56 protein-coding genes (2 of these 56 cut by a window edge) are annotated in these 53,836 nt (G+C 71.0%); 30 read left to right on the top strand and 26 right to left on the bottom strand.

Annotated features, from left to right (window positions below):
* Positions 1–166, bottom strand: partial view of a nitrite/sulfite reductase gene (locus tag BLR99_RS03475; protein WP_011796129.1) — the start only. The gene continues 1,685 nt to the left of window position 1, outside the view; 166 of the gene's 1,851 nt are visible here — the first part of the coding sequence; its start codon is at positions 164–166; its stop codon lies off the left edge, out of view.
* Between the two features lie 28 nt (positions 167–194).
* Positions 195–998, bottom strand: a complete 804-nt coding sequence (locus tag BLR99_RS03470; protein ID WP_011796128.1) for a sulfite exporter TauE/SafE family protein — start codon at positions 996–998, stop codon at positions 195–197.
* 528 nt (positions 999–1,526) lie between these two features.
* On the opposite strand from BLR99_RS03470, the gene BLR99_RS23645 reads away from it, so the two are divergent.
* The 3 genes from BLR99_RS23645 (at position 1,527) to BLR99_RS03460 (ending at position 3,496) form a co-directional block, all read left to right on the top strand.
* On the top strand, positions 1,527–1,811 hold the full coding sequence (locus tag BLR99_RS23645) for an AvrPphF family type III effector (protein ID WP_157774166.1): 285 nt from the start codon (positions 1,527–1,529) through the stop codon (positions 1,809–1,811).
* Between the two features lie 5 nt (positions 1,812–1,816).
* Positions 1,817–2,029: an AvrPphF family type III effector gene (locus BLR99_RS23640; RefSeq protein ID WP_017439501.1), complete on the top strand. Its 213-nt coding sequence runs from the start codon at positions 1,817–1,819 to the stop codon at positions 2,027–2,029.
* A 228-nt stretch (positions 2,030–2,257) separates the two neighbouring features.
* Positions 2,258–3,496: an MFS transporter gene (locus BLR99_RS03460; RefSeq protein ID WP_074686853.1), complete on the top strand. Its 1,239-nt coding sequence runs from the start codon at positions 2,258–2,260 to the stop codon at positions 3,494–3,496.
* Positions 3,497–3,525: 29 nt separating this feature from the next.
* Here the strand turns inward: BLR99_RS03460 and mnmC are convergent, their stop codons facing one another.
* Together mnmC and BLR99_RS03450 are read right to left on the bottom strand one after the other, a co-directional pair.
* Positions 3,526–5,433: a bifunctional tRNA (5-methylaminomethyl-2-thiouridine)(34)-methyltransferase MnmC2/FAD-dependent 5-carboxymethylaminomethyl-2-thiouridine(34) oxidoreductase MnmC1 gene (gene mnmC / locus BLR99_RS03455; RefSeq protein ID WP_011796125.1), complete on the bottom strand. Its 1,908-nt coding sequence runs from the start codon at positions 5,431–5,433 to the stop codon at positions 3,526–3,528.
* Between the two features lie 156 nt (positions 5,434–5,589).
* Entirely contained in the window at positions 5,590–5,862 is a 273-nt protein-coding gene (locus BLR99_RS03450) for an oxidative damage protection protein (RefSeq protein WP_011796124.1), read from the bottom strand.
* Positions 5,863–6,069: 207 nt separating this feature from the next.
* Between BLR99_RS03450 and BLR99_RS03445 the strand changes: the two genes are divergently transcribed.
* The 10 genes from BLR99_RS03445 to BLR99_RS03405 all read left to right on the top strand — a co-directional run bounded on the left by BLR99_RS03445 (position 6,070) and on the right by BLR99_RS03405 (position 13,343).
* Positions 6,070–7,095 (top strand): sulfate ABC transporter substrate-binding protein, encoded by a 1,026-nt coding sequence (locus tag BLR99_RS03445; RefSeq protein WP_011796123.1) that lies wholly within the window; start codon positions 6,070–6,072, stop codon positions 7,093–7,095.
* Positions 7,096–7,147: 52 nt separating this feature from the next.
* Positions 7,148–7,279, top strand: coding sequence for a hypothetical protein (locus tag BLR99_RS23635; protein WP_258868821.1), 132 nt, complete (start codon positions 7,148–7,150; stop codon positions 7,277–7,279).
* 170 nt (positions 7,280–7,449) lie between these two features.
* Positions 7,450–8,439, top strand: coding sequence for a sulfonate ABC transporter substrate-binding protein (locus tag BLR99_RS03440; RefSeq protein WP_011796122.1), 990 nt, complete (start codon positions 7,450–7,452; stop codon positions 8,437–8,439).
* 35 nt (positions 8,440–8,474) lie between these two features.
* Positions 8,475–8,681: a hypothetical protein gene (locus BLR99_RS03435; protein WP_041827502.1), complete on the top strand. Its 207-nt coding sequence runs from the start codon at positions 8,475–8,477 to the stop codon at positions 8,679–8,681.
* 41 nt (positions 8,682–8,722) lie between these two features.
* Positions 8,723–9,898 (top strand): FMNH2-dependent alkanesulfonate monooxygenase, encoded by a 1,176-nt coding sequence (gene ssuD, locus BLR99_RS03430; protein WP_011796121.1) that lies wholly within the window; start codon positions 8,723–8,725, stop codon positions 9,896–9,898.
* A 25-nt stretch (positions 9,899–9,923) separates the two neighbouring features.
* Positions 9,924–10,298 (top strand): VOC family protein, encoded by a 375-nt coding sequence (locus BLR99_RS03425; protein WP_011796120.1) that lies wholly within the window; start codon positions 9,924–9,926, stop codon positions 10,296–10,298.
* Entirely contained in the window at positions 10,295–11,173 is an 879-nt protein-coding gene (ssuC, locus tag BLR99_RS03420; RefSeq protein ID WP_083369967.1) for an aliphatic sulfonate ABC transporter permease SsuC, read from the top strand. The genes BLR99_RS03425 and ssuC overlap by 4 nt, the downstream gene beginning before the upstream one ends.
* A 19-nt stretch (positions 11,174–11,192) precedes the next feature.
* On the top strand, positions 11,193–12,011 hold the full coding sequence (locus BLR99_RS03415) for an ATP-binding cassette domain-containing protein (protein WP_074686851.1): 819 nt from the start codon (positions 11,193–11,195) through the stop codon (positions 12,009–12,011).
* A gap of 69 nt (positions 12,012–12,080) precedes the next feature.
* A complete protein-coding gene (locus BLR99_RS03410) occupies positions 12,081–12,296 on the top strand; it encodes a TOBE domain-containing protein (protein ID WP_011796117.1) in 216 nt (71 codons plus the stop codon).
* A gap of 117 nt (positions 12,297–12,413) precedes the next feature.
* On the top strand, positions 12,414–13,343 hold the full coding sequence (locus BLR99_RS03405; RefSeq protein WP_074686849.1) for a CysB family HTH-type transcriptional regulator: 930 nt from the start codon (positions 12,414–12,416) through the stop codon (positions 13,341–13,343).
* A 25-nt stretch (positions 13,344–13,368) separates the two neighbouring features.
* Here the strand turns inward: BLR99_RS03405 and BLR99_RS03400 are convergent, their stop codons facing one another.
* Complete coding sequence (locus tag BLR99_RS03400) at positions 13,369–13,719, bottom strand: c-type cytochrome (RefSeq protein WP_017440402.1); 351 nt, start codon at positions 13,717–13,719, stop codon at positions 13,369–13,371.
* A 161-nt stretch (positions 13,720–13,880) separates the two neighbouring features.
* On the opposite strand from BLR99_RS03400, the gene BLR99_RS03395 reads away from it, so the two are divergent.
* The 3 genes from BLR99_RS03395 to alaS all read left to right on the top strand — a co-directional run bounded on the left by BLR99_RS03395 (position 13,881) and on the right by alaS (position 18,977).
* Positions 13,881–14,918: a hypothetical protein gene (locus tag BLR99_RS03395; protein WP_074686847.1), complete on the top strand. Its 1,038-nt coding sequence runs from the start codon at positions 13,881–13,883 to the stop codon at positions 14,916–14,918.
* 133 nt (positions 14,919–15,051) lie between these two features.
* Positions 15,052–16,197: an ROK family protein gene (locus BLR99_RS03390; RefSeq protein ID WP_074686845.1), complete on the top strand. Its 1,146-nt coding sequence runs from the start codon at positions 15,052–15,054 to the stop codon at positions 16,195–16,197.
* Positions 16,198–16,346: 149 nt separating this feature from the next.
* Entirely contained in the window at positions 16,347–18,977 is a 2,631-nt protein-coding gene (gene alaS / locus BLR99_RS03385) for an alanine--tRNA ligase (RefSeq protein WP_074686843.1), read from the top strand.
* A gap of 111 nt (positions 18,978–19,088) precedes the next feature.
* Here alaS and BLR99_RS03380 read toward each other — a convergent pair whose 3' ends face one another.
* The 5 genes from BLR99_RS03380 to BLR99_RS03360 are packed head-to-tail and all read right to left on the bottom strand — an operon-like array spanning position 19,089 to position 24,038.
* Positions 19,089–20,132, bottom strand: coding sequence for a GGDEF domain-containing protein (locus BLR99_RS03380; protein WP_011796111.1), 1,044 nt, complete (start codon positions 20,130–20,132; stop codon positions 19,089–19,091).
* Positions 20,133–20,174: 42 nt separating this feature from the next.
* The gene (trmB, locus tag BLR99_RS03375) at positions 20,175–20,924 is read right to left on the bottom strand and encodes a tRNA (guanosine(46)-N7)-methyltransferase TrmB (protein WP_011796110.1); all 750 of its coding nucleotides are present in this window, start codon (positions 20,922–20,924) and stop codon (positions 20,175–20,177) included.
* A gap of 5 nt (positions 20,925–20,929) precedes the next feature.
* A complete protein-coding gene (gene gluQRS, locus BLR99_RS03370; protein ID WP_074686841.1) occupies positions 20,930–21,937 on the bottom strand; it encodes a tRNA glutamyl-Q(34) synthetase GluQRS in 1,008 nt (335 codons plus the stop codon).
* Complete coding sequence (locus tag BLR99_RS03365; protein ID WP_170838015.1) at positions 21,934–23,043, bottom strand: NAD(P)/FAD-dependent oxidoreductase; 1,110 nt, start codon at positions 23,041–23,043, stop codon at positions 21,934–21,936. Before BLR99_RS03365 ends, gluQRS begins: the two co-directional genes overlap by 4 nt.
* Positions 23,044–23,090: 47 nt before the next feature.
* The gene (locus BLR99_RS03360) at positions 23,091–24,038 is read right to left on the bottom strand and encodes a LysR family transcriptional regulator (protein ID WP_011796107.1); all 948 of its coding nucleotides are present in this window, start codon (positions 24,036–24,038) and stop codon (positions 23,091–23,093) included.
* A 101-nt stretch (positions 24,039–24,139) separates the two neighbouring features.
* On the opposite strand from BLR99_RS03360, the gene BLR99_RS03355 reads away from it, so the two are divergent.
* From BLR99_RS03355 to BLR99_RS03345, 3 genes are all read left to right on the top strand, one after another.
* Entirely contained in the window at positions 24,140–24,841 is a 702-nt protein-coding gene (locus tag BLR99_RS03355; RefSeq protein ID WP_074686839.1) for a pirin family protein, read from the top strand.
* A 79-nt stretch (positions 24,842–24,920) separates the two neighbouring features.
* Complete coding sequence (locus tag BLR99_RS03350) at positions 24,921–25,475, top strand: flavodoxin family protein (protein ID WP_011796105.1); 555 nt, start codon at positions 24,921–24,923, stop codon at positions 25,473–25,475.
* 99 nt (positions 25,476–25,574) lie between these two features.
* Positions 25,575–26,525, top strand: coding sequence for a pirin family protein (locus tag BLR99_RS03345; RefSeq protein WP_011796104.1), 951 nt, complete (start codon positions 25,575–25,577; stop codon positions 26,523–26,525).
* Positions 26,526–26,579: 54 nt separating this feature from the next.
* Here the strand turns inward: BLR99_RS03345 and BLR99_RS03340 are convergent, their stop codons facing one another.
* The 4 genes from BLR99_RS03340 to BLR99_RS03325 form a co-directional block, all read right to left on the bottom strand.
* Positions 26,580–27,353, bottom strand: coding sequence for a sulfurtransferase (locus BLR99_RS03340; RefSeq protein ID WP_011796103.1), 774 nt, complete (start codon positions 27,351–27,353; stop codon positions 26,580–26,582).
* Between the two features lie 48 nt (positions 27,354–27,401).
* Positions 27,402–28,229, bottom strand: a complete 828-nt coding sequence (locus tag BLR99_RS03335; RefSeq protein WP_011796102.1) for a MinD/ParA family protein — start codon at positions 28,227–28,229, stop codon at positions 27,402–27,404.
* A gap of 10 nt (positions 28,230–28,239) precedes the next feature.
* Positions 28,240–28,983: a GGDEF domain-containing protein gene (locus BLR99_RS03330; RefSeq protein WP_017438803.1), complete on the bottom strand. Its 744-nt coding sequence runs from the start codon at positions 28,981–28,983 to the stop codon at positions 28,240–28,242.
* 83 nt (positions 28,984–29,066) lie between these two features.
* Positions 29,067–30,791, bottom strand: coding sequence for a SulP family inorganic anion transporter (locus BLR99_RS03325; protein ID WP_011796100.1), 1,725 nt, complete (start codon positions 30,789–30,791; stop codon positions 29,067–29,069).
* 111 nt (positions 30,792–30,902) lie between these two features.
* Here BLR99_RS03325 and BLR99_RS03320 point away from each other — a divergent pair, with 111 nt between their 5' ends.
* The 3 genes from BLR99_RS03320 (at position 30,903) to BLR99_RS03310 (ending at position 33,003) form a co-directional block, all read left to right on the top strand.
* Positions 30,903–31,379 (top strand): BON domain-containing protein, encoded by a 477-nt coding sequence (locus BLR99_RS03320; RefSeq protein ID WP_011796099.1) that lies wholly within the window; start codon positions 30,903–30,905, stop codon positions 31,377–31,379.
* Between the two features lie 46 nt (positions 31,380–31,425).
* Entirely contained in the window at positions 31,426–32,667 is a 1,242-nt protein-coding gene (locus tag BLR99_RS03315) for a PLP-dependent transferase (RefSeq protein WP_011796098.1), read from the top strand.
* Positions 32,668–32,805: 138 nt separating this feature from the next.
* Complete coding sequence (locus BLR99_RS03310) at positions 32,806–33,003, top strand: hypothetical protein (protein ID WP_017440464.1); 198 nt, start codon at positions 32,806–32,808, stop codon at positions 33,001–33,003.
* A 38-nt stretch (positions 33,004–33,041) separates the two neighbouring features.
* On the opposite strand, the gene BLR99_RS03305 is transcribed toward BLR99_RS03310, so the two are convergent.
* Entirely contained in the window at positions 33,042–33,707 is a 666-nt protein-coding gene (locus BLR99_RS03305) for an arylesterase (protein WP_011796097.1), read from the bottom strand.
* Between the two features lie 21 nt (positions 33,708–33,728).
* Between BLR99_RS03305 and BLR99_RS03300 the strand changes: the two genes are divergently transcribed.
* The 3 genes from BLR99_RS03300 to BLR99_RS03290 all read left to right on the top strand — a co-directional run bounded on the left by BLR99_RS03300 (position 33,729) and on the right by BLR99_RS03290 (position 36,000).
* Entirely contained in the window at positions 33,729–34,442 is a 714-nt protein-coding gene (locus BLR99_RS03300; protein ID WP_011796096.1) for an ABC transporter ATP-binding protein, read from the top strand.
* Positions 34,443–34,506: 64 nt separating this feature from the next.
* Entirely contained in the window at positions 34,507–35,259 is a 753-nt protein-coding gene (rlmB, locus tag BLR99_RS03295; protein WP_011796095.1) for a 23S rRNA (guanosine(2251)-2'-O)-methyltransferase RlmB, read from the top strand.
* Between the two features lie 18 nt (positions 35,260–35,277).
* Positions 35,278–36,000: an SIR2 family NAD-dependent protein deacylase gene (locus BLR99_RS03290; protein ID WP_041828056.1), complete on the top strand. Its 723-nt coding sequence runs from the start codon at positions 35,278–35,280 to the stop codon at positions 35,998–36,000.
* Here the strand turns inward: BLR99_RS03290 and BLR99_RS03285 are convergent.
* From BLR99_RS03285 to BLR99_RS03265, 5 genes are all read right to left on the bottom strand, one after another.
* Positions 35,997–36,974, bottom strand: a complete 978-nt coding sequence (locus tag BLR99_RS03285) for an aldo/keto reductase (RefSeq protein ID WP_011796093.1) — start codon at positions 36,972–36,974, stop codon at positions 35,997–35,999. The genes BLR99_RS03290 and BLR99_RS03285 overlap by 4 nt on opposite strands.
* A gap of 94 nt (positions 36,975–37,068) precedes the next feature.
* The gene (locus tag BLR99_RS03280) at positions 37,069–37,653 is read right to left on the bottom strand and encodes a chromate transporter (protein WP_011796092.1); all 585 of its coding nucleotides are present in this window, start codon (positions 37,651–37,653) and stop codon (positions 37,069–37,071) included.
* Positions 37,650–38,246, bottom strand: a complete 597-nt coding sequence (locus BLR99_RS03275) for a chromate transporter (RefSeq protein ID WP_011796091.1) — start codon at positions 38,244–38,246, stop codon at positions 37,650–37,652. The genes BLR99_RS03280 and BLR99_RS03275 overlap by 4 nt, the downstream gene beginning before the upstream one ends.
* Positions 38,247–38,437: 191 nt before the next feature.
* Positions 38,438–39,925: a sensor histidine kinase gene (locus BLR99_RS03270; protein WP_017439419.1), complete on the bottom strand. Its 1,488-nt coding sequence runs from the start codon at positions 39,923–39,925 to the stop codon at positions 38,438–38,440.
* A complete protein-coding gene (locus BLR99_RS03265) occupies positions 39,918–40,604 on the bottom strand; it encodes a response regulator transcription factor (RefSeq protein ID WP_041828055.1) in 687 nt (228 codons plus the stop codon). Before BLR99_RS03265 ends, BLR99_RS03270 begins: the two co-directional genes overlap by 8 nt.
* A gap of 129 nt (positions 40,605–40,733) precedes the next feature.
* Here BLR99_RS03265 and BLR99_RS03260 point away from each other — a divergent pair, with 129 nt between their 5' ends.
* From BLR99_RS03260 to BLR99_RS03250, 3 genes are all read left to right on the top strand, one after another.
* Complete coding sequence (locus BLR99_RS03260; protein WP_011796088.1) at positions 40,734–41,693, top strand: Bug family tripartite tricarboxylate transporter substrate binding protein; 960 nt, start codon at positions 40,734–40,736, stop codon at positions 41,691–41,693.
* 120 nt (positions 41,694–41,813) lie between these two features.
* Complete coding sequence (locus tag BLR99_RS03255; RefSeq protein WP_011796087.1) at positions 41,814–42,371, top strand: tripartite tricarboxylate transporter TctB family protein; 558 nt, start codon at positions 41,814–41,816, stop codon at positions 42,369–42,371.
* A gap of 2 nt (positions 42,372–42,373) precedes the next feature.
* Positions 42,374–43,885: a tripartite tricarboxylate transporter permease gene (locus BLR99_RS03250; protein WP_041828054.1), complete on the top strand. Its 1,512-nt coding sequence runs from the start codon at positions 42,374–42,376 to the stop codon at positions 43,883–43,885.
* A gap of 152 nt (positions 43,886–44,037) precedes the next feature.
* On the opposite strand, the gene BLR99_RS03245 is transcribed toward BLR99_RS03250, so the two are convergent.
* The 3 genes from BLR99_RS03245 to BLR99_RS03235 all read right to left on the bottom strand — a co-directional run bounded on the left by BLR99_RS03245 (position 44,038) and on the right by BLR99_RS03235 (position 47,844).
* Positions 44,038–45,237 carry a PepSY-associated TM helix domain-containing protein gene (locus BLR99_RS03245; RefSeq protein WP_011796085.1) on the bottom strand — a complete coding sequence of 400 codons (1,200 nt, stop codon included), beginning with the start codon at positions 45,235–45,237 and terminating at the stop codon, positions 44,038–44,040.
* Between the two features lie 31 nt (positions 45,238–45,268).
* Positions 45,269–47,461 (bottom strand): TonB-dependent receptor, encoded by a 2,193-nt coding sequence (locus tag BLR99_RS03240; protein ID WP_011796084.1) that lies wholly within the window; start codon positions 47,459–47,461, stop codon positions 45,269–45,271.
* A 113-nt stretch (positions 47,462–47,574) separates the two neighbouring features.
* The gene (locus tag BLR99_RS03235) at positions 47,575–47,844 is read right to left on the bottom strand and encodes a hypothetical protein (protein WP_041827499.1); all 270 of its coding nucleotides are present in this window, start codon (positions 47,842–47,844) and stop codon (positions 47,575–47,577) included.
* 287 nt (positions 47,845–48,131) lie between these two features.
* On the opposite strand from BLR99_RS03235, the gene BLR99_RS03230 reads away from it, so the two are divergent.
* Together BLR99_RS03230 and BLR99_RS03225 are read left to right on the top strand one after the other, a co-directional pair.
* Complete coding sequence (locus tag BLR99_RS03230; RefSeq protein WP_041827498.1) at positions 48,132–50,261, top strand: D-(-)-3-hydroxybutyrate oligomer hydrolase; 2,130 nt, start codon at positions 48,132–48,134, stop codon at positions 50,259–50,261.
* 93 nt (positions 50,262–50,354) lie between these two features.
* On the top strand, positions 50,355–50,759 hold the full coding sequence (locus tag BLR99_RS03225; RefSeq protein WP_011796081.1) for a polyhydroxyalkanoate granule-associated phasin: 405 nt from the start codon (positions 50,355–50,357) through the stop codon (positions 50,757–50,759).
* A 40-nt stretch (positions 50,760–50,799) separates the two neighbouring features.
* On the opposite strand, the gene BLR99_RS03220 is transcribed toward BLR99_RS03225, so the two are convergent.
* From BLR99_RS03220 to BLR99_RS03210, 3 genes are all read right to left on the bottom strand, one after another.
* On the bottom strand, positions 50,800–51,279 hold the full coding sequence (locus tag BLR99_RS03220; RefSeq protein ID WP_011796080.1) for an SgcJ/EcaC family oxidoreductase: 480 nt from the start codon (positions 51,277–51,279) through the stop codon (positions 50,800–50,802).
* A 198-nt stretch (positions 51,280–51,477) separates the two neighbouring features.
* Complete coding sequence (locus BLR99_RS03215; protein WP_011796079.1) at positions 51,478–52,170, bottom strand: response regulator transcription factor; 693 nt, start codon at positions 52,168–52,170, stop codon at positions 51,478–51,480.
* Positions 52,167–53,836 carry the 3' portion of a sensor histidine kinase gene (locus BLR99_RS03210; RefSeq protein ID WP_046059505.1) on the bottom strand. It continues 7 nt past the right edge of the window, so only the last 1,670 of its 1,677 coding nucleotides appear in the window; its start codon lies beyond the right edge, outside the window; its stop codon occupies positions 52,167–52,169. The genes BLR99_RS03215 and BLR99_RS03210 overlap by 4 nt, the downstream gene beginning before the upstream one ends.

Here is a 53,836-nt window from a genome sequence, read left to right as displayed (position 1 = left end):
CGCGCAGCATGGGCGCATAGCGCTGCACGTACCAGCCGTTCTGCAGGCGCAGCGGCTTGAACTCGTCGCCGGAGAGCTTGCCCGCCTGGAAGCGCTCCAGCTGGTCGCGGTACTGGTCCGCGCGCAGGCGGATGAACTGTTGGTCGAATTCTGTGTATTGGTACATGGTGGGGTTGCGCGCCTCGCGGGCGCACTCAGATCAGAACCAGTTTGGCGCCCGCCCAGGCGAGCAGCACGGAAAGGGCCGAGCGGATGAACCGCTCCGGCGCGCGGGAGACGAGCCGCGAGCCCAGCCAGATGCCCGGCAGGGAGCCGGCCAGCAATTGTGCGAGAAGCGGCCAATCCACGGAGCCGAGGCTGGCATGGCCCAGGCCCGCCACCAGCGTCAGCGGCACGGCATAGGCGATGTCCGCGGCGATCACCCGCGGCAGCGGCAGCAGGGGGAACACCATCAGCAGCACGGTGACGCCGATCGCGCCGGCACCCACGGACGTGAAGGTGACCAGGGTGCCGATCAGCGCGCCCAGCAGCACGGGCAGGCTCCAGTGGCGGGGGCGGTCGGCCTGTTCGCCCCCGCTCTGGCGGGCGGCGCGTTCGGCGGCCTGGCGGGCCGGGGAGAAGACGAAGGCCTTGTACAGCGTGGCGGCGGCCGTGAGCAGCAGGGCGCCGCCCAGGGTGGTGGTCATCAGGTGCTGCGCGGTGCCGCTGGCCGGGCCGATGGTGCGCAGCGCCCAGAGGGCCAGCAGGGCCGAGGGGATGCTGCCCGCGCACAGCAGGGCCACCACGCGCCAGGGCACGAGGCGCTGGCGGGCCAGGCTCACGGTGCCGCCCATCTTGGTGAACGCGGCGAACAGCAGGTCCGTGCCGATGGCCAGGTGGGGCTTGACGCCGAAAAAGAAGATCAGAACGGGCGTCATCAGGGAGCCGCCACCGACCCCGGTGAGGCCGACGATCAGGCCCACCGCGAATCCCGCGAAAACGAACGCCAGGTCATGCATGGGCGTGACTGTAGGGTCTCGTCTTATGGTTTCAAACTATTGTTTGCTCCTGCAGGTATATCGATATATGTATATCGGTTTTCGGGCGCAATTTGAAGCGGCATTCCTCTATCGCGAGGCTCAGGTTTTCGCAGTGCCTGTCGCCGCTTCGCGTACTTTGGTTCTCCGGGGGCTTGGAGCAGGTACAAGCTGGACCGTTCACCCGTTGGTCGTCAACGGTAGCCACAGTCGCGGTTCGACTGGGCAACGTGTCAAGTCAGCTTTTGATCGAGGAAGAAAATGGGATGCGCAGGATCCAAATCGGTGGCCGCACGGTCGTCGCTCAGTGCTTCAGGGCTTGGGGCGGCATATGGATCGAACCAGGGGCAAGAAGCAGGCAACTCGCGATCCGGGGGGATGATCCGGCATGACGCTCTATCACCTCGGGGCGGTCACGCCTCTGGCGCCTCCAGATCGGCGCTTCGCGCAGCGCTTCCTTCGCCGCCCAGGAACCACCCCTCTGGCATCGGGCTGCAGGATGGGTCGTATGTGCTGAAAAACGGGCGAGTCTTTCCGTCGGTCAACACCCTTCCTCCGGCAGAACGCGCGGCGTTTCTAAAAAAGCACGACCCGTGCAGTCAGTTGAAGCTGAATGATGATTCGGTGTTCTTCCGGGTTACGGAAAGACAGTGGGTCCAGGATGGAACCCTGAGCGGGCATCCCCAGTCGGGCGCCAGGATCAGGAACCATTTCGCTATTGCCGAGAACCCGTACATGCCAGGATCATTCAAGCCTGCTGAAATGGATGCGATGCATTTGCCTGACCTGTCCTGAATGTGATGTTCGGGTCAGGCGCCTACGCAGGCTTGAGGAGCTACGCGACCAGTGACTCGCACGTACTCACCATGATGACACTTGGTGCATTGCGCGCGGCCGGCGGTGGAGAGGTGTTCCTCGACATAGGCGCCCGATACGGCCAGGACAACGATGCCCGGGCACTGATCGTCACCCTGCCTGAAGGCGCCAAAGTTCCCGTCACCATTGTGGATTGAGCAGACAGTAGCAAAGCGCGCGGCCTTCGCGGCTCGTTCATCCACGCGGCAACTCAGCAGGCTCTCAGGTCAGGGATTGGAGCTCAAGGGCGGTTTGAGTTGACCGCTTGCGCGTATCCGCCAGTGTGGAGGTCCATTCCACGATCTGGCCGGTGCGGCGCGCAGACTTGGCGTATCGTTGGCGCCGGGCGTTCGCCGCCCCCTGCCGCCTGCCGCAGCGCCTCGCCCATGAACGACACCACGCCCCCCGCTTGTCCCCCAGCCGCCAGCACCGGCGCCGATGCTTTCTCCTGGCGCCGGATCGCGCTGCCGGCCTTCGGGCCGTCGCTGCTGTTCGGGATGGGCGAGGGGGCCATCCTGCCGATCGTGCCGCTGCTGGCCCGGGAGCTGGGCGCATCGGTCTCGATGGCGGCCTTCGTGGTCACGCTGATCGGGCTGGGCTCGCTGCTGAACAACATTCCCGCGTCGTACATCACGATACGCTGGGGCGAGCGCTGGGCGATCGTCGCGGCGGGCCTGTGGAGCGCCATCGGGATGGCACTGGCCGTGCTGCTGCCGGGCGTCGTGCCGCTGGCGATCGGCTGCTGCATGGTGGGCATGTCCCAGGCCATCTACAACCTGGCACGCCAGAGCTACCTGACGGAGGCCGTGCCGGCCGCCTACCGCGCCCGTGCCCTGTCCACGCTGGGCGGGGTGATGCGCATCGGCATGTTCATCGGGCCGTTTCTTTCCGCGGCAGCCGTGCATGCCTTCGGGCTGAAGGCGGCCTTCGCCGTCGGCATCGCGGGCGTGCTCGCGGCGGCGGCCGTCGGGGCCCGCCTGCCGGACCTCGTGGCCCCGCCGCATCCCGCGGGCACGCCGGCCCCGGCGCCCGTCGGCCTGGGTTCCATCCTGGCGGACCACCGCCGGGTGTTCCTGACCCTGGGGCTCGGGGTGGCGCTGGTGAGCGCGGTGCGCGCTTCGCGGCAGGCAGTGATCCCGTTGTGGGCGGACCACCTGCTGCTGGCGCCGGCGGTCACCTCGGTGATCTACGGCATCGCCGGCGGCATCGAGATGCTCCTGTTCTACCCGGCCGGGCGGGTGATGGACCTCAAGGGCCGCCGCTGGGTGGCCGTGCCGTCCATGGCGATCATCGGGCTGGCGCTGCTCGCGATGCCGTTCACCGGCGGTTTCGCGACGCTGCTGATCGCCGCGACGGCGATCGGTTTCGGCAACGGCATCGGCTCGGGCCTGATCATGACGCTGGGCGCGGACTTCGCGCCGCGCCATGGCCGGCAATACTTCCTGGCCGTGTGGCGCTTCCTGTCGGACCTGGGCGGCTCCTGCGGGCCGGCGCTGCTGTCGGCGCTGGTGGCCACCGTTTCGCTGGCGAGGGGCATCGCCGTCACCGGGCTGCTCTCGCTCGCGGCGGCGGCCATGCTCGGCGTGTGGATTCCGGCACGGAAGGCGAAGGCACCGCCGGGCTGAGCGCTCCGCCCGGGCCGGGCCATGAGGTCTCAGTCCGCAGGAAGCCGCTCGGTGGACAGCGCCCGCGCCAGACGCACCTCCACAGGCAGCGGCTCGCCCATCATGCGGGCGGCCAGCAGTTCCCCGCACAGCTGCGACAGCGTGAGCCCGCGCGCGCCCATCGCGGCGCAGACCCAGAGCCCGGCCTGCCGTGCGGCATCCACCGGCCCCACGAAAGGCAGCCGGTCGGGCGCGGTGCAGCGCACGGCCGCCCAGTGGCCGGGGGCGGCGCCCGGGCCGGCGATGGCGGGTGCGAGCCCCTGCGCCAGCGCCGGCAGCAGTTGTTCCAGCTTCGCGGCATTGGCCGCATGGGCCTGCGCCTGTTCCTGGGGCGCGGGGGGCAGTTCCGTCTGGCCGCGCTCGAAGGTCGAGCCCATCACCCAGATGCCTCCCCCCGCCGTGCCCGCATGCGGCACGAGGTTGCCATGGCCGTTGACGGGGAAGGGCGGCCAGGCGGCGGCCGGGCTGTCCGCCCGCGTGCCCCAGCTCACCTGGCCGCGCAGCGGATGGATCGGGTAGCGGGCGGGTAGCCAGGGGCGGCTGCCGTAGCCAGCGGCCACCACCACGTGGGGCGCTTCGGCGAGCACCGTGCCGTCGCTGCCATATGCCTGCCAGTGCGTGGCGCCACCGGGAGCGGCCACGGGCTCCAGCCGTGCCACGGCACTGCGGCCCTGCCAGTGGATGCCAGGGTGCGCCAGCAGCGCGCGCACCAGCCGGGCCGGCCGCAGCCATCCGCCACGCGCATGCCAATAGGCGACGGTGGCTCCGGGCAGGCCAGCGGCCTCCAGCGCCGCGGCATCGGCGGGGCGGCTCCATTCGGCGCCCACCGCGGCATCCCCGGCCCAGGCAGGCGGCAGGCGGTGCTTGCCATCCACCTCGTGCTCCAGCACGCCGCAGGCGCTCCAGTCCTCGCCTTCCGACAGGCCGGATGCCTCCAGGGCCTGCAGCGTGGCCCGCACGCCGCAGCGCGACAGGCGCGAGAGCAGGCTGTCGTCGGGCGACACATGCGGCGCGAACACGCCGGCCGGCAGGCCCGAGGCGCCGGCCGCGGGTTCCGCGCCCTGGTCCAGCACCCGCACCTGCCAGCCGCGCCGCGCGAGGCTCGCCGCCACGGCGGCGCCCGACAGCCCTCCGCCGATGACCAGCACGCTCGACGGTCCGCCCGCCACGCGCACGTCGGGCAGCTCCGGCTGCACGGGGCGCGGCTCCCAGGCCGGATCGAACTCCGCCTGCAGGTTGCTGCGCTTCGGGGGCAGGCCGGGCACCTTCTGCACCCGGAAACCGCACTGCGCGAGCCCTTCGCGCACCGCGCCGGCCACGCTCCAGGTGGCCAGGCGCGTGCCGCGGCGGCAGCAGCGCGCCACGGCCTTGAGCGTGTGCACGTCCCACAGCTCCGGGTTCACCTGCGGGCTGAAGCCGTCCAGGTACACCGCATCGGCCACCGGCTGCTGCTGGCGCAGCATCGCCTGCGCGTCGCCGATGTAGAGCGTGAGCAGCACCTGCCCGCCCTCGAAGGCGAGCCGGTGCACGCCGGGCAGCAGGCCCCAGTACTGCGCATGCAGCGCGCGGGCCAGGGGTTCCAGCTCGCCATGCCCCTGCATGGAGCGCAGCAGGTCGTCCGCTGAGACGGGAAACGCTTCGCAGGACACGAAATGCAGCAGCCGGGGCCGCGCCGGGTCGGCCCGCCAGGCGGCCCAGGTGGCGAGGAAATTCAGCCCGCAGCCGAAGCCGGTCTCCAGCACCCGCCACATCGCCTGGCCGGCCCACGCCCCGGGCAGGCCGCAGCCGCGCAGGAAGACTTCGCGTGCCTGCGCGAGCCCGGTGTGGCTGTGGTAGCGGTCGCCGAAGCGCGGATTGAACGGGGTGCCGTCGGGGAGCCAGTCGATGGGTTCGGACATGCGGCGATTGTCGGGGCGCCGCGGGGTGCGCAAGGTTGCGCCGTGTCAGTCGCAGAGCGCGGACGGGGGCGGAAAAAAAGAAAGCCCGGCGGGGCCGGGCTTGCAGTGCGGAGGGGGGAAGCGCGGCCCGGCAGGGGAGCCGGCTCCGCCCGCGCGTCAGGCGCTGGGCGGCACGTAGCCCGCAGCGGCATCCGCGCCGCCGCCGAAGAAGTGCTGCTCCATCTGGCGCGCGAGGTACTGGCGCGCGCGCGCATCGGCGAGGTTCAGGCGGTTCTCGTTCACGAGCATGGTCTGGTGCTTGAGCCAGCCGGCCCAGGCCTCCTTGCTCACGTTCTCGAAAATGCGCTTGCCCAGTTCGCCCGGGTAGGGAGGGAAGTCGAGGCCTTCGGCTTCCTTGCCGAGCTTGATGCACTGGACGGTACGTGCCATGGGAATTTCCTTGTTCTGACGGAAAGAGAAATGCGAGTTTCCAGGGATTGCCGGGAGACGCGAGGGAAGCGGTTCGGCTCCAAAGATGATTTGGAAATTTAAAACTGAAATTTCAGTAGTTTCAGTTTTGAGGGGCGGCTTCCAGAATGCGCTGCATCGGTGCCGTGCTCTACAGCACCGCCCAGGATTCCCATTGGAAAGCTCCCCATGAACCTTCGCCGCCACTTTATCAAGTTTCCCGCCGCCGCCGCCCTCGCAGGTTCCGCCGGCGTCCTGGCCACGCCGGCCATCGCCCAGCAGCCGGTGCAGCTGCTCAACGTGTCGTACGACCCCACGCGGGAGCTGTATGTGGACTACAACCAGGCGTTCGCGAAGTACTGGAAGGGCAAGACCGGGCAGGATGTGCAGGTCAGGCAGTCCCACGGCGGCTCGGGCAAGCAGGCCCGCTCGATCATCGACGGCATCGATGCCGACGTGGCCACGCTGGCCCTGGGCGGCGACATCGATGCGCTGGTGAAGAACGGCGGCCTGGTCAGGCCCGACTGGCAGAAGCGCCTGCCGCACAACTCCGCCCCGTACACCTCCACGATCGTGTTCCTCGTCAAGAAGGGCAATCCCAAGGGCATCAAGGACTGGGACGACCTGGTGAAGCCCGGCGTGCAGGTGATCACCCCCAATCCCAAGACCTCCGGCGGCGCGCGCTGGAACTACCTGGCCGCCTGGGAATACGCCAAGCGCAAGTACGGCGGCGATGCGCAGGCCAGGGAATTCGTCGGCAAGCTCTACAAGAACGTGCCGGTGCTCGATACCGGCGCCCGCGGCTCCACGATCACCTTCGTGCAGCGCGGCGTGGGCGACGTGCTCCTGGCCTGGGAGAACGAAGCCTTCCTGGCCCTGAAGGAGTTCGGCGCGGAGAAGTTCCAGATCGTCGCCCCCTCGCTTTCCATCCTGGCCGAGCCGAGCGTCGCCGTGGTGGACAAGGTGGTGGACAAGAAGGGCACGCGCGCCGTGGCCGAGGAATACCTCAAGTACCTGTATTCGGACGAAGCCCAGGACATCGCCGGCAGGCATTTCTACCGGCCGACCGGCGAGAAGGCGAAGGCCAAGTACGACGCGCAGTTCCCCAAGCTCACGCTCGCCACCATCGACCAGGCATTCGGCGGCTGGGGCAAGGCCGACAAGGACCACTTCGCCGACGGCGCGAGCTTCGATCAGATCTACACGAAGAAGTGATCGCACGGCCGCCGCGCCCGCCCATCGACCACCCCCACCGCAAGGCCCGTCCATGTCCGTTCTCCTGATCGCCGCAAGCCCTTCGGAGCGCCCGCGGTCCGCCGGCTGGCCCGATGCCACGCCCCTGCGGCTGCCGGTGCGCTTCACGCCGGTCCCCTTCGAGCAGGTGCGATGTAGCGTCTGACCGGTCCGCGCCGCCGCCGCCGACGCGGGGCGGCCCGCGCACCGGTCTTTCCCGCCCCGTTTGCCTTCCGCCGGCCATGCCGGCCCCCGGGGCGAGGCCGCTGTGCCCGCCCCCGGGCGGAGCGCTGCCTGCCCGCCACCCCGACATACCGCAGAGATTGGAGTTCCCTCATGGTCCCGCTGTTCGAATCCCCCGCGCGCACCGCACCATCCACCTCCCGCCGCCGCTGGCTGGCTGCCGGCGCGGGCGCTGCCGCCCTGGCCGCGCTGCCGGCCTGGTCGCAGTCTGCCGGTGCCGCGCGCACGCTGCGGGTGGGCCACCAGAAGGGGTGGCTCTCCCTGCTGAAGGCGCGCGGCACGCTGGAGAAGCGCCTCGCGGCCGTCGGCGTGAAGGTGACCTGGACGGAATTCAATGCCGGCCCGGTGCAACTGGAGGCGCTGAACGTCGGCTCCATCGATTTCGGCGACGTGGGCGAGGCCCCGCCGATCTTCGCCCAGGCCGCGCGCGCGCCGCTCGTGTATGCCGGCGCCACGGTGCCGCGCCCGGCGCTGGAGGCCGTGGTGGTGCCCAAGGACTCGGCCATCCGCAGCGTGGCCGACCTGAAGGGCAAGCGCGTGGCCTACAACAAGGGCTCCAACGTGCACTATTTCCTGGCGAAACTGCTGGAGAAGAACGGCCTGCAGTACCGCGACGTGCAGTCCGTGTTCCTGGCGCCGCCGGACGCGCGCGCCGCGTTCGAGCGCGGCGCCGTGGATGCCTGGGTGATCTGGGACCCGTTCCTCGCGGCGGCGCAGAAGGCGCTGGACGCCCGCATCCTGGCCGACGCCACGGGCGTGGTGAACAACCGGGCCTTCTACTTCACCTCGCGCGACTTCGCCAGCCGCAACGCGGACGTGCTGCGCATCGCGATCGAGGAAGTGGACGGCATCGACCAATGGGTTTCGGGCCACAAGGCCGAAGCCGCCGCGGAACTGTCCCAGGTGCTGGGCCTGGACCTTGCGGTGACCGAACTCTTCGTCGGCCGCGTGGGCTACGGCACGCGGGCCGTGACCCGCGAGATCCTGGCCGAGCAGCAGGCCATCGCGGACACCTTCTTCGCCCTCAAGCTGATACCGAAAAAGCTCGACGTGCTCCAGGCCGCGCCGGTGGAGCTGCTGTAGCCGGCGCCCGGCCCGTCCGCCCGAAGGAGCACCCCATGTCCATCCTGCCATCGTCCACGGCCCCCGGGCCGGCCGCGCGGCGCCTGCTGGCGGTGACCGCACGCGCCTGGGGACTCCGCCCCACGGTGCGTGCGCCCGGCGCGGCGGTCCCGCATCCGCACCTGGCGCAGCGCACCGCGCGGCATGTGCTGCCCGCGGTGCCCCTGCCCGCATCCGGGCCGTGCTTTGCCATTTCCTATTGACTCTGCCCACCTCCGTTCCCCACTGATCGAGAAAGCCTCCCATGCACGTGTTCTGGTTCATTCCCACCCACGGCGACAGCCGCTACCTCGGGACGTCCGAGGGTGCCCGCGCCGTCCACTACGACTACCTGCGCCAGGTGGCCACGGCCGCCGATACCCTGGGCTACGAAGGGGTGCTGATCCCCACGGGCCGCTCCTGCGAGGACCCCTGGGTGGTCGCCTCGGCACTCGCGCCCGTGACACGGCGCCTGAAGTTCCTCGTGGCGGTGCGCCCGGGCCTGCACCAGCCGGCCCTGGCCGCTCGCATGGCCGCGACCTTCGACCGCCTGTCGGGCGGGCGCCTGCTCATCAACCTCGTGACGGGCGGCGACCGCACGGAACTGGAGGGCGACGGTGTCTTCCTGGACCATGCCCAGCGCTATGCACAGTCGGAGGAATTCATCCGTATCTGGCGCGAGATCCTGTCGCGCAGCCACGAGGGCGGCACCTTCGACTACGAGGGAGAGCACCTGTCGGTGAAGGGCGCCAAGCTGCTCTACCCGCCGGTGCAGAAGCCCTATCCGCCGGTGTACTTCGGCGGCTCGTCCGAGGCCGCGCACGACCTCGCGGCGGAGCAGGTCGATACCTACCTCACCTGGGGCGAGCCGCCGGCCGCGGTGGCGCAGAAGGTGGCCGACGTGCGCGCCCGCGCCGCGCAACGGGGCCGGACGGTGCGCTTCGGCATACGGCTGCACGTGATCGTGCGCGAGACCGATGCGGCCGCATGGGCCGCGGCGGAAGAGCTCATCAGCCGCGTGCAGGACGAGACCGTGGCCCAGGCGCAGGCCGTGTTCTCGCGCATGGATTCCGAAGGGCAGCGCCGCATGGCCGCGCTGCACGCCGGGGGCACCCGCCGCTCCCGCGCGGACCTGGAGATCAGCCCCAACCTCTGGGCCGGCGTGGGCCTGGTGCGCGGCGGCGCGGGCACGGCGCTGGTGGGCGATCCGCAGACCGTGGCCGCGCGCATGCAGGAGTACGCGGACCTGGGCATCGACACCTTCGTGCTCTCCGGCTATCCGCACCTGGAAGAGGCCTACCGCTTCGCGGAACTGGTGTTCCCGCTGCTGCCCGCCGAGGTGCGCGAGCGCATCGGCGGCGGCCGCGCGGCGGGGCCCCTGACCGGGCCTTTCGGCGAAATCGTGGGCAACCAGTACGTGCCGCGCGCGGCGCAGAGCTGAGCGGTCCGCGCAACAGGAGATTCCCATGGCCATCCATTCCATCAACCACGTGCAACTGCCGTTTCCCGCGGGCGAGGAGGGCGCCATGCGCGCCTTCTACGCCGGCCTGCTCGGCCTGGCCGAGGTGCGGTATCCGGCCGAGAACGCCCTGCATTTCGCGGCGGGCCGCCAGCGCATCGCCCTGGTGCCCACCACGCGCTGGCAGCCGGCGCCCGCGGCGGCGCACCTGGCGTTCGAAGTGGACAACCTGCCCGAACTCCGCGGCCGCCTGCTGCGGGCCGAACTTCCCCTGGTGGAAAACCGGGCGCTTCCGGGCTACCTGCGCTTCTACGTGAAGGACCCGGCAGGCAACCAGCTCGAGTTCCTGGAGCCCGACGCGGAAGCAGGAGCGCTGGCATGACGGGTCCCGCCATCTCCCCCGCGGTGCGCGAACTGCAGGTGTCCGCCGCCACCGAAACACCCGATGCGCCCGCAGCGGGCCTGCCTGCGCCCATGCGGCAGTGGGCCGCGGCCGTGGGGCAGCGCCTGCTGCCCTGGCTGGTGCCGGTGGCGCTGATCGCGGCCTGGCAGGTGGCCTCGGCCCAGGGATGGCTGTCCAGCCGCGTGCTGCCGGCACCGTCCGATGTGCTCAAGGCCGCCTGGCAGCTCGGCGAATCCGGCGAGCTGTGGACCCACGTGAAGGTGAGCGCGGGCCGCGCGCTGGCGGGCCTGGCGATCGGCGGCGGCCTGGGCCTGCTGCTCGGGCTGCTCACCGGCTCGCTGCGCTGGGCGGAAACGCTGCTGGATTCCACCGTGCAGATGGTGCGCAACATCCCCGCGCTGGCGCTCATCCCGCTGGTGATCCTCTGGTTCGGCATCGACGAATCGGCCAAGGTGTTCCTGATCGCGGTCTCGGTGTTCTTCCCGATCTACCTCAACACCTTCCACGGCATCCGCAACGTCGATCCGGGCCTGATCGAGATGGGCCGCACCTACGGGCTCTCGCGCTGGCAGCTCTACCGCGAGGTGATCCTGCCCGGAGCGATGTCCTCCATCCTCGTGGGCCTGCGCTTTTCGCTGGGGCTCATGTGGGTGATCCTGATCGTGGCGGAAACCATCTCCGCGCAGGCCGGCATCGGCTACCTCACGATGAACGCGCGCGAGTTCCTGCAGACCGACGTGGTGCTCGTGGGCATCCTGCTCTACGCGCTGCTGGGCAAGCTGGCGGACGTGTTCGCGCGCGGCCTGGAGCACTGGTGGCTGCGGTGGCATCCCGGCTACCAGGCCAAGGCATGAACGAAGGAGAGACGGCACCATGTCCGCCCCACGCACCGCTTCCTCCCCCGCGCCCGGCCTGCGCCTGCAGGCGCGCCGGCTGACCAAGCGCTACGGCGCGCGCGACGTGCTGCGCGAGGCGCAGCTCACGATCGAGCCCGGCGAGTTCGTCGCCATCGTCGGCCGCAGCGGCTGCGGCAAGAGCACGCTGCTGCGGCTGGTCGCCGGCCTGGAGGCCGCGAGTGCCGGGACGCTGGAGATCGACGGCAGGCCCGTCGATGGACTGCACGGCGGCACCCGCATCATGTTCCAGGAAGCGCGCCTGCTGCCATGGCGGCGCGTGCTGGACAACGTCACCCTCGGCCTGCCCGCGGGCTCGCAGGAGCGCGGCCGCGAGGTGCTCGCCCAGGTAGGCCTGGCGGACCGCGCCGGCGAGTGGCCGGCGCGCCTGTCCGGCGGCCAGCGCCAGCGCGTGGCCCTGGCCCGGGCGCTGGTCCACCAGCCGCGCCTGCTGCTGCTGGACGAGCCCCTGGGCGCGCTGGACGCGCTCACGCGCATCGAGATGCAGCGCCTCATCGAAGGGCTGTGGCTGCGGCACCGTTTCACCGCGCTGCTGGTCACGCACGACGTGCAGGAAGCCGTGGCCCTGGCCGACCGCGTGGTGCTCATCGAGGACGGCCGCATAGCCCTGGACGAGCGCGTCCCGCTCCCGCGGCCCCGCTCGCACGGCGACGCGGCGTTCGCGGCGCTCGAGAAGCGCATCCTCGACCGGGTGCTTCGGAAGCCGGCGGCCGAGCCGCCCGGGGACGACGGCGCATGGCCGGGCGTTCCGGCGCACGGCCTGCGCTGGGCGATCTGAGCCGCACGGTTTCCATCCTTCTTTCTTTCTTTCTTTCTTCCTCTTTTCCACCACCACAGGAGTCATCCCATGTCCATCCAGGCCATCAACGTGCGCAACCAGTTCAAGGGCAAGGTCCGCGAGATCATCCGCGGCGACGTCGTCTCGGAGGTCGATGTCGAAACACCCTGGGGCATCGTCACTTCCGTCATCACCACCCGCTCGGTGGACGACCTCGGGCTGCAGGTCGGCTCCGACGTGGTCGCGCTGGTGAAATCGACCGAAGTCTCCATCGCCAAGCTCTGACGTGCAGGGGCGGGGGCAGCGCACCGCTGCCGGCCCTGGCGCCCGCGCGTTGATCCCCCACGCGTTGACCCCCGTACGGTTATCGGCCGCATAACAACAGGAAAGCCCGGCGAACCCATGAATTTCCAGCAACTGCGTTCCGTGCGCGAGGCCGTGCGCACGGGTTTCAACCTCACCGACGTGGCCCGCATCCTCCACACGTCCCAGCCCGGCGTGAGCCGGCAGATCCGCGAGCTGGAGGAGGAACTGGGCCTGGAGATCTTCGTGCGCGCGGGCAAGCGGCTCACGGGGCTCACCCCGCCGGGATCCACGCTGCTGCCCATCGTCGAGCGACTGCTGCTGGAGGCGGAGAACCTGCGGCGCGCCGGGCACGACTTCCGCGCCAGCGGGGAAGGGCGCCTGTCCATCGCGGCCACGCACTCGCAGGCACGCTATGCCCTGCCGCAGGTGGTGCGCGATTTCCGGGCGCTGTTCCCGCAGGTCACCCTGCACCTGCACCAGGGCTCGCCCCGGCAGGTGGCCGAGATGCTGCTCTCGGGCGAGGCCGACATCGGCGTCGCCACGGAGGCGCTGGCGGGCTATGGCGAACTGGTCACGCTGCCCTGCTACCGCTGGTCCCACAGCATCGTGGTGCCGCCGGGCCACCCGCTGCTCGACCTGCCCGAGCCGCCCACCCTGCTGCAATTGGCGCGCTTTCCCATCATCACCTACGAGCTGGGCTACACCGGACGCGCCCACATCGACGAGGCCTTCGCCCGCGAAGGACTGCAGCCGGACGTGGTGCTCACCGCCATGGACGCGGACGTGATCAAGACCTATGTGGAACTGGACATGGGGGTGGGCATCGTCGCCTCCATCGCGCTGGACCCGGAGCGCGACCGCCACCTGCGCATGATCGATGCGCGCCATCTGTTCGAAGTCAACCTCACCCGCCTGGGGTTGCGGCGCGGCAGCTGGCTGCGCGGCTACGCCTACCGCTTCATCGAGGCCTTCGTTCCCACCCTCACGCGCGAGGCTGTGGACGAGGCGCTGCGCGCCGCGCGCTGACCGGGGATCGCCGCGGCTGCAGCACCTAGCCTTTGCGCCGGGCGAGGATCCACCGGGCCAGGGTCCGCGCTTCTTCCTCCCCGATGCGCGGGTGCCGCGGCATGAGCGCGCGGCCCCATTCGCCCGCGCCGCCGTTGCGGATCTTGCCGGCAAGGTAGGTTTCTGCATTCCTGTCGGCGCGGTAGCGTTCGGCGATCTCCGCGAACCCGGGGCCCACGTAGGTGCGCACCATGGCGTGGCAGCGCATGCAGCCGTGCTCGCGCACGAGGTCGCCGGCGTCCGCCCGGGCGGGTGCCGGCAGGGCCGCCGCCAGGCAGAGGGCGGCCGCGGCCAAGGCCCGTGCGGCGTGGGGGAGGGCGGTGGATGGCAGCGGCATCGGATCGGTGGAAGCCCGGGACGGGCTAAGGCGATGCGCCGAGTATGCCGCCATCGCCGGCCCGCATCGCGCGGGCTTTTTTTGGGCTGCGGCTGTGCTGCATGCGCCGCTTACACTTCCGCCAGGGGCCGTGCCGTCCCCGCGTCCGACGGAGTCCATCGATGAGAACTGGAGCATGGCGACGTTTCGCCGCGGCATGCCTGGCCGTGTGGACGGCACACGCTGCCGCGCAGCCTTCCGATTGCACCCTGGCGGCCGGCCCCGCCTGCTACCAGCGCTTCGAGCCACCCGGCGCCGGGGGCATGCTGAACTACTACGCGTCGCTGGTGCCCGGCGAGGGCGCGGCGCCGACGCAGGCGCTCATTGCCCTGCACGGCCACCCGCGCGATGCCGGCAAGACCTTCGGCGCCGCGCTGCGGGCCGCGCGCGATGCCGGTGCGCTGCGTGACACCCTGGTGGTGGCGCCCGTGTTCCAGGTCGCGGCGGACCAGGCTGCACGGTGCCGTTCCCCGGGCGTCCCCGCCGCGCAGGCCGGTGACCTGCTGTGGACCTGCCGTTCCTGGATCGAAGGCGGCCCGTCGGCCAATGGCGAGCGCATCTCCTCGTTCGCGGCGATGGACGCGCTGGTGGCCGAGCTCGTGCGGCGCTGGCCCGGCCTGCGCACCGTCACCGTCGCAGGCTTTTCCGCCGGCGGGCAGATGGTGCAGCACTACATCGGCTTCGCGAACCCGGCGCCGGCCGGCGCGTCCGCTTCCGCCTCCACCGTCGCCCTGCGCTACGTGGTGGCCGACCCCGGCACCTGGCTGTACTTCGACGCCTGGCGCCCCCATCCGCCCACGGACGGCTCCTGCCCGGGCGTGAACCGCTGGAAGTACGGCACCGACGGCCTGCCCGGCAGCCTGGGGCGCAGCGCCGCCCGGGCGCGCGCGCACTACGCCACCGCCGATGTCCACTACCTCGAAGGGGCGCTGGACAGCAGCGACGCCAGGGGCACGTACTACGGCATCCTCGACAAGTCGTGCGCGGCCATGGCCCAGGGGCCGTACCGCCTGCAGCGCGGACTGGCCTACGCGGAGTACGACCGGACGCTGCTGGCGCCCGGCCGGCGGCGCGGGGTGGTCGTGGTGCCCGGCTGCGCCCACGACGTGGCGTGCGTGTTCCCGTCGGAAGCGGCGCGCGCCGTACTGCTGGGCCGCTGACCGCCGCCTGCCTTCCCCTGCCACCTCCTGGGGCGTGGTTTGGCGGCGTTGGCTGACGCGGCCGCGCCGTCCGGCGGGGCACCATCGGGCCAGGGCCTGCGACGCGGGCCCATCCCTCCCTACGAACACGACCATGGCATCCAAAGAGAAGGAAGAAGCGCCGGTGTCCGCCGCCGCGGCCGAGCGCGAGGAAAAAGCCCGGCTCGCCCTGTGCGCGGCGGGTCCGCACGGCGACATGGAGCTGGCGTCCGTCACCATCGACGACTACAGCCTCGAACTGCGCGACGGTGACGGCTTCGCGGGCGACAACGCCAGCCGCACCGCGTTCCGGCACATGCTGGATGCCTGGCGCACCCTCTATGCCGACATGGCCGGCAAGGACCCGCTGGGCGACAAGCCCACGTGCGAAATCAGCAAGCAGCGCCTGGACGAAATGCTGGCCAGGGACGGCGTGGCGGCCCGGGCGATCGAGGCGGCCTCGGAAGACTATGCACAGCAGTTCGCCCACGTGGTCCTGCGCTTCCTGCAGCACAAGACCTGGAAGGGCGTGGAGCGCGTGATCGTGGGCGGAGGCTTCCACCAGAGCGAGGTGGGCGAGCGCGCCATCGCCCGCGCGGCCGACCTCGTCGCGGAGGAGCTCCAGCGCAAGAAGAAGGACCCGGTGGAACTGCGCCTGCTGCACCACCATGCCGACGAGGGCGGCCTGATCGGCTGGGTGCACCTGGCGCCGCCCGCGCTGCTGCAGAGCTACGACGCGATCCTGGCGGTGGACATCGGCGGCACCAACGTGCGCTGCGGCATCGTGCAGACCCACCTGCATTCCGCGCCCGACATGTCCAGGGCCGAGGTGCTGCGCCGCGAGAAATGGGGCCATGCGGACGATGCCCCGCACCGCGACGAGCTCGTGGACGGCATCGCCGGCATCCTGGAGGGTCTGGTCGAGCATGCCCGGAAGAAGGAGCTGAGCCTCGCGCCTTTCGTGGGCGTCGCCTGCCCGGGCCTGGTCTGCGAAGACGGCTCGCTCGCCGGCGGCACGCAGAACCTGCCGGGCAACTGGGAGAGCATCCGCTTCCACCTGCCGCGCGACCTGTGCGAGCGCCTGCCGGCCATCAACGGCGGCCGCACCCAGGTCTGCCTGCACAACGACGCCGTGGTGCAGGGGCTCTCGGAACTGCCCTTCACCCAGGACGTGGAGCGCTGGGCCGTGCTCACCGTGGGCACGGGCCTGGGCAACGCGAGCTACACCAACCGCACCCCGCACCAGCGCGCCCGGCGGTGAGCGGCCCCGCGCGGGGCAGGGCCGGCCCCGCGGCGCGGCGAACGGCAGGCCCGGCTCGATAGAATCGGGGGTTACGCTTCACAACAATCCCCGCGGCTGCGCCCGTCGCAGCGCGCTCCACGCACTCGAGGCTCGCCGCCCTTTCGCCCATGACGAAACCGACCCCGCCGTCGTCCGTTGCCGACATCCGCAAGAGTTTTCTGGACTTCTTCGCCTCCAAGGGCCACACCGTGGTGCCGTCCAGCCCGCTGGTGCCGGGCAACGACCCCACGCTGATGTTCACCAACTCCGGCATGGTGCAGTTCAAGGACGTGTTCCTGGGCACCGACAAGCGCCCCTACGTGCGGGCCACGTCCGTGCAGGCCTGCCTGCGCGCCGGCGGCAAGCACAACGACCTGGAGAACGTGGGCTACACCGCGCGCCACCACACCTTCTTCGAGATGCTCGGCAACTGGTCCTTCGGCGACTATTTCAAGCGCGACTCGCTGAAGTGGGCCTGGGAGCTGCTCACCGAAGTCTATGGCCTGCCGAAGGAGCGCCTGCTGGCCACCGTGTATGCCGAGGACGACGAGGCCTACGACATCTGGACGAAGGAGATCGGACTGCCGCCCGAGCGCGTGATCCGCATCGGCGACAACAAGGGCGGCCGCTACAAGTCCGACAACTTCTGGATGATGGCCGACACCGGCCCCTGCGGCCCGTGCTCCGAGATCTTCTACGACCACGGCCCCCACATCCCCGGCGGTCCCCCGGGCAGCCCCGATGAGGACGGCGACCGCTTCATCGAGATCTGGAACAACGTGTTCATGCAGTTCGACATGGCGGAAGACGGCTCCGTCACGCCGCTGCCCGCGCCCTGCGTCGATACCGGCATGGGCCTGGAGCGCCTCGCGGCCATCCTGCAGCACGTGCACAGCAACTACGAGATCGACCTGTTCGCCGCGCTCATCCAGGCCGCTGCGCGCGAGACCGGCACCGCCGGCCTCGCCAACCCGTCGCTCAAGGTCATCGCCGACCACATCCGTGCCACCGCGTTCCTCGTGAGCGACGGCGTGATCCCCAGCAACGAAGGCCGCGGCTACGTGCAGCGCCGCATCGTGCGCCGCGCCATCCGCCACGGCTACAAGCTCGGCCGCAAGACGCCGTTCTTCCACAGCCTCGTGAAGGATCTCGTGGCCCAGATGGGCGACGCCTATCCGAAGCTGCGCGAGCAGGAGCAGCGCATCACCGAGGTGCTCAAGGCCGAGGAAGAGCGCTTCTTCGAGACGCTCGCCAACGGCATGGACATCCTCGACGCGGCCCTGGGCGGCGGCGCGAAGGTGCTGCCCGGCGACGTGGCCTTCAAGCTGCACGACACCTACGGCTTCCCGCTCGACCTGACCAACGACGTTTGCCGCGAGCGCGGCGTGACGGTGGACGAGGACGGCTTCAAGGCCGCCATGGACCGCCAGAAGGCCCAGGCGCGTGCCGCCGGCAAGTTCAAGATGGACAAGGCGCTCGAGTACGGCGGCGAGGCCAACCGCTTCAGCGGCTACGACGGCCTGACCGAAAGCGCGAAGATCGTGGCGATCTACGTGGACGGCACGAGCGCGCAGGCGCTGGAGGCCGGGCAGAACGGCGTGGTGGTGCTCGACAACACCCCGTTCTATGCCGAAAGCGGCGGCCAGGTGGGCGACCAGGGCGTGATCCACGCGGGTGGCGCGCGCTTCGCCGTGGACGACACCCTCAAGATCCGCGCCGACGTCTATGGCCACCACGGCCGCCTGGAGTCCGGCACGCTGCGCGTGGGCGATGCCGTGCAGGCAGAGGTCGATGCCGCGCTGCGCGCCGCGACCATGCGCAACCATTCGGTCACGCACATCATGCACAAGGCCCTGCGCGAAGTGCTGGGCAGCCACGTGCAGCAGAAGGGCTCGCTGGTGAATGCCGAGCGCACGCGCTTCGACTTCGCGCACAACGCACCGGTCACCGACGCGCAGATCCGCGAGATCGAGCGCCGCGTGAACGAGGAGATCCTCGCCAACACGCCGACCGGTGCCCGCGTGATGGACATCGAATCCGCCCAGAAGACCGGCGCCATGATGCTGTTCGGCGAGAAGTACGGCGAAACCGTGCGCGTGCTCGACATCGGCACCAGCCGCGAGCTGTGCGGCGGCACGCACGTCGCCCGCACGGGCGACATCGGCCTCTTCAAGGTGGTGGGCGAGAGCGGCGTGGCCGCGGGCGTGCGCCGCATCGAGGCGGTGACGGGCGCCGGCGCGCTGGCCTACCTGCAGCAACTGGAAGACACCGTCGCCAAGGCGGCGGGCGCGCTGCGGGCCCCGGCCGCGGAGATCACGGGCCGCATCGGCCAGGCGCTCGACCAGGTCAAGGCGCTCGAGCGCGAAGTCGCGGCCCTCAAGGGCAAGCTGGCTTCCAGCCAGGGCGACGAACTGGCCGGCCAGGCGGTGGACGTGAAGGGCCTGAAGGTGCTGGCCGCCACGCTGCCGGGCGCGGATGCCAAGACCCTGCGCGACACCATGGACAAGCTCAAGGACAAGCTCAAGAGCGCGGCCATCGTGCTGGCGGCGGTGGACGGCGCCAAGGTGCAGATCGCGGCGGGCGTCACGCCGGATGCGATGGCGAAGGTGAAGGCCGGCGAACTGGTGAACTTCGTCGCCAGCCAAGTGGGCGGCAAGGGCGGCGGCAAGCCCGACATGGCGATGGCCGGCGGCACGGATGCCGCGGCGTTGCCCGCGGCGCTGGCCTCCGTGGCCGCGTGGGTGGGCGAGCGCGCCTGACCGGAGCGCCGGGCCCAGAGCAGAAGGCCCGCCTGCGCGGGCCTTTTTGCATTCAAGAGACAGCTGGAGTGCAGCGGGGCGTGGGCCGGAACACTGCCCCGGCCGGCCCGGTCAGAACAGTTCGACGTTGTCGTTCGCGACCTTGGCGTGCAGATGGCCCTCGCGCACCAGGTCGTCGTAGTAGCACACGCGGTTGCGGCCGTGTTCCTTGGCGTAGTAGAGCGCCTGGTCCGCCTGGCCCAGGATCTCCACCGGGGCGCCGCGCTCCGTGCTCGCGAAGCCCAGGCTCACCGTGACGCGGCCCACCTGCGGGAAGTCGTATTCCTGCACGGCGATGCGGAACCGGTTGAAGGCCTTGTGGGCGGTGGCGAGCGTCGTCGAGCGCAGCAGAACCACGAACTCCTCCCCGCCGAAGCGGAAGATGCGGTCGTGCCCGCGGAAGGAGTTGCGCAGGATGTTGGCGACGAGGATCAGCACCTCGTCGCCGTACAGGTGACCGAAGCGGTCGTTGACCTGCTTGAAGTGGTCGATGTCCACCACGGCCAGCCAGTGCTGCGGCGCCTCGCCGCGCGGCTCGGACGCATCGGCCGGCTCGGTGGGCGCCTGTCTCGCCGCGTTGCTGGACACGCCGCCGCGCCGGGCGAACTGCTCGTCGAAGGTCTTGCGGTTGAAGAGGCCGGTCAGCGCGTCGCGCTCGCTGTAGTCCAGCAGGCTCTGGTAGTTCTGATAGACGAAGAAGACGCTCTGGATCACGTCGAGCTTGTGGGCCGAGAAGGGCCGCGACTGCGTGACTTCGATGCAGGCATGCACCGAATCGTGCAGCCACACCGGCAGCCACAGCATGTGCTCGCCGCGCCGCACGGACTGCAGCACGTGCGGCCGGCGCTGCGCGATGCATTCATGCAGCGCCGGGAATGCCGACAGCGGTTCGCGCCGCGGATCGACCGGGGCTTCCCAGTCGCTGGTGACCATCTGCCCGTCCTGGTGCCAGGTGCGTGGCCGCACGCAGGCTTCACCCCCCGACTCGAAGATCTCCAGCGCGCGCACCGCCTTGATGGAAGGAAGCTTGTGCAGCGTGGACAGGACCGACACTTCCAGCCGCAGGTGATCGCGATGGCCGGTCATTTCGACCAGGTTGTCGAGGATGGGCTTCATGGAAGGGGGCCGGGCGTTGCGACGGATGCGCGGCGCTGCCTGTCAGGCCACGCGCCGGAAGAGGATATCCCACACGCCGTGGCCCAGGCGCAGGCCCCGGTTCTCGAACTTGGTGAGCGGGCGGTAGTCGGGCTGCGGCGCGTAGCCGTCGGCAGAGTTGGCCAGCAGCGGCTCCGCCGAGAGCACCTCCAGCATCTGCTCCGCATAGGGTTGCCAGTCGGTCGCGCAGTGCAGGTAGCCCCCGGGCTTCAGCCGCCGCGCGAGCTTGGCCACGAGCGGTGGCTGGACCAGCCGCCGCTTGTTGTGGCGCTTCTTGTGCCAGGGGTCCGGAAAGAAGATGTGCACGCCGTCGAGGCTGCCTTCCGGGAGCATGTGGTCGATCACCTCCACGGCGTCGTGCTGCAGGATGCGGATGTTGGTCAGGCCCCGTTCGCCGATGCGCTTGAGCAGGGCGCCGACGCCCGGCTCGTGCACTTCGCAGCACAGGAAGTCGTCCTGCGGCCGCACGCCGGCGATGTGGGCCGTGGCTTCTCCCATGCCGAAGCCGATCTCCAGGATGAGTGGCGCGGCGCGGCCGAAAGCGGCTTGCGCGTCGAGCGGCCCGGGGGTGTAGTCGAGCACGAACTGCGAGCCGAAGGTCTCCAGGGCCTTGGCCTGTCCGGTGGTGGTGCGGCCGGCGCGGCGGACGTAGCTCTTGATCGCCTTGGGAAAGGCAACATCGGCGGGCGGCGAGCCGTTGCCGGCAGGCGCGCGCGAAGGGGTGTGGCCGGTATCGGCCGGGATGGAATGCATGACTGTCACGATGGCCGATTGTAGATTCGCGGCCATGCCTGCGCCCACCACGCCAGCGCCTCGCCGACGGTGGTGTCGTGCGGATGCTGCAGAGGCGGCAGCCCCAGCGCGCCGGCCGCTGCGCGGAGCGCCGCCAGAGGGTTCGAGGTGTCCACCGCCGGCGCGCCGTGCTGTTTGGAGAGTTTCTCTCCATCCGGTGCGCGCACCAGGGACGTGTGCAGGTAGGAGGGGGCCCCGGCCCCGAGGGCGTGCTGCAGAAGAATCTGCCTGGGCGTGTTGTCCAGCAGGTCTTCCCCGCGGACCACGTGCGTCACTCCCTGGTCGGCATCGTCCACCACCACGGCGAGCTGGTAAGCCCAGAGGCCGTCCGCGCGGCGCAGCACGAAGTCGCCCACCACCTCCGCCACGTCCTGCGTGCGCGGTCCCAGGCGCCGGTCGGTCCAGGCCACGCCGCCCGCATGGATGGCGGGGCGGTCCTGCGCCTGCGCGGCGGCCTGCGGGGCAAATTTCTTCTGGTATTCCGACGTGCGAAACCGCCAGGACCGGGGCGGGCGCCCGCCCAGGCCATTGCGGCAGGTGCCCGGATAGGGCAGCTCCGAATGGCGGTCGCGCGCGCCGTGGTGCAGCCGATGCGCGCGCTCGATGTCCGCGCGGGTGCAGGCGCACGGGTAGGCCAGCCCTGCGTGCGCCAGATGCTCCAGCTGCTCGGCATACCGCGCGTGGCGTGCCGACTGCCACCACACCGCGCCGTCCGGCACGAGGCCGCAGTCCGCGAGCTGCCGCAGAATCGTCTCCGCCGCGCCGGGCTGGCAGCGTGGCGTGTCCACGTCTTCGATGCGCACCAGCCAGATGCCGCCGCGGCCATCGTCCGCGGAGCGCGCGTCCAGCCAACTGGCCAGCGCGGCCACCAGCGAGCCCGCATGCAGCGGGCCGGTGGGCGAGGGCGCGAAGCGGCCTACATAGCGTCGGCCCGCGGCCGGGGCTTGCGTGGATGCGGCCGGGGAGACGCTCATGCCACCGCGAGCGCGAGTTCGAGCCCCGCAACGAACGCGTCCTCGACCCGGTGGCCCAGGCACCAGTCGCCCGCCAGCCCGATGCCGGCCGCGGCGTCCCACAGGTGGCTGCGCCCCAGTGGCCGCGTCGTCTGCGCGTCGGGCCAGTACAGCACTTCCGCATGGACGGGCGCGGCGCGCAGGCCGGTCACCTCCGCGAAGGCCTTGAGCAGCTTGGCCTGCACGCGGGCGGGTGCATCGTTGCGGTGTTCCGACGACCATGCGGGGCTGGCCTGCGCCGTCCAGCGCTCCACGGGGGCGCGGCCCGGCTTCGACGACTCGCGCGCGACCCAGGCGATGCGGTGGTGCGTGCTGCGCGCGGCGTTCCATTGCGGCCCGAGCGTCGTGAGGCCGGGCTGCACGGCATGGGGGTAGGCCACCATCAGCGTCCAGCACGGCGCTGCCTCCACCGCATGCAATCCGGCCGCGAGCCCGGGCGCGACGTCCGAGGCCTGCAGCAGGGCACTGGCCTGGGCGGCCGGAATGAGCAGCAGCACCGCATCGAAGCCCGCGTGCACCTGCCGGCCCCCGTCCTGCGACAGGGTATGCAGCTGCCAGCGGCCCGGCTGCACGGGGTCGGCGCCGATGCGGGTCACCCGCGCATCCGGCAACAGGCGGCCCGCCTGCTCCAGGGGCTGTGCCCACGCGGCCAGCAAGGACTGCATGCCGGGCGTGGCCACCCAGTGCGGTTCGCGTGGCGGCGGCGCGGCGGCGGCCGTGCGTCCCGCGGCATCCAGCACCTTGACGGTGCTCGCGCTCCAGGGGCGGCACAGCCCGGGCACGGTTTCCAGCGCGCGCGCGAAGCGCGCATCGCGCACGGTGAAGTACTGGGCGCCGGCATCGAAACCTCCGAACGCCGATTCCACCGTCGCCATCCGGCCGCCGGGGCGGCGGGCCTGCTCGAAGACGACCGGCGCGTGCCCGGCCTGCGCCAGGGTGCGGGCGCAGGCGATGCCGGCCATTCCCGCGCCGACCACGGCGATGCGCCGGGCGGACGGGGGTGGCCCGCCGGTGCCGGCGGAAGCGCCTGGGGATGGCGTGCGGGAACGGGAGCGGGAAGAAGTCATGGTCCGGCCTTTCATGGATACATGGGTGCGAGACGCCGCGGCGCGCCTCAGAACGGATGGTGGTTTTCCAGCAGCGCCGCGCGGGTGGCGGGGCTCTCGAGCTGCTGCAGCCACCACGCCAGGGCGCGGCCCGGCGGGGCATGCCCGGGGCCGCCCCAGGCATAGTGCAGGCGCACGCGGCGCGCGGGCCGCGCGACCTCGCGGACGACCAGCCGCCCGGCCTCGACATAGGGCCGCACCATGGGCTCCGGAAGAAACCCGGCGCCCAGCCCGCGCAACTGGGCCTGCAGCTTGGTCTGCATGCTGTCCACCGTGAACACGTCCTGCCCGCCCAGCAGGCCCATGGTCACGCCGCCGTGCTGCGCCGAGTCGGCCACGGCGATGGCCCGGTGCTGGCGCAGCACCGTGTCGGTGAGCGGGCCGGGCGCGGTGGCGAGCGGATGGTGCGGCGCCACGGTGAAGAGGAACAGCAGGTCGCCGATCACCTTGCCCTGCACGCCGGAGGCGTTGGTGGCGTTCACCGCCACGCCCAGCGCCAGGTCCGCCCTGCCGGAGGTCAGGGCCTCGAGCGTGCCAGTGAGGATGTCGTCGCGCAGCTTGAGCCGGGTCGGGGGCGACTGCGCATAGAAGGCCTCCACGAGTTCCAGCAGGGTGGTGGGGGAGATCACCCCGTCCACCGCGATGGTGAGCTGGGGCTCCCACCCGGTCGCCACCCGGCGCACGCGGTGCGCGACGGCCTCCACCTCCTCGAGCAGGCGGGCGCCTTCGCGCAGCAGTTCGCTGCCCGCCTCGGTGGGCCGGGCCTGGCGGGCGCTGCGGTCGAACAGCAGCACGTCCAGCGCCTCTTCGATCTGCCGCACCCGGTAGGTGAGCGCGCTGGGCACCACGCCGAGCTGCCGCGCCGCCGCGGCGAAGCTGCCGGTTTCCGCGATCACCTGCAGCATGGCCAGGCTGTCGGGCGTGAGGGCGTCGCGGGCGGGGGGAGGAACCGGCATCGGGGAAAAAGCTTCAAAGGTTTTGAATGATGCCTTCAATCGCACTGCGTCCGCAAGTTGCACGCGGCTTCTAAAGTGCCAGCACTGCCTGACACCCGCCCATGTTGACCGTCCGCAAATCGTGCGACCGGGGCCATGCCGACCACGGCTGGCTGCGATCGCTCCACAGCTTCTCCTTCGCCGGCTATCGCGACCCCCGGTACATGGGCTTCGGCAACCTGCGCGCCCTGAATGAGGAATGGATCGCTCCCGGCGCCGGCCTGGGTCTGCACGGCGACCGCGACATGGAAATCCTCAGCTACGTGCTGTCCGGCCGGCTGGGCAGCCGCGATTGCAGAGGCCGGGTGCAATGCGTCGCCGCGGGCCACGTGCAGCGCATGGCGGGCGGCGATGGCGCCACCCGCGCTGAATTCAACCCGCAGCCCGACCAGCCCGCGCACTACCTGCAGATCTGGATCGCGCCGCGGGCCCCGGGCATGGCGCGGGAGTACGCGCAGGTTCCGGGCCCCGCGGGCCGCGGGAGCGGAAGGCTGCATCTGCTGGCCGCCCCGGCAGCCGCGCCGGACGTGCTGGGGCTGCAGGCCGATGCCTGCTTCTATGCAGGACTTTTCGACGGCATGGATGTCGCCGAGCTGCCCCTGGACCCCGCCCGCAAATGCTACGTGCACCTGTTGCGTGGCACGCTGCAGGCCAACGGCAGGACGCTGGCCGCGGGCGACGCCGCCTTCGTGGAAAGCGAGGGCCGACTGGCCCTGGGCCGGGGCAGCGATGCCGAGGTGCTGGTGTTCGACCTCGCCGCATGAAACCCGCCATGCGGCCCGGACGACGCACCGCCGACACGGCATATTCCAACCCATCATTTCCCCACTAGGAGTCATTTCCATGGCAAAGATCGCAGTCGTCTTCCATTCCGGCTACGGCCATACCCAGCGCCTGGCACAGGCCGTCGCCGAGGGCGCCAACGCCCAGCTCATCGCCATCGACGCGGACGGCAACCTGCCCGAGGGCGGCTGGGAGGCCCTGGCCGAAGCCGACGGCATCATCTTCGGCACCCCGACGTACATGGGCAGCCCGAGCTGGCAGTTCAAGAAGTTCGCGGACGCGTCCTCCAAGGCCTGGTTCGGCCGCGCGTGGCAGGACAAGGTGTTCGGCGGCTTCACGAACAGCGCCAGCCTGAACGGCGACAAGCAGGTGACCCTGATCGCCCTGCAGACGCTGGCCTCGCAGCACGGCGGCATCTGGGTGAGCCTGGGCATGCTGCCCGCCAACAGCAAGGCGGCCACGCGCAACGACCCCAACAACCTCGGCGGCTCCGTCGGCCTGCTGGCGCAGTCGCCGTCGGACGCGAGCGTGCAGGAAATGCTGCCCGGCGACCTGGAAACCGGCCGGGCCTACGGGGCGCGCGTCGCCCGCATCGCGCAGCAGCTGCGCGGCTGACGCGGCGCGCGCCGGCGGCCCCTTGGCATGGCCGGCGCATGGCTTTTTCCATGCCGGCGGGTTACGCTGGCACCGCCCCTGTTCCCGAAAGGACCGCCCGTGGATACCAATGCGCCTCGTCCCCCGTCTGCCGGCGATGCCGCGCCGCCGTTCCTGCTGCTCGGCGGCCATGCCAAAGACCTGGGCGGCGGCTTCGTGGTGCGCAGGCTGCTGCCCGCGCTGCAGCGCCGCTCCATCGGGCCTTTCGTATTCTTCGACCATTTCGGGCCGGTCACCGTCGAGCCCGCGTCCGAATACGACGTGCGGCCGCATCCGCACATCGGGCTGGCCACGGTCACGTACCTGTTCGAGGGGGCGATCACGCACCGCGACAGCCTGGGGTCCGTCTGCGAGATCGCTCCCGGCGCCATCAACTGGATGACGGCAGGCCGCGGCATCGTGCACTCGGAGCGGCGCCCCGAGCGGCTGCGCAGCGCGGCCTATGTGAACCACGGGCTGCAGCTGTGGGCGGCGCTGCCGGAAGCGCATGCCGAGGTGGAGCCCTCGTTCGTCCACACGGCCGCGGAGGCCATTCCCGAGATCCACGACGGCCGGGGCGTGCGCGTGCGCGTGCTGGTCGGCAGCGCCTTCGAGGCCACCTCACCCGTCGCCACCCTCGCGCCGACCCTCTATCTCGACATCCTGCTGCCCGCGGGTGCCGGACTGCTGCTGCCTCCGCTGGCGGAGGAAATGGCCGTGTATGCCGTGGAGGGCGCGTGCCGGCTGGAGGATGGCGCCGGGCGCCCGGCCGACCTGCCTGCCGGCATGCTCGCCATTCCGCAGGCCCCGGGTCCGGTTCGGCTGCAGGAGGCCACCGGCAGCGGGCCCGCGCGTTGCGTGGTCGTCGGCGGCGCGCCGCTCGATGGTCCGCGGCACATCTGGTGGAATTTCGTGTCCTCGCGCAAGGAGCGCATCGAGCAGGCCGCCGACGACTGGGACGCCATGCGCATGGGCGTGGTGCCGGGAGACCCCGAGCGCATCCCGCTGCCGGAGCGGCACTTCAAACGCTGACCTTCAGGCGCTGACCCTGCCGCAGGCCGGTCCGCGCCCCGTGGCTGTCGCGGCCTATGCGGAGGCCGGCCCGTCCGCGGGGCCCGATCCGGATGCGGACAGGTCGGGCGCCAGCACTTCGCGCTCATCGAAGACGAAGCACCCGCCCCGGTAGTGGGCTCCGTCGGTCTGCTCGAAGTATTTCAGGATGCCGCCCTCGAGCTGGTACACGTGCCCGATGCCTTCCTCGCGCATGAGGATGGCCGCCTTCTCGCAGCGGATGCCCCCGGTGCAGAAGCTCACGACCGTCTTGCCTTCCAGCTCCGCCTTGTGGGCGCGCAGGGCGGGAGGGAATTCGGTGAACTTCGCGATCCGCCAGTCGATGGCGCCCTCGAAGGTGCCGTGGTCCACCTCGAAAGCGTTGCGCGTGTCCAGCGTCACCACGGGGCGGCCCGTGTCGTCGTGGCCCTGGGCGAGCCAGCGGCGCAGCGTGGGCGCGTCCACGGAGGGCGCGCGTCCGTCGGCGGGCCGGATGGCGGGGTGGTCCATGCGGATGATCTCGCGCTTGACCTTCACCAGCATCTTGCGGAAGGGCTGGGACGCCGACCAGCTCTCCTTGGGCTGCAGAGCGGCGAAGCGCGCATCCGTGTCCCGCAGCCACTGCACGAAACCCCGCACGGCGCGCGCCGGCCCGGCCAGGAACATGTTGATGCCTTCTTCCGCCAGCAGGATGGTGCCCTTGAGGCCGTCTTCCACGCACCGTGCATGCAGGCGGTCGCGGAGCTGCCCGGCGTCGGGCAGCGGAACGAACAGGTAGCAGGAGATGTTGAGAACGTCGTCGTGGTGCATCGCGATGGAGGGGGCCGGGCAGACGGGCAGGCCGCCTGCCAGGCGCCTTCAGGCCGCCGGCGTGAGCAGCGTGGAGTCGATCTTGTTGGCCAGCTGCGCGATGGCCAGGGCGGCAGGGCAGCCGGGCATCTGCATCAGCAGCAGCTGGCGCCGCATGACCGCATCGCGCACCGCCGTGTCGGCTGGGATGTCTCCCAGGTGCAGCAGCCGCATAGGGCGACCCGAATCCGTGCTGACGAAGCGGTCGAGCACCTGCTGGAGCTGGCCCGTGATCGCCCGGCCGTCACCCGGCCGCGCGGCCTGGTTCACGATCAGGCGCACGTACTGGCGCTTCTGCTGCGTCGCCAGCACCTTGATCGCCGCGTATGCGTCCGTGAGGGAGGTGGGTTCGGGCGTGGCCACGATGAGCACTTCCGAGGCGAGCGAGACGGAGAACAGCACCACGTCGGAGATGCCGGCGCCGGTGTCGAGCAGGAGCACGTCGTAGCGCGGCGCCAGCGTCTGGATGACGTTGAGGAACTCGCTGCGCACCTCGGGGGTGAGCCGCGAATACTCGACCATGCCCGATCCGGCGAGCACGACGGAGAACCCGCCCGGGGCCTCGATCACGGCATCGTCCAGTTCCGCCTTGCCGACGAAGACGTCGTGCAGCGTCACCTTGGGATGCAGGTTCAGGACCACGTCCAGGTTCGCGAGGCCGAGGTCGGCGTCGAGCACGAGCACGCGGTAGCCGCGCCGCGTGAGGGCCGCGGCAAGATTGGCGGAAACGAAGGTCTTGCCCACACCTCCCTTGCCGCTGGTGATGGCAATGATGCGGGCACCGGCTGGCGCCTGGGGCGCAGCGGACGTGGTGCGGGGTGACAGCGCGTCGGTCATCTCTTTGCTTTCAATAGGCGCTGCCTGTGGAATCCAAGGGAGGGGGAACGTCGCCCCAACCCGAGGGAGTGTACAGCGGGCCGAAAAGCAAACTCTTCTCTTCGGCGCTCACCGTGCTGTCCGGCTGTTCTTCGATGCTGACCCGGTTGCGTCCAGCCAGCTTGGCCTTGTAGAGCTGGCTGTCCGCGCGCTCCGTCCACAGCAGCGTGGTGCTGCGGATCCACTGGAGCGCGAACGCGCCGCCGATGCTGACGGTGACGTTGAGTTCGACCGTCGGCGAGATGCGGACGGGGGTGCGCTCCACCGCGCGGCGGATGCGCTCTGCCACCACCTTGCCGAAACCGGCCTGGCAGGCGGGCAGGACCACGGCGAATTCCTCGCCGCCGTAGCGCGACAGGGTGTCCATGGGCCGGACGCAGCGGCTCAGGGTGCGCGCGATCGACTGCAGGACGATGTCGCCGGCCATGTGGCCGTGGGTGTCGTTGACCCGCTTGAAGTTGTCGATGTCGAGCATCAGCAGCAGCGCAGCCTCGCCCGCGCGCGTGACGCGGTCGATCTCGCGCTCGAGCACGGTCCGGAAATGCCGCCGGTTCGCCAGGCCCGTGAGCGGGTCCTTCAACGAAAGCTCGCAGAGGCCGTCGATCAGGCCCTGCAGGTAATGCCGGGGCGATTCCCTGGGGATGGCGGCTTCGGAGCCCAGCGCCTGCGCGACCAGGGCGTGCGCCGTCGTCAGGCGCAGGTCGCGCAGGTCCACAAGTGGGGGGGTCGCGGAGTCAGACACAAAATGCAACAAACAATGTCCGTGAAGTGTATCAGCGGCTGCCCCGCCATAGGTAACTACAAAGGTAAACGTTGCAATGCCAGCAGGGCTTCGGCGTCGGTGCGGTAGAGCACCAGGCCCGGGCCCTCCAGCAAACCCGCGCGGCGCAGCACCTGCTCGACAGGAAGTTTCATGCCGCTCACGTGCAGTGCGCCACCGTGGGAGCGGGCCAGGGCCCGCAGCCGGCCGAAGCACTCAACGCCGGTCACGTCGATGCGGTTGATCGGCAGCGCGAACAGGCAGATATGCCGCACCTCGGAATGTGCCGCAAGTTCTTCCGAAATGCGTTGTTCCAGCGCAGCAGCGGACGCGAAATCCAGTTCCGCGTCCATCCGCACACCCAGAAGACCGGGCGCGAGCGGCGGCAATTGCCACAGGTGGCGGTCGCGCAGGCTGCCGTCCGGGTGCAGCCCGACTTCGATGATGCGCGGATGCAGCCGCTGGTAGAGGAAATGGCTCAGGTTCAGCACCAGTCCCGCCAGCACTCCCCAGTACATGCGCGGCGCGGTCGCGAGCGTGAGGAAGAACGTCATCCCGCCGATGAGGGCCTCCACCCGGGAAATGCGCCAGAGCCGCAGCAGCACCGCCGGCCTGATGAGGCTGGTGACCGCCGCCACCACGACCGCCGCCAGCACCGACTGCGGCACGTGGTAGAGCGCCGGCATGAGCCACAGCAGCACCGCCAGGACCAGCGCCAGCGCGAACAGGGTGGCCCAGCCGCTTTTCGCGCCCGCGTACAGGTTGATCGCGGAGCGCGAGAACGATGCGCTGGTCGCGAAACTGCCGCAGAAACCCGACCCCATCTTCGCCAGACCGTGCGCGATGAGGTCCTGGTTCTCGTTCCAGCGCGTGCCGCCCTGCTGGTGCTCGACCTTGGCGGAGGAGGCGGTCTCCAGGAAGCTCACGAGGGTGACCACCAGCACGGGCATCAGCAACTGGCCGAACTGGTCCCACTCCAGCCAGCCCGGCCAGTAGAAGTGCGGCAGCCCGGAAGGCAGGTGGCCCACCACCGCGCCGTCCTGGTCGGCGTAGCCCAGGGCCCGGCTGACCAGGGCCGCGATGCCGACGATGACGATGGCCGAGGGAAAGGTGGGCCGCCAGCGGCGCGCCAGGGTCAGCAGGGCCAGGCTGCCGAGCCCGAAGGCCGCCGCCGTGCCGTCGAAGTGGTGTATGGACGGCGCGGTGGCCACCGCGTGCCAGGTGGTGCGCAGCCCCAGCAGCGCGGGCAATTGCGACGCCAGGATGAGCAGCGCGGCGGCCTGGGTGAAACCGTTGAGCACGGGCGACGTGACGAGGTTGAGCAGCCAGCCGAAGCGCACCGCGCCCAGCAGCAGTTGCACCAGTCCCGACAGGATGGCCATCCAGGCCGCCAGGGCCACCCATTCGGCGCTGCCCGGTTCCGCCATGCCGGTGAGGGAGGCCCCGATCAGCAGGGCGGTGAGGGCCGTGGGACCCACGCCCAGGCGGGTGGATGAACTCCACAGCACCGCGATCAACGCGGGCACGAGCGACGCGTAGATCCCCGTCACCAGCGGCATGCCGGCCAGGGCCGCGTAGGCCACGCCCTGGGGCACCAGCATCAGCCCCACGGTCATGCCGGCCCAGAACTCTCCCCGCAGCAACTGGGCGTCCGGCCGGGGCCACGCGAGAAAAGGGAACCAGCGCTGGAGCAGGCGCAGGCGGCCGGAGGTGCCGGCTTCCGGCGGCGCGGAGGAGGGCGCGGAGGAGGGGGCGGAGGACATGGGGGGATTCTCGCCTCAAGCGTCCTACGCCAGCTTCGGCATTGTCCGACCGCGGCGCGCTACGGTCGAGTCTAGAGTTCGTCATATTCCCGACGCTCCAAGGAAATCGCCATGACGCACGCCCACACCTCTTCCTCCAGCCCTTCCCGCAGCCCGCGTGTCATCGCCATCCTGTCGGCCACGGCGCTCGCTTTCGGGCTGGCGGCCTGCGACCGGAACGACGGGCAGACCGTCGGCCAGAAGATCGATTCCACCATCGAGCGTACGGGCGAAGCCGCCTCGGACGCACAGCGCCGCATGGAGGCCGCCGCCGCCGAGGCCAGCCAGGCGTCCCGCCAGGCGGCCGCGCGCGCAGCCGAGGTGATGGACGATGCCGGCATCAGCGCCAAGGTCAAGGCGGGCCTGGCCGAGGATGCCGAACTCAGCGCCATCCGCATCGACGTGGACACCCGCAACGGCATCGTCACCCTGAACGGCCCGGTCAAGAACGACGTGGCGCGCGAGCGCGCGACCCGCATCGCCCAGGGCGTGAAGGGCGTGAACTCGGTGGTGAACCAGCTGACGGTCACCCCGGGCACGACGGGCTGAAACGGGGCCGGTCCCCGGCCGAGGCGGGCGGCGATACCATCGCCGCATGACTTCCTCCGCATCCGACGCCACGCCGGGCTCCGGGCCCGACACCCGCCTGATCCACCATGCCTATGCGCCACCCGAGGGTTTTTGCGCCCCTCAGCCGGCGGTGCACAAGGCGTCCACCGTCATCTTCCCGGATGTCGCCGCGATGCGGGCGCGCGAGTGGAAGGACAAGACCGGCTACACCTACGGCCTGCACGGCACGCCCACGACCTACATCCTCGAGGAACGCCTCTGCGAACTGGAAGGCGGCCTGCAGTGCGTGCTGATGCCCAGCGGACTCGCGGCCATCGCCAACGTGGCGCTGGCTTTGCTGCGCAGCGGCGACGAGGTGCTGATCCCGGACAACGCCTACGGACCCAACAAGGCGCTGGCCGAGGTGGAACTGGCGCACTACGGCATCCGCCATGCGTACTACGATCCGCTGGATCCCGCCGACCTGGCGGCCCGCATCACGCCCGACACCCGGCTGGTGTGGCTGGAAGCCCCGGGCTCCGTCACGCTGGAGTTCCCGGACTTGGCCGAACAGGTGCGCATCTGCCGCGAGCGCGGCGTGACCAGCGCGCTCGACAATACCTGGGGCGCGGGTATCGCCTTCCGGCCCTTCGACCTGCTCGGCGACGGCCGGCTGGGCGTGGACATCTCGGTCCATGCCCTGACCAAGTACCCCAGCGGCGGTGGCGACGTGCTCATGGGCAGCGCGATCACCCGCGACCCGGCCCTGCACCTGCGCATCAAGCTCACCCACATGCGCCTGGGCCTGGGCGTGGGCGCCAACGATGCCGAGGCGGTCCTGCGTTCGCTGCCCAGCGTCGGATTGCGGTACCGCGCGCATGACGCGGCTGCGCGCGAATTGGCCGCCTGGATGGGCGGGCAGCCCGCCGTCGCCCAGGTGCTGCACCCCGCGCTGCCGGGTTCGCCGGGGCACGCGCACTGGGCCGCTCTCTGCGCGCGCGGCGCGGGGCAGGGCGCCGCGGCCGGCCTGTTCAGCGTGGTCATCGACGAGCGCCATGGCCAGGACCGGGTCGATGCCTTCTGCGACGGCCTGCGGCTCTTCAAGCTCGGCTACAGCTGGGGCGGGCCCATGAGCCTGGTGGTGCCTTACGAGCTGCGGACGATGCGCGCGCGGCCCACGGCGCACGTGCGGCCCGGCACCGTGGTGCGCTTTTCCGTGGGGCTGGAGAACGTGGAAGACCTGCGCAGCGACCTCGCGCAGTCGCTCGCCGCCGCGTTTCCGGCCTGACGGGCGGGACGCTCCCGCCGGGCCGCGGGCTGTCCGGCGCGCCATGGCGGCGTGCCATGCCAGGGCGGGGCAAGGGGTCTTGCCGGGCGTGCTGCTACATTGGACCTCCGAACTGCATCCACAAAAGGGGGCTCCACCTTGGCAACACCCAACTACGGCTACGAAAAGCGGCAGCGAGAGCTCGCCAAGAAGAAAAAGAAGGAAGAAAAGGCACTGGCCAAAAACCAGCGCAAGACCGGGGAGCATGCTCCGGAATCCGGGGAGCCCGGCGAGGCTGTCTCCGGTGGCGAGCAGGGCGGGACCACCGCTCCGGAAGGCAGCGGCCCGGCCGCTTGACGGGCACGGCGGTGGCGCCGGAAGGCGCCCGCCCGGCCTCAGCGCAACAGCTTGCGCAACGCGGGCCAGACGTTCGCGAGCATGGCCGGGTGCGCCTCGGCCAGCGGATGGATCCGGTCCGCCTGGAACAGTGCCGCGGCATCGGGCCGGTCGGCCACGCCCTTGAGCAGGAAGGGCACCAGCGCGGAATCCGTGGCCCTGGCCACGGAGGGGAACACGTTCTCGAACCGGCGGGTGTAGTCCGACCCATAGTTGGGCGGCACCTGCATGCCCACGATCAGCACCTTGGCGCCGGCCTTGCGGGAGGCCTCCGCCATGGCCTTGAGGTTCGCCTCGGTGCCCTGCAGCGGCAGGCCGCGCAGCGCGTCGTTGCCCCCCAGCTCGATCACCACGACGGCGGGCTTGTGCTGGGCGAGCAGGCCGGGCAGGCGGGAGCGGCCGCCTGCCGTGGTGTCGCCGCTCACGCTGGCATTCACGACGGTGGCGGGGATCTTCTCCGCGGCCAGCTTCTTTTCCAGCAGCGCGACCCAGCCCGTGCCGCGGGCGATGCCGTATTCGGCGCTCAGCGAATCCCCCACCACCAGCACGACAGGCGCTGCTCCGGAAGGCGCAGGCGCGGCCAGCGCCGCCGGGGCGCAAGACCCCAGGAACGCGGCCCTCGCGGCCGCCACGATAAAGTCACGCCGGAACGCATCGCATCGCATCACTGCCACAAAGCACCTTTCATGTCGGAAACACCGCCGGACACCCCGGCCACCACCATCGCCGCCCCGGTCATCGCCGTGGAGCACGTCCACAAGTCGGTGACGGATTCGACCGGCACGCTCGACATTCTGCGGGATATCGATTTCCGGATCGCTCCCAGGGACACCGTGGCCATCGTGGGCGCCTCGGGCTCGGGCAAGAGCACGCTGCTGTCGATCATCGCGGGGCTCGACACACCCACGCGCGGCACCGTGCGGCTGGCCGGCGAAGACCTGTTCGCGCTGGGCGAGGATGACCGCGCCGCGCTGCGCGCGCGGCGCATGGGGTTCGTGTTCCAGAGCTTCCAGCTGCTGGGCAACCTGACCGCGCTGGAGAACGTGATGCTGCCGCTGGAGCTGGCCCAGCGCCGCGACGCCCGGCCGCTGGCCACCGAGATGCTGGGCCGCGTCGGCCTGGGCCAGCGCCTGGGCCACTACCCGAAGGTACTGTCGGGCGGCGAGCAGCAGCGCGTGGCGCTGGCACGGGCCTTCGTGGTGCAGCCGGACGTGCTGCTGGCCGACGAGCCCACGGGCAGCCTGGACTTCGCGACGGGCGAGACGATCATGCGCCTGATGTTCGACCTGAACCGCGAGCAGGGGACCACGCTGCTGCTCGTCACGCACGACCGCGGCATCGCGGCCCAGTGCGACCGGCGCATCACCATCGACGCAGGCCGGATGGTGGCCGGCGCCTGAGGCGGCCCGGCCTTCTCCGGCTGCCGGAGGGGAAGGGGGCGCCGGCGGGCGGATAATCGCGCGCATGTCCTCCAGCCCCAAAGTGCTATTCGGCTTCCACGCCGTGGGCGTGCGCCTGAAGACCGCGCCGCAATCCATCATCGAGATCTACTACGAGGCCACGCGGCGCGACGCGCGCATGCGCCAGTTCCTCGAGCGCGCGAAGGAGGCGGGAGCGCGCCTCATCGAAGCCGATGCGCTGCGCATCGCCAAGCTCGCCGGCAGCCACGGGCACCAGGGCGTGGCCGCCCGCGTGGAAGCCGTCGCGCAGGTCCATTCGCTCGACGAGCTGCTCGAACAGCTGGAGGCCGACGGCGTCGAGAAGCCGCTGCTGCTGGTGCTCGACGGCGTGACCGATCCGCACAACCTGGGCGCCTGCCTGCGCGTGGCCGACGGTGCCGGCGCGCACGCGGTGATCGCGCCCAAGGACCATGCCGTGGGCATCAATGCCACCGTGGCCAAGGTGGCCAGCGGCGCGGCCGAGACCATGCCGTACTTCATGGTCACCAACCTCGCGCGCACCCTGGGCGAGCTCAAGGAGCGCAACATCTGGTGCATCGGCACCAGCGACGACGCCCCGCGCACCCTCTACGAAGTGGACCTGAAGGGCCCGGTGGCGCTGGTGCTGGGCGCCGAGGGGGCCGGCATGCGGCAGCTCACGCGCAAGACCTGCGACGAGCTGGTTTCCATCCCGATGCGGGGAGCGGTGGAAAGCTTGAACGTGTCGGTGGCCAGCGGCGTGTGCCTCTACGAGGCGCTGCGCCAGCGCGGGGGCTGATCCGTGACGCAGGAGGCCATGGAACGCCTGCGGTCCTGGGTGGCCGGGGCGCAGCGCATCCTGGTGCTGACCGGCGCCGGGATGAGCGCGGAATCCGGGGTGCCCACCTTCCGCGATGCCCATACGGGCCACTGGGCGAAGTTCCGCCCGGAGGAGATGGCCAGCGAGGAAGGCTTCCGCGCCCGTCCCGGCACGGTGTGGACGTGGTACGAACACCGCCGGGCCCAGCTGGCTGCGGTGCAGCCCAACGCCGGCCACCGTGCGCTGGCGGATTTCGCGCGTCGCCACCCTGAGCGGCTGACGGTCGCGACGCAGAACGTGGACGGCCTGCACCAGATGGCCGGCAGCGAGGGGGTGCTCTGCCTGCACGGCGACCTGCGCGCCAACCGCTGGCTGGATGCGCCGCTGCCCTGCTGCGATGCCGATGCTGCCGTGCCGGGCTGCCCGCCCACCTGCGCCACCTGCGGCAATCTCCTGCGGCCGGCCGTGGTCTGGTTCGGCGAGGAACTTCCGGCACGGTTGCTGGAGCAGGCGCAGGACGCTGCCCACGAGTGCGACCTGATGCTGTCCGTGGGGACCGCCGGCGTCGTCTATCCCGCCGCCGGCCTGGCGCATACCGCGCACCGGGCCGGCGCGCGCGTGGCCATCGTCAATCCGGAACCCAGCGCGCTCGACGGCGTGGCGGACCTGCTGGTGCCCGGCACGGCGGCGCGGGTGCTGCCCTTCGTCCTGGCCGGTTAAAGGGGCCGAGCCTCGTCGGGGGATTCCTCGCTGGCCTGGCTCAGCGCTTCCAGTGCGTCGGCGTCGAGCTGCAGGTGCGCGGCGCGCACCAGGTCCTGCAGCTGCTCCAGCGAGGTCGCGCTGGCGATCGGCGCGGTGATGGCGGGCTGGGCCATCTGCCATGCGATGGCGACCTGGCCGGGCGTGGCCTCGTAACGCTCGGCCACCTCGTCGAGCTCGGCCAGGATGCGCAGGCCGCGCGGATTGAGGTATTTCTCCACCGTCTTGGCGCCGCGCGCGCTTTTGGACGCGTCGGCTTCGCTGCGGTACTTGCCTGTGAGGAAGCCGGCGGCCAGGGCGTAGAAATTGATGACGCCCACCTGCTGCTCCAGGCACAGCGGCTGCAATTCATCTTCGAACACCGCGCGGTCGTACAGGTTGTAGAGCGGCTGCAGCGATTCATAGCGCGGCAGGCCCAGCCGCGCGCTGGTGGCGAGCGCTTCCGACAGGCGGGCGGCCGTGTGGTTGGATGCGCCGATGGCGCGCACCTTGCCTTCGCGGATCAGGTCGGCATAGGTGCCCAGCGTGTCCTCGAGCGGCGTGGAGGGATCGTCGTCGTGCGACTGGTAGAGGTCGATGTAGTCCGTGTGCAGGCGGCGCAGCGAATCCTCGACCGCGCGGCGGATGTAGTCCGGCTTCAGGCCGACCCTGCCGTCGCCCATGTCCTTGCCCACCTTGGTGGCGAGCACGATCCTGTCCCGCTTGCCGGTGCGCTTGAGCCACTGGCCGATCAGGGCTTCGGATTCGCCCCCCATGTGACCCGGGTTCCAGCGCGAATAGACATCGGCCGTGTCGATGAAGTTGAAGCCCGCGTCCAGCCACGCGTCGATCAGCGAGAACGTGGTCGGCTCGTCCACCGTCCAGCCGAACACATTGCCGCCGAAGCACAGCGGGGAAACCTGCAGGCCGGAGCGGCCGAGGGGGCGTGATTGCATGGGTGGAGTCTCCTGGATTGGTTGGGAAAGGCGGGCTTCCGGACCATTGTTGCGGCGCCGCACGGCTCCCGGGCCGCGCAGTTGTAAGAACCTGTCAGATCCAGCCCAGCGCCCCGAGCACGGCGCCCGCGCCCAGCAGCCACAGCAGGTGGATGCGCGTGCGCCAGACCAGCAGCATGCACGCCGCCGAGACGATCCACAGCCGCCAGCTCTGCGCGATACCGCCGTGCGCGCTGCAGAGCACGAAGGCGGTGGCCAGCAGCAGGCCCAGCACGACCGGCGTCATGCCCTGCTTGAAGGCGCGCACGGCCCGCATGCCGCGGTGGCGGTGTGCCCAGCGCGCGGCGGCCCAGGTGAGCAGGCTGCTGGGCAGCATGACGCCCACGAGGCAGAGCACCATCCCGAGCAGGCCCAGGGCCCAGCCGCCCGCGTTGAGTCCCACGTTCCAGCCCAGCAGCCCGATGAACAGCACGTTCGGGCCGGGCGCTGCCTGGGCGATGGCGATGGAGGCGTTGAACTGCGGATCGGTCAGCCAGGCGTGCCGGTCCACGAGGAAGCGATGCATGTCCGGGGCGGTGGCGATGGCACCGCCCACGGTCAGCAGGGACAGCGAGAGGTAGTACGAGAACAGGTGCAGCCAGTCGGCCGGCTGCAGCGCCAGGGTGGCGCCGGGCGTCATGCGGGCAGCTTCCGCCAGGTCGCCGCGCAGGCCGTGCCGCCGATCGCCAGCAGCACCGCGGCCAGCGGCCACTGCAGCACCGCCATGGCCACGAACGTCAGCGCGGCGAGCACGGTGCTTCCCGCGGCGCCGAGCGGGTGCGTGCGCAGCGCCACCGCCATGCGCAGGGCCACGCCGGCCACCAGGCCGGCGGCCACGGCGCCCATGCCGCGCAGGGCGCCCGCCACGGCCGGGTGGGCGGAAAACCGCGCATACGCCACCGCCAGGCACAGCAGCACCAGCAGGGGCAGCAGCAGCATGCCCGCCAGGGCCGACAGCGCGCCGCGCCAGCCGAAGTAGCGGTCGCCCACCATCACGGCGAGGTTCACCACGTTGGGCCCCGGGAGGATCTGTGCCACGGCCCAGTCCTCGATGAACTCCTCGTTCGTCAGCCAGCCCTTGCGGTCCACCAGTTCGCGCTGCACCACGGCGAGGACACCGCCGAATCCCTGCAGGGCCAGCCAGGTGAAGGACCAAAACAGCTCCTTGCAGTCGCGCGGGGCGGGGCGCCCGGGATGGTGGGCGGGGGCGTCGGTTTCGGTGTGTCTTGGCATGGCGGAGCGGGAATGCAGGCGCTGGCTTGCGCCGGGGCGGAGCGCATCCTACGCTGGCGCGCGGGTTTTCGCCCGCTGGGGTGCAGCCGGCAGGCGGTGGAGGCGGAGCGGGCATGTGCCTCGGGATGGTGCTCCGGAGCAGGTCGCGGGGCGCAAGGCGGGCGCTGCCAGCCGTGCACCGCGGGTATCCATCACGGCACCGGCTGCCTGCGCTGCGTGCCTCCAGGATCGTGGCCGTCCCGCGCCAGCGGCAGTCTCACCACGGCATCGAGTCCGGCCACGCGGCTGCCTTCCATGCGATTGGCCAGTTCGATCTGCCCGCCCAGCGCCCGCACGATTTCCTGGCAGATGGCCAGCCCCAGCCCGGAGCCGGTCCGCACGTCGCCCGCGGAAAAAGGCTGGAACAGGCGCTGCGCGAGTTCGGCGTCGATGCCCGGGCCGCTGTCGGAAAACGTCAGCGCCGCGTGCCACCCGTCCGTCACCAGCTCCACGGACAGCACCCCCGAAACCGGCGTGTGCCGGATCGCGTTGTGCAGGAGGTTGCGGGCCAGCTCGCGCAGCATCCACTCGTGGGCCTGCACGGGCGCGGGATCGGTATGGATGCCGAAATCCAGGTCGCGCTGCGCGATCAGGGGCGAGAGCTCGAGCGCGATGGCGCGCAACTCGTCGTCCAGGCGGGTCACGGGGGGCGCGCTCTGCTGGCGCAACTGCTCCACTTTCGCGAGCGCCAGCATCTGGTTGGCGAGCTGCGTGGCCCGGTCCACGGTGTCGAGGATCTCGTGCAGGGCCTGCTGGGGCGGCACGTCGCCGCGCAGCGCCGACTGCACCTGCACCTTCAGCACGGCCAGGGGCGTGCGCAACTGGTGGGAGGCGTCGCGCACGAAGCGCTTCTGGTGCGTCAGCAGGTGCGCGAGGCGGCCCATGACGTGGTTCATGGCGTCCACCAGCGGCTGCAGCTCGCGCGGCGTGCCCGGGGCCGCGATGGGGCGCAGGTCTTCCTCCGGACGGGTCTGCAATTGCTCGCTGAGCCGGCGCACGGGCCGCACCGCCGACTGCACCACGAAACCCACGATGAGCGCGATGACCAGCGCGAGCAGCGCCTGCCGCGCCAGCGTGGTTTGCAGGATCTGCAGCGCGAGGGTGCGGCGCAGCTCCAGCGTCTCCGCGACCTGGATGACCGCCATGCCCCGGCCGGTGTGGCTGGCGACCGGCTGCAGCAGCACGGCGACGCGCACCGGCTGGCCGCGGAACTCGTCGTCGTAGAAGTCCACCAGCGCGGCATAGGGCGGCCGGGCGGGAATGCGCCCATGCCAGAAGGGCAGCTCGGCGAAGCCCGACACCAGCCCGCCCTGCAGGTCGGAGACCCGGTAGAACATGCGGCTCTGGTTGTCCGCCTCGAAGGCTTCCAGCGCGGAGTAGGGCACCGTGGCGCGCAGCCGGGCGCTGCCGTCGTAGCCCGCCACGTCGATCTGCTCGCTGATCGATTTGGCGGACGCCAGCAGCGTCCGGTCGTAGGCGGTGTGCAGGGCCGACAGCGTCTGGCGGTACAGGCTGGCCGTGTTGTAGGCGATGAACAGCGCCACCGGCACCAGGATGCCCAGCAGCAGGCGCCGCCGCAGCGACTGCGCTCGGCCCGCTGCGCCGCTCACGGCGCCGCCCTCCGGGCGGCGCTCATGCATCCGCCTTGAGCAGGTAGCCCAGCCCGCGCAGCGTCATGAGCGTGAGCCCGGTGCCGGCCAGCTTCTTGCGCAGCCGGTACACCACCACCTCGATGGCCTCGTACTGCACGTCCAGCTGCCCCGGGAACACCAGCTCGTACAGCCGCTCCTTGGCCACGGCGTGGCCCGGCTGGGCGAGCAGGGCGTGCATGAGGGCCAACTCGCGCGGCGTCAGCTCCATCACCTCGCCGTCGCGGTAGATGGCGCCGCTGTCCTTCTCGTAGCGGATCGCTCCGATGGACACGGTGGAGGGCGCCGGCGGCCGCGCTTCCGACAGGTCGCCCAGCCGGCGCACCAGCGCACGCAGGCGCGCCTCCAGTTCGTCCAGGTCGAACGGCTTGGGCAGGTAGTCGTCGGCGCCGGCATTGAGCCCCAGCACCCGGTCGCCCACGGTGCCCCGGGCGGTGAGCAGCAGCACCGGCGTGCGCAGGCCCCGGGCGCGCGCCTGCTGCAGCACCTGCAGGCCGTCCAGCCCGGGCAGCGTCAGGTCCAGCACCACGGCATCGGGCGGGCGCGACGCCCACTGCGCCAGCGCGGCCCGGCCGTCACCGAGGGCGGTCACCTCCATGCCGCGGCGCGCGAGCGAACGCTGCAGCGTGGCCTGCATGGCGGGGTCGTCTTCCACGAGAAGCAATTGCATGCGCGGCACCATAGCACCGGGCACGCCCGTGGCCCCCATGGGTGTTTTCCCTGAGTCGGCGGACAGCCGTTTGACAGGAAGCGGGCGCATCATCGGCCCCGTTCGCCATACCACAAGGAGACAAGAACCATGCGTCGCGATACCTTCCTCAAGTCCCTGGCAGCCCTCGCGGCCGCCGGTGCGCTGCCGCTCTCGGCCCGGGCCGCGGCCGCGATCAAGATGCTGCTGCCCGCCAACCCCGGCGGCGGCTGGGACACCACCGGCCGGGCGCTCGGCAAGGCGATGCAGGACGCGGGCGTGGCCTCGTCCGTCACCTACGACAACAAGGGCGGCGCGGCCGGTGCCATCGGCCTCGCGCAATTCGTCAATTCCGCCAAGGGCGACCCGAACGCCCTGATGGTGATGGGCTCGGTCATGGTGGGCGGCATCATCACCGGCAAGCCGCCGGTCAACCTCTCGCAGGCCACCCCGATCGCGCGCCTGACGAGCGAGTACAACGTGTTCGTGCTGCCCGCCAATTCGCCGTTCAAGTCGATGGCCGAGGTGATCGACCAGCTCAAGAAGGACCCGGGCAGCGTGAAGTGGGGCGGCGGCTCGCGCGGCTCCACCGAGCACATCGCGGCGGCCATGATCGCGCGCGAAGTGGGCGTGGACCCGGCCAAGATCAACTACGTGGCGTTTCGTGGAGGCGGTGAATCCGTCGCGGCCATCCTGGGCGGCAACGTCACCATCGGCGGCGGCGGCTTCAGCGAGATGGCCGAGTACATCAACACCAAGAAGATGGTGCCGGTGGCCGTCACGTCGGGCCAGCGCCTGAAGGGCTCGAGCGTGCCGACGCTCAGGGAGCAGGGCATCAACGTGGAGATCGGCAACTGGCGCGGCGTCTATGCGCCTCCGGGCATCTCCGCGCCGCAGCGCAAGGCACTCATCGACATGGTGGCCCAGGCGACGAAGAGCAAGAGCTGGGCCGAATCCATGGAGAAGAACGACTGGACCGCCGCCTGGCTCGCGGGCGACGAATTCGGCGCCTTCGTGGATGCCGAGTTCGCCAGCATGCGCGCCACCATGGTCAAGGCCGGCATGGTCTGACCCCGCGGCGGGCGCCATGCCCGCCGTGCTTCCCGAGTTTCCCTTTTTTTTCCGTACCGCGTGGCACGGCCGGTTGGCGCGTGCCCGCGCGCCATGGCCGATATCCCGAGGACACCCATCATGTCAGAGCCTCTTGCACCTTCCGCGGCGGATGCCGACAGCGACGAGGGCGCCGTCCCTTCCCGGCGCGCGCAGACCATCGTGGGCGGCGGCGTGCTGCTCGTCGCGGCAGCGCTCGCCGCGGGCGCCCTGCAGATCCCCGGCGACGCCGGTTACGGCGGCGTGGGTCCGAACTTCCTGCCCTGGCTGGTCGCGGCGGTGCTCGCCGTCTGCGGCGGTTTCCTGCTGTGGGAGGCGGCTTCCGGCGGCTTCCGCTCCCTGGGCGCGCCCGGCGGCGCGGCACGGGCCGACAGGCAGGCCTTCGTCTGGGTGTCGGCCGGGCTGCTGCTCAATGCCGCGCTCATCGGCACGGTGGGCTTCATCGTGAGCTGCACGATCTGCTACGTGCTGGCCGTGCAGGGCCTGCGCCGCGCGGGCCGCCAGCCGGCCGCCGGCGCCGCGCGCACCTGGGCCGTGGACGTGTTCACCGGCCTGGCCATTTCCGCGCCGGTGTTCTGGGCTTTCACGCAATTCCTGGCGATCAACCTGCCGGGGCTCACGCAAACGGGGTGGCTGTGATGATGGAAATTTTCAACGCCCTGCTGCAGGGCTTCGCGACGGCGGCCACGCCCGCCAACCTGCTGTGGGCGCTGGTGGGCTGCGCGCTCGGCACGGCCGTGGGCGTGCTGCCCGGCATCGGGCCCGCCGTGGCGGTGGCCATGCTGCTGCCCATCACCGCCAAGGTGGAGGTGACGGCCTCCATGATCTTCTTCGCCGGCATCTACTACGGCGCCATGTACGGTGGATCGACCACCTCCATCCTGCTGAACACGCCCGGTGAAACGGCCAGCATGGTCACGGCGATGGAGGGCAACAAGATGGCCAAGAGCGGGCGCGCGGGCGCGGCCCTGGCCACGTCGGCCATCGGCTCGTTCGTCGCCGGCACCATCGCCACCGTGGTGGTCACGCTCTTCGCGCCGTCCGTGGCCGAATTCGCCGTCAAGCTCGGGCCGCCCGAATACTTCATGCTGATGGTGCTGGCCTTCACCACGGTGAGCGCGGTGCTCGGCCAGAGCACGGTGCGGGGGCTCACCGCGCTGTTCCTGGGCCTCGCGCTGGGCTGCGTGGGCATGGACCAGATTTCCGGCGCGGCGCGCTATACGCTGGGCCAGCCCGAATTGCTGGACGGCGTCGACATCGTGCTGGTGGCCGTAGGCCTGTTCGCGGTGGCCGAGGTACTGTATGCCGCCATGTACGAGGGCCGCCAGGTGGATACCCGCAACCCCATGGGCCGGGTCCACATGACGGCGCGCGACTGGAAGCGCTCCGTGCCCGCATGGCTGCGCGGTACGCTGCTGGGCACGCCGTTCGGCTGCATTCCCGCGGGCGGCACCGAGATTCCGACCTTCCTCAGCTATGCGACCGAGAAGAAACTCGCCAAGGGCGCGGACCGCGAGGAATTCGGCACGAAGGGCGCCATCGAGGGCGTGGCCGGCCCCGAGGCCGCGAACAACGCCACCGTCACGGCCGCGCTGATCCCGCTGCTCACGCTGGGCATTCCCACCTCCAACACCACCGCGGTGCTGCTGGGCGCGTTCCAGAACTACGGCATCAACCCCGGCCCGCAGCTGTTCTCCAGTTCGGCCGCGCTGGTGTGGGCGCTGATCGCCTCGCTCTACATCGGCAACGTGATGCTGCTGGTGCTCAACCTGCCCATGGTGGGCCTGTGGGTGAAGCTGCTCAAGATCCCGAAGCCGCAGCTCTATGCTGGCATCCTGATCTTCGCCACGGTGGGGGCCTACGGCATGCGCCAGAGCGCGTTCGACCTGTTCCTGCTCTACGGCATCGGCCTGCTGGGCGTGATGATGCGCCGCTTCGACTTCCCCACCGCGCCCGTGGTGGTCGGCATGATCCTCGGGCCGCTGGCCGAGGCGCAGATGCGCAACGCGATCTCGATCGGCGAGGGCAACTGGTCGGTGTTCGTGACGCGGCCGATGTCCCTCGCGCTGATCGTGATCGTGGTCGCCGTGCTGGTGCTGCCCCGCCTGCTGCGCGGCTGGGCCGCCCGGCGGCTGCAGGTGGCAACCCCCTGAGGCGCTTCGCGCCTTCCCCCTCTCTCACGCTGCGCGTGGGAAGGGGGACGCCGCCAGCGCGGCGGCCGCTGGCATGGCCTGCTCCGCGGCCTTCCGGGTGGTCGTGCCCGAGGTGGCTTTTGCGCTGCGGGCACGGCACGCGGTCTCGTGAGTTATCCGTTCCCCGCGGTGCGCACTGCGGACGGCTCCAGCGGGGCGCCTTCGGGCGCCCCGTCGCGCTGGCGGCGCGAAGACGCCTCCCTGTCCTTCTGCGTGGCGCCCGAACCCTTTTTCAGCCAGAGGTAGAGCCCGCTGCCCAGCACGATGATGGTGGCGATGTCCAGCAGGGCCCAGAGGATCTGCATCGGCATGCCGGCATAGTCGCCGAAATGCAGCGGCTGCGAGATGAGCAGGGCGGTGAGGTACCACGGCAGTGCCGGCGCGGCCGTGACCTGCGCGGTGCGCGCGTCCACCAGCACGGGCTGGTAGAGGCGCGACGTGAGCGGTTCGCTGCCGCGCAGGAAGAAGGTATTGTGGTGCGGGCTGGAAAACGCCGTGCCCGGAAAGGCGATGAATGACAGGCGCGTGCCCGGCGCGCGCTCCAGCGCCGCGTCCAGCGACTTCTGCAGCGAACCGCGTTCGGCCTGCGGGGTGACGGGCTGGCCCGCATAGGGTGCCAGCAGCGCCGAGAGCTGGTCGTGCTGCCAGTACTTGATGACCAGGTCGGCCCAGGTATTGATCATGCCGGTGCCTCCCACCACGAACGCCCACACCAGGGTGACGATGCCCAGCAGGTTGTGCAGGTCCAGCCATTTCACGCGGGTGGAGCGCTGTTCGCGCACCGTGCCGAAGTCCAGCTTGCGCATGAAGGGCGCGTAGAGCACCACGCCCGAGACGATGGCCACGAGCAGCAGCAGCCCCATGAAACCCAGGAAAAGCTTGCCCGGCAACCCCGCGAACAGGTCCACGTGCAGCTTGTACATGACGTACATGAAGCCCTGGTCGAACCGCGGCTGCGCGAGGATGGCGCCGGTGCGGCCGTCCACGGCCACCGAGCGGAAGTCGGTGGTCGGATCGGGCGTGTGCGTGAGCGTGACGAACCACACGTTGGGGTCGTCCTCGTCCTGCGACGCGAACTGCACGATGCGGTCGGGATGCTGCGCGCGCGCCACCTCCAGCACCCGGTCCAGGCTGACCCGGCGCGTTTCCCCGGGCATCGGCGGCGCCTCGACCTCCGTGCCCAGCAGGTGGCCGATCTCGTGGTGGAAGATCAGCGGCAGCCCCGTCAGGCACAGCAGGAGCATGAACACGGTACACACCAGGCTGCTCCACTTGTGCAGCCAGGACCAGGTCTTGAGGGCTTTGGGGGTCATGTCGTCGTCCTGCTCCAGCGAAAGTCCGCGCTCAGAAATCCACGCTGGCGCTCAGCGTGAAGGTACGCGGCGCGCCCACCACGAGGTAGCCAGAACCGGGGTACCCGCCGGACGAGGCCCAGTAGTTGCGATCGGCCACGTTGTCCACGCGGGCGCGCAGCGTCACGAGCCGGCCGCTCCATTCCGTGGCGTAGCGCACGCCCAGATCCAGGCGCGTCCAGCCAGGCACGCGCAGGGCGTTGGCGCCGTCGGCATAGCTCGCGCCGGTATAGACGGCGCGCGTGTCGAGCGCCAGGCCGGGCATGCCGGGGACGTCCCACTCCACGCCGGCATTGGCCTGCAGGCGCGGCACGCCGATCACGCGCCTGCCGTCGGTGGCTGCGCTGCCCGTCCTCTGCTGCTTCGCGTCCAGCCAGGTCACGCCGCCCAGCAGGCGAAGGCCGCGCATGGCTTCGCCCTGCACGTCCAGTTCCACGCCCTGGTGGCGGTCCCTGCCGGAGGCGCCGAACACGTTCGAGGCATCGACATAGGCGCGGGGCTTGGTGGTGCTGAACAGTGCCAGCGACCCGCGCAGGCGGCCGCCGTCGTACTTCACGCCCACTTCCTTCTGCTTGGCGACATACGGTGCAAGCTGCTGGCCGCTGTTGGCCACGGGCGCGCCGTTGGCCGTGGCCGGCGCGGTCTGGCCCTGGCTCAGGCTCTCGATGTAGTTGCCGTAGAGCGACCACCGCGGCGCCATCTTGAACACGAGTCCCGCCATGGGGCTGTTGCGGCTCTGCTCGTAGCGCGCGAGCAGCGCGGAGGTGCCGTAGGCGAAATCGGACGTGTCCAGCCGCTGGTGGCGCAGGCCCAGGGTGAGCAGCACCGTGTCGTCCACGAAGGAGAGCGTGTCGCCCAGGGCGTAGCTCAGCAGCCGCGTGCGGCCCGTGAGGTTGGGGCTCGACAGCGTGCCGCCATACAGCGTGGCGGCGCTGAAGGCAGGCTGCGCGGTGGGCCGGTACTGGTAGAGGTTGGAGGCGATGGTGTTGCGCCAGTCCATCGCGTACGCGTTGTCTTTCTCGGCCTCGAAATACGACACGGCCGCCACCCATTCATGGCCCACCGCGCCGGTGCGCAGCTTGCCGCGCAGGCCGAGTTCGCCGGTGTCCACGCGGTCCTTGCGGGTGTTGTCGAAGCGGTAGGCCGTGCCCGCGCCCGTGGCGGCGTCGGCCACCGTCAGGTTGGCGAGCGAATTGGCTTCCTTGCCGCGGCGCATGCCCCATGCCCCCCAGGCCGTCATGCCGGGCGACAGGTCCACCTCGCCGCGGAACGTGCCGAACACGTCGCGCTCGTTGGAATACGCCCAGGGCTGCGAGAAATTGGCGGCAGCATCCGGCGCGGCGGGCACGGCGGTGGCGCCGGACAGCGAGACGTTCGGCCGCGTGCCCTTCAGGCGGTGGTCCTGCCAGCCGATGTCGCCCGACAGGCGCACGTCGCGGCTGCGCCAGTCCAGGCCCAGGGCCATGAGGCCGAGCCGGCTTTTTTCATGGTCCACGGCGGTGTCGCCGTCCTGGTAGGCGGCGTTGAAGCGGATGCCGGTGCTGCCATCCGGCCCGAAGCGCCGGCCGATGTCCACCGCCGTCTCGATGCGGCCGCCCGATCCCGTGCCCACCGTCACGCGCGACAGCGGCTCGTTGGGCGCTCGCTTGGGCAGCAGGTTGACCGCGCCGCCGATGCCGCCGCCCGACGGCGTGGCGCCCGACAGGAAGGTGGAGGCGCCGCGCAGCACTTCGACGCGCTCGAACAGTTCGGTGGCGATGTACTGGCGCGGCAGCAGGCTGTAGAGGCCGTTGTAGGCCGTGTCGTCGGAGCCGAGCACGAAGCCGCGGATGAAGTACGCCTCCTGGAAGTTGCCGAAACCGCGGGCCAGGCGCACGCCGGAGTCGTTCTGCAGCACCTCGCCGACGCTTTTTGCCTGCTTGTCCTGGATCAGCTCATTGGTGTAGCTGGTGATGCTGAAGGGGGTGTCCATCGCATCCTTCGTGCCCAGGATGCCGGCGCGTCCGCCGCGCGCCACCTGCCCGCCCGGGTAGGCCGGGGAGAGCCCCTGGGCGGAGGCATCGGCGCTGGCGCCGACGGTCACCGTCGGCAGCGAGGGGGCATCGGTGCCGGCGGGCGCGGCGCCGGCCTGGGTGCCGAGCAGGGCGAGGGATGCGGCGAGGGCGAGGGGATGGGGGCGGAACATGGCGGAGGGCCTGGATGGGGTGGAGCGTGGAACCCGGAAGGGGCGGAGAGGAAAAGCGCAGGAGGGCCGCGATCGGTGCGATGCACGGCGGGGAAGGGGGCCGTACGGCGGCGTCAGCCGCGCCGCCGCAGCCAGCCGAACCACGCCATCACGGCCACGGGCACGCCCAGCGCGACCCACGACCAGGTGTCGCCCCAGCCGTCCGAGACCAGGGCGCTGACCAGTCCGCTGGCGGTGAGTACGCCCAGGGCGATGGGCCATCCCCACAAACGGCCTGGACGGGCCCCGTCCGCGTGCGGCGCGGCGAACGCCTGGGAATCGGAGGAGCCTGGGATGGCCGCGGGGGATCGCGGCCCGGTGAGGGAGGCGGGCGTCGAGGGCATGGTCTGCTGGGGCTGGAGGGCGTGCCGGCCGGGGGAGCCAGGAGGCGCCGGCGGGTCGGCACAGCAGGCCCCGGGGACTGGGCCGTCCGCCGGGGCACCCCACCAGGGCACTGTTCGCAAACCGCCATTCTAAAAGATATTGAGAATGGTTCGTATTGGAATTTATGGAATGTATGAAAGGCAGACCCACTGCCTGCCGGGCAGCGCTGCGGCGCACCGGTGGCGGATGCCCCCGGCGGGCGCGGATAGCCTCATACTCCGGCCACCCCAGAGAGGAGATCCCGCACATGACTGTCTTTAAAACCGCCCCCCTGCTCATCGCCGCCCTGGCCGCTTCCTCGTGCGGGGGCGGAGGCAGCGGCGCAGCGGTCGACTACGACTTCAACGTCCGCCCGTCGTACCTGAACGATCTGCGGCAGGCGAGCTACGACGGCGCGGGCAACGACCTGCTGACCGGCGGCCTCGGCCGCTCCGGCCTGCAGGACGATTCGCCGCCGGGCTACGCGGGCAGCCAGCCCACGGCGGAGGAGTTGCGGCGAAATGCCATCTATGTGAACTATCGGGCGCTGGTGGACACGACTTCCGAAGGGGGCTACGGCAGGCTGTACGGCCCGAACGTGGACGCGCAGGGCCGTGCGACATCGGGCGAAGGCATGGTGGCCGGCACGGAAGCCATCGCCTATTCGGACGACGGCTCGGGGCGCCGCAATGTCACTCTGATGGTGCAGGTGCCGGATGCCTTCGACCGCACGCGCCCCTGCATCATCACCGCCACCTCGTCCGGCTCGCGCGGCATCTACGGCGGCATTCCCACGGGCGAATGGGGCCTCAAGCGCGGCTGCGCCGTGGCCTATACGGACAAGGGCACGGGCGCCGCGCCCCATGACCTGCAGGCCGATACCGTCGCGCTGATCGACGGCACGCGCACCAGCGCCACGCTCGCGGGCACGCGCGCCGCCTTCGACGCAGGCCTGTCGGCGGCGGACCTCGCGGCCTTCAACGGGGCCACGCCGCAGCGCCTGGCGTTCAAGCACGCGCATTCCGGGCAGAACCCGGAAAAGGACTGGGGCCTCTCCACCCTGCAGGCGGTCGAGTTCGCGTTCTACGTGCTCAACGAGCGCTTCGGCGACCGCTCGCCGGGCGGGCAGGCGCTGCGCACCTTCACGCCGGCCAACACGACGGTGATCGCCTCCAGCCTCTCGAACGGCGGCGGCGCGGCGATCGCGGCGGCCGAGCAGGACACCCGAGGCCTCATCGACGGGGTGGCCGTGTCGGAGCCCTCGGTGCAGATGCCGGCCAACGCGGGCGTCACCGTGCAGCGCGGCGGGCGCACCGTCGCCGTGAACGGCCTCCCGCTGATCGACTACACCACCCAGGCCCACCTCTACCAGGCCTGCGCCGCCCTCGCGCCCTCGCTGGCCTCCACGCCCTTCGCGGCGGCCTTCGCCGTCCGCTTCGCGGACCCGGCCTTCCCCGTGGCCGCCAACCGCTGTGCCGGCCTGAAGGCCCGGGGCCTGCTCTCGGCCGCCACCACGGCCGCCCAGGCCGAGGAGGCGCTGGCGCGCCTGACCGCCTATGGCTGGGAGCCCGAGTCGGGTGCGCTGCACGCCTCGCTCGCGGCGTTCGAAGTGGCTCCGTCGATCGCCGTCACCTATGCCAACGCGCTCTCGCGCGCGAGCGTCCAGGACCGGCTGTGCGGCTACAGCTTCGCCACCACGTCGGCCATCGGCGCGGTGCAGCCCACGCCCGCCGCGGTGACGAACACCCTGTTCGCCACCGGCAACGGCATCCCGCCCACCGCCGGCGTGCAGCTCGTCAACGACCGCAGCCGAGGCGTGCCGGTGCGCGACCTGTTCTCGTCCAATGCCGCGGGCGTGCCCACCTGGAACCTGGAAGGCGCGCTCTGCCTGCGCAGCCTCGTGACGGGCACCGACGCGGCCGCCCGGCGCCTGCAGTCCGGCCTCGACGAAACCCGCCGCACCGGCAACCTGCAGGGCAAGCCCGCCATCATCGTGCACGGCCGCGACGACGCGCTCATCCCGGTCAACCACACCTCGCGTCCCTACGCCGCCCTGAACCGGCGCGTGGAGGGCGCCGCCAGCCGCCTGAGCTACATCGAGGTCACGAACGCCCAGCATTTCGATGCCTTCATCGGCCTGCCGGCCACGCTGCCGGGCTACGACAGCCGCTACATCCCCCTGCACCTGTACCTCAACCGCGCGCTCGATGCCATGTACGCGCACCTGGTGAACGGCGAGCCGCTGCCGGCCAGCCAAGTGGTGCGCACCGTGCCGCGCGGCGGCACGCCGGGCAGCGCCCCCGCGATCACCGCGGCGAACGTGCCACCCATCGCGGCCATGCCCGTCGCTGCCGATGCCGTCGCCATCACCAGCGGCGCCATCGCCGTGCCGGACTGACCTGCCGCAAACCCCCGCGGCGCGCGCGGTTGCTCGGAGCCTGCGCCGCGGACGACCGGTAGAGTGGGGGGGCCGCCACTTCGAGGAATGCCCATGTCCGGTACTTCGTCCCGCCGCACCCGTTCCCTGGCACGCCAGGGGGCCGAACTCGCCATGGCCGTGCCGCCCGTCGTCGCGCACCGCGTGGCGCGCATGGCCCTCGCCGGCGCCACCCCCTCGCAGCGCGACCGGCGCGAATTCGGCCGAATGGTCGCCGAGAAGCAGTGGGCCTTCATGCAGTCCTGGGCCGCCATGGGCATGCAGGCCCTGCTGGCCCAGCAGGCCATGGCGGCCAGCATGGTGCGGCTGTGGTGGACGCCCTGGACCATGGCCACCGGCCCGCAACTGGTGCGCCAGTGGCAGGACGCGGCGGCCGGCGTGCTCGGCAAGGGGCTCGTTCCGGTCCACCGTGTCGCGGTGGCGAACGCCCGACGCCTGGCGCGCACGTCCCTGGTCTGAAATCCGCCGTGCGGCGGGGAATCGGAACAGGCCGCGCCCGTTACCTGGCGGCGACGGCCTCGGGCATGGCCGAGGAGTGGTGGTGGGCGATCTTCCAGTCGCCGCCGACGAACTCGTACACATAGGTGTAGCGCGCGTGCACCTCCTTGCCGTCCTGGAAGGTGAACGTGTAGGTGCCGACGTCCTGCGCCACGTTGCAGCCGATGCGCACCGTCCGGCTGTCGATCCGGCCCTGCGGGTGGCCTTTCAGGAATTTCACGAAATAATCGTGGATCTGCGCGGTGGTCGTGCGCGGCTGGTTGGACACCGTCGCCAGCAGCACCCCGTCGGGCGCATAGTTGGCGACCACCTTGTCGGCATCGAGCGTGCGCAGCGATGCGTTCCAGCGGTCGAAGAGCGCCGCCACCTGCTGCTCGGTGACGGGCTGGCAGCCGGGCGCCGGGGCCTGCGCCTGGGCGAACACGGGGGTCGAGAGCGCGAGCACGGCGGCTGCGATGGAAGTTGCGCGGATCAGGGTCATGGAGTTGTCCTCGGGAAGTCGAACAGGTCGCCGCTTGCGTGCGGCACCGCCCGTCAGGCGGGCAGGACTTCATTGTTCGGCGCGTCCATGAACGCGACCGTTGCCGCGCGATGAAGCCCGGCTGACGCGCACATGAACGCTGCATGAACGTGCCGGCCGAGCACGCCGGCTCCGGCAGATGAGGCGTGCCTCGCGCGCCTACGTCTCGCCGTCGTCCAGGCGGTAGCCCAACCCGCGCACGGTCTTGAGCAGCGCGAGCGGGTGCCCTTCATCGATCTTGCTGCGCAGGCGGCGCACATAGACATCCACCACATTGGTCAGTGGGTCCTCGTGCATGCCCCACACGTTGGAGAGGATGCGCTCGCGGCTGCAGAGCCGGCCCGGGGCGCTCATGAGCAGCTCCAGGAAGGCCAGCTCCTTGGCGGTGAGCGCGATCGGGCGCCCCGCGCGGCTGGCCTGCATGCGTTCCAGGTCGAGTACCAGGTCCGCCACCTGCAGCGTGGTCGCCCGGGGGCGCTGCTCGCGCCCGCGCCGCAGCAGCGCCTCGATGCGCGCCAGCAGTTCCTCGAAGGCGAACGGCTTGGTGAGGTAGTCGTCCGCGCCGAGCTTCAATCCGGCGACCTTGTCCTCGATGCTGCTCAGGGCCGTGAGCATCAGCACCGGCACCTGGCCGCCTTCGGCCCGCAGCGACTGGCACAGGTCCAGCCCGGTCATGCCGGGCAGCATCACGTCGAGGATCACCAGCGCCGCCTCCCCGGCGCGGGCGAGCGCGAGCCCTTCGGGACCGGTGCGCGCCATCTGCACGCCGTAGCCTTCCGCGCGCAGGCCACGCTGCAGGAAATCGGCAACGCGGGGATCGTCCTCCACGACCAGGATCTGCGCGGTGCTCATCGGCCGTCCTCCGCCCGTGCGGCGCTCGCAGGCGCCGGGGACGCGTGCACGCCGGCCACGCATGCGGCCGGCAGGTGGATGCCGACGAGGGTGCCGCGGGGCTGCACGGGCCCGATGGACATGGATCCGCCGTGTGCTTCCACGATGGCGCGGGCGATGGACAGGCCGATGCCCGTGCCGTCGGCGCGGTGCGCCCGGGCCCGGCTGCCGCGCATGAACCGGTCGAACACCTGCGGCAATTCCTCCGCGTCGATGCCGATGCCTTCGTCGCGCACCTCGATGGCGACGCCGCCTGCGTTCTCCGCGTGCCATCCGAGGTGGACGGTGCCGCCGGCATGGGAATAGCGCGCGGCGTTGTCCAGAACGATCATCAGGGCCTGGCGCAGGCGGTCGGCATCCGCGTGCAGCGTGGGGCCCGCCTGCCCGCCGGGCCATGCGGCCGGCTCCTGCAGCCGCAGATGCACCCCGTACAGGGCGCACAGCGCCTCGGCCTGTTCGGCCGCATCGCGCAGCAATCCGTGCAGCGCGACCGGGCCGGGCCGCATGGCGAGCGGATCGGCTTCCGTGCGTGCCACGAGCATCAGGTCGTCCACGGTCCCGGTGAGCTGCTCCACGGCGCCGACGATGCGCTCCAGGGTCTGCCGGTATTCCTCCGCCGGTCGCACGCCGCCGCGCAGCGCGATCTCCGCCTCGCCGCGGATGGCCGTGGCGGGGGTGCGCAACTCATGGCTCAGGTCGGCGAAGAGTTGCCGGCGCCGCTCGTCGTTGCGCTGCAGCGCCTCGTGGGCGGTGCGCAGTTCGGCCGTGCGTGCCTCGACGGCATCCTCCAGGCGGCGGCGGGCCGCATCCGCCGCGCGGCGGTGTTCCTGGAGTTCGGCGGCCATGGCGTTGAAATGCTCGGCGACCCGGTCGAATTCGTCCCGCGAACCGGTTTCCACGCGGTGGTCCAGCGCACCGGCCTGCAGCGCGCGCGTGCCCGCCAGCAGGCGGTCCAGGGGGCGCTGCAGGCGGCGCGTCAGCTGCTGCGCCAGCACGATGGCGGTGGCCAGCGTCAGGAGGGCCATGCCCACGGCCTGCGTGCGCAGCTCCCGCAGGCCGCGCTCCGTATCGGCGCGGGCGATCGGCACGGCGCGGCGCTGGCGCGCGATGGCGCCGCTCAGCAGCTCGCGCAGGTCGCGGCCGTCGGCCATGTCGAACACCTGGTTCAGCTCCTGCCAGACGGACGAGAACTCCGACCCCGGCTGCAGCGGCTGCAGGCGCACCAGCCGGGCCTGCACGGCCGCGATGTTGTCGTCGAAAAGCCGCGCTGCGGCGCCGAGCTCGCGCACCTCGGGCGGTATCGCGATCCCCTCGTTCTCGGCCATCTCGGCCCACAGGGCGCCGTCGCGCTCCGTCAACTGCCGCAGCTGCGCGGCGTTCCTGCGCATGCTGGACAGCAGGGTGTCGCGCACCTCCACCGAGGCATCCACGTTCATGAGCCGCTGCGAAGCCCAGACCCGCAGCCGCTGCTTGTTGGCCGCCAGTTCGTTCAGCTCGGTGAGGATGTCGCTCGCCAGGCGGCTGTGCTGGGCGAAATTATAGACGCGGTTCGCGCCCCAATAGACGAAGGCCGCCTGCGCGCACACCAGCGCGACCAGGGTGGCGAAAGCCAGGGACAGGCGCAATC

Source organism: Paracidovorax citrulli (genome assembly GCF_900100305.1).
GTDB lineage: Bacteria > Pseudomonadota > Gammaproteobacteria > Burkholderiales > Burkholderiaceae_C > Paracidovorax > Paracidovorax citrulli.
Note: the sequence above shows the minus strand (reverse complement) of the source record. Positions and strands in the feature narration are given on the sequence as shown.

What these genes read in the sequence shown, in the direction of transcription:
- BLR99_RS03470 (WP_011796128.1), bottom strand. Translation starts at nt 998, where the DNA reads ATGCATGACCTGGCGTTCGTTTTCGCGGGATTCGCGGTGGGCCTGATC.
- BLR99_RS23640 (WP_017439501.1), top strand. Translation starts at nt 1,817, where the DNA reads ATGTTCGGGTCAGGCGCCTACGCAGGCTTGAGGAGCTACGCGACCAGT.
- BLR99_RS03460 (WP_074686853.1), top strand. Translation starts at nt 2,258, where the DNA reads ATGAACGACACCACGCCCCCCGCTTGTCCCCCAGCCGCCAGCACCGGC.
- mnmC (WP_011796125.1), bottom strand. Translation starts at nt 5,433, where the DNA reads ATGTCCGAACCCATCGACTGGCTCCCCGACGGCACCCCGTTCAATCCG.
- BLR99_RS03450 (WP_011796124.1), bottom strand. Translation starts at nt 5,862, where the DNA reads ATGGCACGTACCGTCCAGTGCATCAAGCTCGGCAAGGAAGCCGAAGGC.
- BLR99_RS03445 (WP_011796123.1), top strand. Translation starts at nt 6,070, where the DNA reads ATGAACCTTCGCCGCCACTTTATCAAGTTTCCCGCCGCCGCCGCCCTC.
- BLR99_RS23635 (WP_258868821.1), top strand. Translation starts at nt 7,148, where the DNA reads ATGTCCGTTCTCCTGATCGCCGCAAGCCCTTCGGAGCGCCCGCGGTCC.
- BLR99_RS03440 (WP_011796122.1), top strand. Translation starts at nt 7,450, where the DNA reads ATGGTCCCGCTGTTCGAATCCCCCGCGCGCACCGCACCATCCACCTCC.
- BLR99_RS03435 (WP_041827502.1), top strand. Translation starts at nt 8,475, where the DNA reads ATGTCCATCCTGCCATCGTCCACGGCCCCCGGGCCGGCCGCGCGGCGC.
- ssuD (WP_011796121.1), top strand. Translation starts at nt 8,723, where the DNA reads ATGCACGTGTTCTGGTTCATTCCCACCCACGGCGACAGCCGCTACCTC.
- BLR99_RS03425 (WP_011796120.1), top strand. Translation starts at nt 9,924, where the DNA reads ATGGCCATCCATTCCATCAACCACGTGCAACTGCCGTTTCCCGCGGGC.
- ssuC (WP_083369967.1), top strand. Translation starts at nt 10,295, where the DNA reads ATGACGGGTCCCGCCATCTCCCCCGCGGTGCGCGAACTGCAGGTGTCC.
- BLR99_RS03415 (WP_074686851.1), top strand. Translation starts at nt 11,193, where the DNA reads ATGTCCGCCCCACGCACCGCTTCCTCCCCCGCGCCCGGCCTGCGCCTG.
- BLR99_RS03410 (WP_011796117.1), top strand. Translation starts at nt 12,081, where the DNA reads ATGTCCATCCAGGCCATCAACGTGCGCAACCAGTTCAAGGGCAAGGTC.
- BLR99_RS03405 (WP_074686849.1), top strand. Translation starts at nt 12,414, where the DNA reads ATGAATTTCCAGCAACTGCGTTCCGTGCGCGAGGCCGTGCGCACGGGT.
- BLR99_RS03400 (WP_017440402.1), bottom strand. Translation starts at nt 13,719, where the DNA reads ATGCCGCTGCCATCCACCGCCCTCCCCCACGCCGCACGGGCCTTGGCC.
- BLR99_RS03395 (WP_074686847.1), top strand. Translation starts at nt 13,881, where the DNA reads ATGAGAACTGGAGCATGGCGACGTTTCGCCGCGGCATGCCTGGCCGTG.
- BLR99_RS03390 (WP_074686845.1), top strand. Translation starts at nt 15,052, where the DNA reads ATGGCATCCAAAGAGAAGGAAGAAGCGCCGGTGTCCGCCGCCGCGGCC.
- alaS (WP_074686843.1), top strand. Translation starts at nt 16,347, where the DNA reads ATGACGAAACCGACCCCGCCGTCGTCCGTTGCCGACATCCGCAAGAGT.
- BLR99_RS03380 (WP_011796111.1), bottom strand. Translation starts at nt 20,132, where the DNA reads ATGAAGCCCATCCTCGACAACCTGGTCGAAATGACCGGCCATCGCGAT.
- trmB (WP_011796110.1), bottom strand. Translation starts at nt 20,924, where the DNA reads ATGCATTCCATCCCGGCCGATACCGGCCACACCCCTTCGCGCGCGCCT.
- gluQRS (WP_074686841.1), bottom strand. Translation starts at nt 21,937, where the DNA reads ATGAGCGTCTCCCCGGCCGCATCCACGCAAGCCCCGGCCGCGGGCCGA.
- BLR99_RS03365 (WP_170838015.1), bottom strand. Translation starts at nt 23,043, where the DNA reads ATGACTTCTTCCCGCTCCCGTTCCCGCACGCCATCCCCAGGCGCTTCC.
- BLR99_RS03360 (WP_011796107.1), bottom strand. Translation starts at nt 24,038, where the DNA reads ATGCCGGTTCCTCCCCCCGCCCGCGACGCCCTCACGCCCGACAGCCTG.
- BLR99_RS03355 (WP_074686839.1), top strand. Translation starts at nt 24,140, where the DNA reads ATGTTGACCGTCCGCAAATCGTGCGACCGGGGCCATGCCGACCACGGC.
- BLR99_RS03350 (WP_011796105.1), top strand. Translation starts at nt 24,921, where the DNA reads ATGGCAAAGATCGCAGTCGTCTTCCATTCCGGCTACGGCCATACCCAG.
- BLR99_RS03340 (WP_011796103.1), bottom strand. Translation starts at nt 27,353, where the DNA reads ATGCACCACGACGACGTTCTCAACATCTCCTGCTACCTGTTCGTTCCG.
- BLR99_RS03335 (WP_011796102.1), bottom strand. Translation starts at nt 28,229, where the DNA reads ATGACCGACGCGCTGTCACCCCGCACCACGTCCGCTGCGCCCCAGGCG.
- BLR99_RS03325 (WP_011796100.1), bottom strand. Translation starts at nt 30,791, where the DNA reads ATGTCCTCCGCCCCCTCCTCCGCGCCCTCCTCCGCGCCGCCGGAAGCC.
- BLR99_RS03320 (WP_011796099.1), top strand. Translation starts at nt 30,903, where the DNA reads ATGACGCACGCCCACACCTCTTCCTCCAGCCCTTCCCGCAGCCCGCGT.
- BLR99_RS03315 (WP_011796098.1), top strand. Translation starts at nt 31,426, where the DNA reads ATGACTTCCTCCGCATCCGACGCCACGCCGGGCTCCGGGCCCGACACC.
- BLR99_RS03305 (WP_011796097.1), bottom strand. Translation starts at nt 33,707, where the DNA reads ATGCGATGCGATGCGTTCCGGCGTGACTTTATCGTGGCGGCCGCGAGG.
- BLR99_RS03300 (WP_011796096.1), top strand. Translation starts at nt 33,729, where the DNA reads ATGTCGGAAACACCGCCGGACACCCCGGCCACCACCATCGCCGCCCCG.
- rlmB (WP_011796095.1), top strand. Translation starts at nt 34,507, where the DNA reads ATGTCCTCCAGCCCCAAAGTGCTATTCGGCTTCCACGCCGTGGGCGTG.
- BLR99_RS03290 (WP_041828056.1), top strand. Translation starts at nt 35,278, where the DNA reads ATGGAACGCCTGCGGTCCTGGGTGGCCGGGGCGCAGCGCATCCTGGTG.
- BLR99_RS03285 (WP_011796093.1), bottom strand. Translation starts at nt 36,974, where the DNA reads ATGCAATCACGCCCCCTCGGCCGCTCCGGCCTGCAGGTTTCCCCGCTG.
- BLR99_RS03280 (WP_011796092.1), bottom strand. Translation starts at nt 37,653, where the DNA reads ATGACGCCCGGCGCCACCCTGGCGCTGCAGCCGGCCGACTGGCTGCAC.
- BLR99_RS03275 (WP_011796091.1), bottom strand. Translation starts at nt 38,246, where the DNA reads ATGCCAAGACACACCGAAACCGACGCCCCCGCCCACCATCCCGGGCGC.
- BLR99_RS03270 (WP_017439419.1), bottom strand. Translation starts at nt 39,925, where the DNA reads ATGCATGAGCGCCGCCCGGAGGGCGGCGCCGTGAGCGGCGCAGCGGGC.
- BLR99_RS03265 (WP_041828055.1), bottom strand. Translation starts at nt 40,604, where the DNA reads ATGCAATTGCTTCTCGTGGAAGACGACCCCGCCATGCAGGCCACGCTG.
- BLR99_RS03260 (WP_011796088.1), top strand. Translation starts at nt 40,734, where the DNA reads ATGCGTCGCGATACCTTCCTCAAGTCCCTGGCAGCCCTCGCGGCCGCC.
- BLR99_RS03255 (WP_011796087.1), top strand. Translation starts at nt 41,814, where the DNA reads ATGTCAGAGCCTCTTGCACCTTCCGCGGCGGATGCCGACAGCGACGAG.
- BLR99_RS03250 (WP_041828054.1), top strand. Translation starts at nt 42,374, where the DNA reads ATGGAAATTTTCAACGCCCTGCTGCAGGGCTTCGCGACGGCGGCCACG.
- BLR99_RS03245 (WP_011796085.1), bottom strand. Translation starts at nt 45,237, where the DNA reads ATGACCCCCAAAGCCCTCAAGACCTGGTCCTGGCTGCACAAGTGGAGC.
- BLR99_RS03240 (WP_011796084.1), bottom strand. Translation starts at nt 47,461, where the DNA reads ATGTTCCGCCCCCATCCCCTCGCCCTCGCCGCATCCCTCGCCCTGCTC.
- BLR99_RS03235 (WP_041827499.1), bottom strand. Translation starts at nt 47,844, where the DNA reads ATGCCCTCGACGCCCGCCTCCCTCACCGGGCCGCGATCCCCCGCGGCC.
- BLR99_RS03230 (WP_041827498.1), top strand. Translation starts at nt 48,132, where the DNA reads ATGACTGTCTTTAAAACCGCCCCCCTGCTCATCGCCGCCCTGGCCGCT.
- BLR99_RS03225 (WP_011796081.1), top strand. Translation starts at nt 50,355, where the DNA reads ATGTCCGGTACTTCGTCCCGCCGCACCCGTTCCCTGGCACGCCAGGGG.
- BLR99_RS03220 (WP_011796080.1), bottom strand. Translation starts at nt 51,279, where the DNA reads ATGACCCTGATCCGCGCAACTTCCATCGCAGCCGCCGTGCTCGCGCTC.
- BLR99_RS03215 (WP_011796079.1), bottom strand. Translation starts at nt 52,170, where the DNA reads ATGAGCACCGCGCAGATCCTGGTCGTGGAGGACGATCCCCGCGTTGCC.